The following is a 57,671-nucleotide window of genomic DNA, read 5'->3' as shown; positions in this document are numbered from 1 at the left end:
CCGGGGCCGCCGGGCGCAAGCCGCGCTGGTCGAGTTGGTCGGCCACCGCCTGGCGGATGCGCTGTTCGGTGAGGTCGCTCTTGATCCGTGGATCATCGGGGCGGTACTGCAACGCTGGGTCTTTCCAGGCCCAACTGCGGTAGGCGGCAAAGTCGCGACTGGCGTCAAAATCGTGGTTGACCTGGCTGGTCTGGCATCCGCCCAAAAGCACGGCAAAAGCGAGCAAAGCGATACGACGCAACATGGTAGTTCTCCAAAGGGCAAACCGAACCTGAGATGAGAATAGCTGTTAACTCGGAGGATACGCCGTCATGGCCTTCTGCACAGCCTGGCGCAACGCATCGCCGCGTTCACTCAGGCTGCCCTGGCTGCCCGTTTCGGCGCTGGCGCTCCATACCGGCTGGCCCGTGCGGGCGTCGAACAGGTTGACGCGCACCACCACCACTTGCACTTCATAGGTGCGCACGATCGGCACCGAGTTGTACATGCCATAGCCGTTGCCATAGCGGTTGTAGCCACCGTAGCCGTAGCCATAATCGTCCTGCACCTGGCGCAGGCGTTTTTCCAGATGCACATCGGCGCTGACCAGCAAGTCCGGCGCGCGCTGGTCATGTACCGGGCGCAGGCCGCGCTGGTCGAGGGCGCCGCTGACGGCTTCGGCGATCTGTGCAGGATCTGCCCAGGCCGAGCCCGCCGGCAATTGGCCGTTGCGCCAGGCCCAGTTGCGATAGGCGCCGTAGTCACGCACCGGCGCCGGGTAGGCGCTGGCATCAAAGGTGTTGGCCGCCTGGGCAGGCGCCGGTGGCATGGGCTTGGAGGCCGCGACATACGGATTGTTGCTGGAGCAGGCACCCAGCCCCAGGCACAGCAGGATCAATGCACAGCGCTTCATTTCGATCTCCGCAGACTGGGCCGCTTAAACCGGACGGCAGATCCAGTGCAAATAACGCCCAAGTCCGGCAAAGCTTGGGTGACGACGGTGAGCGAGCTCCATCTCCAACAAGTCCTGCAAGTCGGCGCGGGCCTGGAACTCCACCGGCATATAGTCGTGGAAGACCCGCACCCCGCTCTGGCTTTCGACCTGCCACAGGCCTTCAAGTTGCGCCGCCAGTTCACGCGGGTCCAGGGGCTGTTGCGGGGTCAGGCTCTGTTTTTCGCCAGCCATGTCATTTTTGCGCATCTTGCGAAAGTGCCCCTTGAGCAAGTTGCGGTAAATCAGCGCATCACGGTTATAGAAGGCCAGGGACAACCAGCCGCCCGGCGCCGTCAACTGGTGCAGCACCGGCAGGATCCCATGGGGTTCGGCCAGCCATTCCAGCACGGCGTGGCACAGCACCAGGTCGTAGGGCTCGGTCAGTTGACCCAGCAGGTCCTGCCACGGCGCCTGGATGAACGTTGCGCTCTGCCCCGCCTCGGCGAACCGCTGGCGGGCACCTTCGAGCATCGGTTCGGCAGGCTCGGCCAAGGTCACCTGATGCCCGCGTTCGGCCAGCCACAACGACATATGGCCCAGGCCTGCGCCGATATCCAGCACGCGCAGAGGCCGGTCCGGCAGGGCCTCGGCCAAGTCGGCCTGCAACACCGCCAGGCGAATCGCACCCTTGGCACCGCCGTAGATCTTCTCGGCAAAGCGCGTGGCCAACTGGTCGAAATGGCGATCACTCATGGGTAAACCGCCGTTCGTTGTCGGCCAGCTTGGCGCTGACCACCTGGTTCATGTCCAGGCCCAGTTCGCCGCACAACAGCAGCAGATAGAGCACGATGTCCCCCACTTCCTGCCCGGCGTGGGCAAGTTTGTCGGCGGGCAACTGGCGGGACTGGTCTTCGCTCAGCCACTGGAAGATTTCCACCAGCTCGGCCATCTCGACGCTGGCGGCCATGGCCAGGTTTTTCGGGCTGTGGAATTGTTTCCAGTCGTTGTTATCGCGGATGCGATGCATGCGTTCGGTAAGGTGTTCGAGATTCATGGGGCGCTCCTGAAGGGGTATAGCTTCGGGCTCAAAGGCGGGGATGGCAAATAAATTTGCGGCGCTTGTCAGGGCGCTATCGCAGGCAAGCCCGCTCCCATATTTGGCGGTGTTTACAAATCAACATGGGGGAGCTGGCTTGCCTGCGATGGCGACCTAATCCACCACGCTGAACTCAACCCTGGCCGTCTGCCCCGCCTCATCGAGCACACTCAGTTGATAGCGCCCCAACTGCTCCAGGCTGGCATTGATACTGTCCTGACTGGCGCTGTCCCCCAGCGGTGCACCATTGAGGAACCACCAGCGCCGCCCACTGCCGCCCAACGCCGATAGCTTCAAGCGCAACTGCTGCTGGCTACCCGCCGGTAACCGCAACTGGTCCCCCTCACGTACACCCACCACCGACAACGGCGACGCCGCCGCCAGGGCCGGGGGCGGGCAATCCGGGTCTGGCGCGGGAATGCGCGCGTCACGCCGCTCGATCCGCGGCAACCATGGCTCCAGCGGGGCGGGCCACAGGGCTATGTCCCGCGAGACCGCGCCCGGGCAACTGGCCGCAACGCGCAGGCCCTTGGCATTGACCCACACGGTCTCCATCAAGCCGACACCCAAAGGTTGGTCCAGGGCCTGCAAGGTCGGCGGCGTGGTGTTGTCCAGCGTCCAGGCAAACCGCTGGCGCCGGCAATTGGGATCGCTGCGGCTCATGGGCTGGCCCAGGGGCCAACAGATCGCCGCCACGCCGACATTCATCGGCACCGCCTTAACGGGCGCAGTAATGCCGCGCTGGCTGTCGCGGTTGGTCAACACATCGTGCACTTGCAGCATCAACGGCGCCGCCGAGGCCAGGCCGAACTGGCCGGGCACCGGGGTGCCGTCCGGGCGGCCGATCCACACACCAATCAAGTAGCGCGGCCCGACGCCAATGGCCCAGGCATCGCGAAAACCGTAGCTGGTGCCGGTCTTCCAGGCCAACACCGGGCGCTGTACCAACTCGGCCCGGGGATCACGGTCCGGCCGCGCCTGGCCACTGAGGATGCGCCGCACGATCCACGCCGCACCCGGCGACAACAACGGGCGCTCCTTGAGCACATCATCAGGCTGCAAACGGATGGCCGCGCTCTTGCCGTCGCGGGCCAACGCGCTGTAGCCGCCGACCAGGTCCTCCAGGCGGCTGCCGGCGCCGCCCAGGATCAATGCCAGGTTCGGCTCGGCCAGCGCCGGCAGCGCCAGGGGCATGCCGCCGATGCGCATTTCGCCGGCAAAGCGCTTGGGCCCATAGGCTTCCAATAGTTGCACCGCCGGCAGGTTCAGCGAACTGGACAGCGCCGTGCTGGCCGGTACCGCGCCGGTAAAGCCCATGGAGAAGTTGCCCGGCCGGTAGTCACCGTAGCGCCGTGGCACATCCTGCAACAGCGATTCGGAGTGAATCAGCCCCGCGTCCAAAGCCATGCCATACAGGAAGGGCTTGAGGGTCGAGCCCGGCGAGCGCAGGGCGCTGATCATATCCACATGGCCAAAACGCCGCGCATCGTTGATATCCACCGAGCCCAGGTAGGCGCGCACCGCCATGCTTTCTTCTTCGACCACCAGGATCGCGGCCGAGGTGTGCTCCGGCAGCCGCGCGCGCCAACCCAGCAGCAGGTCTTCGAGACGCCGTTGCAGGGTCGCGTCGAGAGTGGTGCGAATCAGCGGCGGGCTGTCGGGACGGTTCAAGCGGCGCGCCAGCAGCGGCGCCAGGCTGGGTTCCAGGCGCGGCGCCAGCAACAGGGGTTCTTCCAGGGCCTCGTCGACCGCAGGTTGCGGCCATACCTGAAACTCGGCCAGGCGCCGCAGCACTTTGTCCCGGGCCTCCTGGGCGCGCTGCGGGTGGCGGTCCGGGCGCAGACGGCTCGGTGCCTGGGGCAAAACCGCAAGCAGCGCCGCTTCAGCGTGGGTCAGCTGTTGCGGCGACTTGCCCAGATACGCCCAACTGGCTGCCGCCACGCCCTGCAAGGTGCCGCCAAATGGCGCGCGATTGAGGTACAGGTTGAGGATCTGGTCCTTGGACAGATGCCACTCCAACTGCGCCGTACGCCACAGCTGGCGCAACTTGCCCGGCAGGGTGCGCGAATGGGGATCAAGCAGGCGCGCCACCTGCATCGACAAGGTGCTGCCGCCAGATACCACCCGTGCACCGCTGAGGTTCTGCCAGGTCGCCCGCACCAGGGCCAGCGGGTTGACGCCGGGGTGCTGGTAGAACCAACGGTCTTCGTAGGTCAGCAGCGCATCGAGGTAATACGGCGAGACCTCATCGGTGGCCACCGGGTAACGCCACACGCCGTTGGCATCGGCAAACCGCCACAAGGGGGTGCCGTCCTCCGCCAGTACCACGCGGGCCAGGTCATCCTTGGGCAGCGGCAGGGGCCAGAGGCGGTCGGCCAGCCACAGCAGGGCTATCACCACCAGCAGGCTACCCAGGGTAGCGCGTGCAACTATTCGCAAATTCAAACGGGCAAACCTCTATGCTTCTAGGGAACTCGCCCAAGGGATTGGCGACCAAAGGCTCAGGTCCGGCAGATACGCCCACCCTTTCATCAGGAAACTCATATGCAGGTAGAAAGCTTTTTCGAATGGCTGGGCCAGGCGCTCGGTTCGGTCATCCGCTTTATCGTCGACGGGCTCAGCGGCTTGTTCGGCGCCCTGACCAATGCCGGTGGCAACTTTATCGATGGCCTGTCGCGCACCCTGGGCATGGACACCTCGATCATCAGCATCATCACCCTGATCATCGGCCTGATGCTGCTGTACTCGGCAGTCCGGGCATTTATGCGGGCCTCGATCATCATGGGGATTATCTGGTTGATGCTGGGGTTGTGGCTGCTCAGTTGGGTTGTGCATTAAATACAGACCCTGTGGGAGCGGGCTTGTGTGGGAGCAGCGGTGCGACTTGCTCGCGATAACGGCGTATCAGCCACCGAATGTATGGGCTGAAAGATCGCTATCGCGGGCAAGCCCGCTCCCACATAAAGCTACCGCCAGTTCCTATAGGGGTTGGGCTTAACGGCCCTTGATCACCATATCGGCCGGGGTTTCCCCCACTGCCTGCCAGTTCGGCCGGTACATCGACTCCACTTGCGGCGGCGGTACGCGATAAGTCCCAGGCGTGACCGCACGGGCCAGGTACAGCAGGTGCGTGGTGCCATAGCCGTCCAGGTTCAGCGCGGCCACGTAGCGATCATCGCGATATTCCTGATGCTTGATCGACGCATTCTGCATCGACTCGCGCCATTCCTTGACCTGGCTGCTGGCGTTTTCCAGGCTGGCGGCGCTTTGCCCCAGGTTCTGGTTCTCCAGCTCCAGGCCAGCCGGCAACAGGTCAACCACCAGTGCATCCGGCACCCGCTGTTTGTTGGCGCTGACCGCAATGTGCACCAACACCAGGTCGCCGCTGCGCAGGTTTTGCAGGTTCAGCGGCTGGCCATTCATCCCCAGGTACTCGCGGCGAATACTCAGGTTTTCGCCACCCGCTGCCGGCGCGTGCTGTGGATAACCGGAGATGCTCAGTTGCTGGTAAATCGGCTCGCTGCCCGGGTTGTGCAGGGTCAGTGGTGAGGCCAGCAACGGCCCTTCCAGCTTCAGGCCGGACTGGCTGTTGTTCAGCTCGCGGGTTTCGCCGCCGCTGCTCAACTGCGCCGTCCAGTTGGTTTCCGGCTTGCCCAGCAAGCCACGCCCGGCCAGGAACAGCGAGTTGCGCTCCTGGGTCGACAGCCACGGGCTGGCCGCCATCTGGTCCGACAGCTCGAACAGGCGCTCTTCACGCTTGCCCTTGGCCAGGTCGTTTTCTTCCAGCAGGGCCAGGATCATCGCCTGATCACGCAGCGGGCTGCCGTAGTCGGCCAGCCATTCATTGGCTTTGCGCTTGACCGCCAAACCGGCCAGCAAGGCCTGGTCGGCACGCGGTTGGTCACCCATCTTCTGCAGGGCAATCGCCAACTGCACCAAAGGCAGGCCGGAGCGAGCATCGCTGCGACGTTCGAACAAGCTGCGCAATGCCCCCAGCGGCGCCTGCTGACTACGCGCCAGCACCAGCCCGGCATAGGCTTGTACGGCAAAACGCGTGTGGTCGGCGTTGTCGCTGTAGTCGACTTCAATCAGATTGCGTTCCTGCACATAGCGCAGCAGGCGTTCGCTGGCCTTTTTCAGCGCCTCGGGCGGTACGGCAAAACCCTGGTCGCGGGCGCGCAGCAGGAAGTCGGTGACGTACGCCGTCAGCCAGTATTCTTCCTCGCCATCGGCGCCCCACAAACCAAAGCTGCCGTTGTAGCGCTGCATGCCCAGCAGGCGCTCTATGCCCAGTTCGATCTTGCGCTTGCGCTCGGCATCCGGCTCGCCGGTCAACCCCAGGCGCGTCAGCACGGCGGCATCGGCATACAACGACGGGTACAGGCCGCTGGCGGTTTGCTCCAGGCAACCATACGGGTAGGCCTTGAGCGCACGAATCTGCTCGCCCAGGTTCAACGGCGGGCGGCTCGACAGGCTCAACAGCGCCTCACGCCCGGCCGGCTCAAACAGGGCCAGTTCGCTGTCCGGCAGGCTCCAGGCGTCGTCCTTGAGCACCGCGCGGTATTGCTTGAGCAGCGCCGGATAAGCCGGGCGCACACCCAATGTCCATTCGCGGGTAAACGCCGGCAGGTTCTCGCCCGGCAGGTCCAGGCCATTGACCGTGACCTTGATCTTGCCCTGGCCAAAACCGCCCAGCGCGCGCACCGGAATCTGCAAGGTGGTGCGCTGGCCCTGGGTCAGTTGCACGCTTTGCGATGGTTCGCCCAGCAGGGTCAGTTGCCCTTCGGCGGTCAGTTGCACATCGAGCTTCTGTGCCTTGCCCGACAGGTTGGACAGGTCCAGCGCCAGGCGCGTCTGGTCGCCGCCCGCGAGGAAGCGCGGGGCCGACAGCTCGGCAATCAACGGCGCGGCAATGACGGTCTTGGCTTCGGCCATGCCGTAGCGGTCATCGCTCCAGGCCTGAGCCATCAGGCGCAGCTCGCCGTTGAAGTCGGGGATATTGACGCTGACTTCGCCCTCGCCTTTCTCGTTCAAGGTCACCGGCGCGCTTTGCAGGGCGACGATGGTGACGCTGGTGTCCGGGCGCTTGCCGCCCTTGGCCAGCGCCGCGTCACCGCCAAAGGCCAGGCTGGCCAGGCGGCCCTGGCCGGCTTCGATCAACTGCCCATAGATATCGAACTGGTCCACGCCATACGCCTTGCGGCCGAACAGGCTGGAGTACGGATCCGGGGTCGGGTATTCGGTGATATTGAGGATGCCCACGTCCACCGCCGCCACCAGCACATGCACCTGTTTCGGCACGCTGCCATCGGCATTTTTTGCCGCGACCTTGACCGTCAGTGGCTGTTTGGGGCGCATTTTTTCCGGTGCGGTCAGGGTCAAGCCCAGTTTGCGCTGGGTACGGTCCAACGGCAGGTGCAGCAAGCCCACGGCGCGTTTAGGGGTGATGTTGGCCTTGCGCTCGCCGGGACGGATCACCAGCGCACTCACATACAAATCATGGCGCGACCATTTCGGGTCGAGCTTCACCGCAAAGCTCTTGCCTTCGGCCGGCACCTCGATTTCCTGCCACCACAACGGGCCTTCGCTGGACTCCACCAACAGGTAGCCCTTGCCGGCTGCCGGCGGGGTGACGGTGACGTTGGCCGTATCGCCATCGCCATCGCCATACGCCGGTTTGTCCAGCGCCAGCTTGACCTGGTCCGGGCGCACGGCGCCGCCTTCGGTGTTGTCCTGGGCCTGGTAGCCGGCCCAGAAACGCTTGCTGCTGATCAGCCCGGTCTGCGGGTCCTCGACCTCGACGCGGTACGGGCCCCACTCCACCTGGAAGCTGACCTTGGCGGTATCGCCGGCCTTGATGTTGACGGTCTGCTCATCGAGGTTGAGGAATTTCTCGTTGTAGTGATAGCTCCAGCCGTCGTTGTCCGAGTAGTTCCAGTAGTAGTCGCGGCGCTCGCGGATCAGGCGGACCTTGAGGTTGTCGACGGCAAGTTTCTGGCCGTCCTGGTTGGCCAGCAGCACTTCGAATTCCGCCGGGCCATCGCCATCGGTTTCCTTGCCATCGAACAAGCCGCGCAGGCCCGGCAATTGCTCGGCCGGCCATACCGGCTGCACCAGGCGCCGGGTGATCGGGCGCCCGCCCGATTCTTGCAGGCTGGCCTGCACGATCAGTTGCAGCGGCGACTTGGCCCCGCTCCATTTGCTTTCCAGGGTCAGTTTTTCCTGGCCCTGGGCGTCGAGCACGCTTTCGTCCAGTTCAAAATCCTGGCTCAGCTCTTCTTCCGTTACCGAGCCAAACTCGTAGCCCGGCAGGGCTTTGACCGCCTCGCGCAGCGGGCGCACATACACTTGCCCGCTCAGGCGATTGCCCGCCGCCGGGGCGCCGTAGAGGTAGCGGCCATTGACCTGGATAACGGCGTTGTCCGCCGGGCTCAACGGCGTGTCGCTGCCCTTGAGTTCCAGGGCCAGGCGCTCGGGCAGGAAGTCCTCGACGAGGAATTCATACAGCTGCGGCTTGCCGTCACCCAGGTCGAACACCAGTTGCCAGCGCCCGGTCGGCGCTTCGCCGGCCAACTGCAACTGGTATTGATAGAGGCCAGAGGCATCGGCGTCCCATACGAATTTGCGGCTGACCTGTTCATCCGGGCGGCGCACTTCGACACTCACGGGCTGCGGCTTGACGGCATTGCCGTCCTTGTCGCGCAGCAGGGCGTTGAGCAGCACGGTTTCGCCAGGGCGGTACAGGTCGCGCGGGCCGAACACGAAGAATTGCAGCGGGTGCGCAGGCTGGCCGCCGATATCGAACTCGGCCAGGTCCAGCGCCGCGCTGTCGAGGCGCAACAGGCTGGTTTGCTCGCCCTGTTTGGCCAGCAATACCTGGGCCTTTTTCGGCAGCGGCAGTTCGGCGTGGCCGCCCTTCTCGGTCTTGCCCTGGCCCAGCACGCGGCCTTCGGCATCGAGGATTTCCAGCTCGACACCGTCCAGCGCCTTGCCGCCTTCCAGCGCCTGGGTAAACACATCCAGGCGGTTGGCGTAACGGTGCACCGACAGGCCGATATCACTGAGGGTGAACAGCGTGGCCGGCTGCGAATAGTTGTAGGTGCCCGAAGCGCGCATCACCGCCAGGTACACGCCCGGCTGTTGCAGTTGCTTGAGGCCGGCGATGGGCAGCAGCAGGGTTTCGCGGGTGTTGCGCGCAGGATTGAGGTCGAAGCGGCCGCCGTACACCAAGTCGGCCATGGGCAGCAGTTCGCGCGATTCATAGCTTTGCAGGCTGGTATTGCGACCCCACTGGGCGAGAAACGCCGGCAGCGATTCGGGCTTGATACGGAAGAATTCGACGTCGATCTTGTCGACATTCAGCGCGATCACAGGCAAACCTTCGGCCAGGCGGGTGGGCAACAGGGTGCCACGGCTGGCGAAGCCGACGGTGGCTTGCAGGTCGCGGGTTTCCAGGCGGCTGACGTACTCGGCGGCGAGCTTGGCGTCATTGACCCCGCGCAGGCCGGCGTCCACGGTCAGCACCAACTTGCGCTGGGGCTCCAGGTGGCGCAAGCGCAGTTCCATCAGGTTGTCGGAAAGCTCCCAGGCACCGTCGACCTTGCCGGATTTGCTGTCCACCAGGTGCAGCTTGTCGGCGAACTTCTGGTCCGGGTCCAGCGGGATCGAAAAACTCACCGACAAGGTGCTGGCGCCATCCAGTTGCACCTCAGAAACGTCCACCACGCTTAACTCTCGGCCGGCATAACGCTGCTTGAGCGTCGCCACATCCACCGCGGCCTTGGCTGGGGCCGTCACCGCTGGCGCAGAGGCCGCGGGGGCTGCGGGTTTGTCGGAAGAATCGCAGGCGCTCAGCAGGGCCAGCGCACAGGCCAGGAACAATCCTTTGTTAAGCATGGGGCACTCGTTGTCGGGGTGTCTGAGGGGTGAACTATATATCAGTGCCAGTGAAGCGGTTGTGGCAGTGATCACATTGACCGACGGAGGGCGGTTTGGTTCTGCGTGCAGGCCAAGTCAGGCCAAACCCTACCGCTAAAGTGCTCCAGCACCCGCTATTTGCGGGTGGCGGGTCCGAACCTCCCGCAGAAACTCACCCGCGCTGGCCTTGAGCCAATCAATCAACCGGGCGATGTCCGGCTCGGACTGTCGACCATTGCGGCAAATAATGTAATACGCCGCCGGCGACATCATCACGGGGCTGTTCAAGGCAACCAACACCCCCTCTTCCAATTGGTCGTATACCAACGCCGTCCGGCCCAGAGCGATCCCACCCCCCTTGACCGCAAGGCTTATAGCCAGGCTCGAATCCGGAAACCGAGGCCCAGGGTGATACGGGGGCGCCGCCGCCCCCTGGAACGCAAACCAACTCTCCCACCCCGGACAGATCTGATCATCCGCCCGGTGAATCAATGGGTACCGGGCGATATCCGTCGGCGCAATATCGCCATGCTCGCGATAAAACGCCGGCGAGCATACGGGAAACACCGCATCGCGCATCAGCAACTCGACATGATGCTCCGGATAGTCCCCGCCCCCTATGACTACCGCGACATCAAATTGATGAGCCCCCAGGCTGGCAGGGTTCATATCTGCGCTGCTCAGCACCACGTCAAGATTGAACGAGGCGTCAGTATGCGAGCCATGCATTCTGGGAATCAGCCAGGTCGAACAGAGCGAAGAGGTGCACAAGAGGTACAACGGCTGGGCTGTGCGCGGATTAAGAGCCTGCAACGCCGCCTCCAGCCCTTTGAAAAACCCATCAGTGACCGGCAACAAGGCCTGCCCTGCCGACGTCAGCTTGACGCCGCGCGAGTGCCGCTCAAACAACTGCACGCCCCACCACGCTTCCAGGCCTGCAACTTGATGGCTGATGGCACTGGCGGTGAGGTTAAGCTCAGACGCCGCACGCGCGAAACTGCCCGTTTGCGCGGCGCTGACAAAAGCCTGAAGCATCGGGGTGGGTGGAGGGCGCTGAGCCATCAGGTGCTCACTTTGATCAGGATGATCCCGCAAACAATGACGAACGCCGAAAGCATCCGTCGCCAGCCGAACCGTTCATGGAAGAACAGCGCGGCAATAATGGCGCCGATAATAACACTGGTTTCCCGCAGCGCTGAGACCTTGGCCACCGCATCCAGCGACAGCGCGAACAACACCAGGCCGTAGGATGCCAGGTAAAAAATACCCCCCAAGGCCCCCACTCGCCAATGACTGCCAATGGCCTGGACAAGTGCCGCACGCTCCTTGAAAAACGCCAGCAGCGGGATAGGAATGCTCTGGAACACCGTCAGGTAAATAATGTATTGCAGCACCGTTTCACTGGCTCTCACGCCCTTGGCGTCCACCACTGTGTAGGACGCAATAAACACTCCAGCGCCCACCGCCATCAGGATCGGCTTGAGCATGTGCGCGGTCATCCTGCGTACAAATGTCAGGCTGATGATCCCCAGGCAAATCAACAACACCCCGGCCATCGCATGGAACGACAGTTGCTCATGCAGCAGAAAGTAGGAAAACAACGCCACCAGCACCGGCGGCACACCGCGCATCACCGGGTAAACCTGGCCGAAGTCGCCCGTCTCATAGGCCTTGATCAGAAACAGGCGATAGACCGTATTCAATATCACCGAAAGCAGTACATAACCCCAGACTTGCAGGCTTGGCACATTGACCAGCGGCAGCGCCGCCAGGCAGGTCAGCAATGCTGTGCCATCGACCAGGGCCAGGGTCATGAAACGGCTGCTGCCGGCCCGGACAACAGCGTTCCAGGTGGCGTGCATGAAGGCGGAGATCAGGACCAGGGTGATCGCGATATCGGAGTTATCCATGGGGTTTTGGCTGTTCAGAGGAGAAGGCGGGTATTTAACTCAGCCTCGCGTGCCGGCCGGAAGCGAAAGCTCATCAGCACAGCCATGACCCTTCATCATGCCGACATCGCCACCACAAACACTGAAGACCTCCTGTGAAAGCTGGCTTGTGGGGTCGCCGGGCTGGCATTTGGTCACGGTTTGTAAAGGGCCAGCAAGGCGTATCGCTTTAAATTGCAGGACGTTTCCTAGACAATCCTTGGCGCCTTGTGCCTGTTGGAATCGGTGACTAGTCTGCGGTCCGTCACTGCTTATCAGTGATCGGGTTTAGTCGCCCGGATCCTATATGGCGCATGGTCTCATGAAGCTTCATGGTGGCTGTGCGTAGGGCACCTTCGGGTGCGCCGGTTTGCCATATGGCCGGTCGACTAACCTGCGTACAGCCGCCACCCTTCGTTTAGTCGCGACGGATGTCAGCTCCAAACCATATGGAGTTACACCATACATAAGATTGTCCCCGACCCACCCTGCGACCTGCTCAACGACCGCGCCGCCTTCAGTCGCGCCCTCAGCCACTACCTACCGACCCAGGGCTTCCACTCCATCAGTGAAGAACTGAGTTTCGAAGACTCCCTGCTCTACACCGCCAGCCTGCTGAACAGCGCCTCGGCCACCGCGCTCGACTGTGGTGAACACTTGCCCGGCGCCGAACGGGCCAAGGTGCTCGCGGTGTGGCATTTGCTGGAGATCGCCAAGACCACGGTCGACCGCTCCATCGAGTGCCTGCATCCCCCGGCATAAACACGATCAAAAAGGTGGGAGCGGGCTTGCTCGCGAATGCGGTGGGTCAGTCAATAGAGATGCCAACTGACCCACCGCATTCGCGAGCAAGCCCGCTCCCACATTTGGATCTGCACCGCTGTTGAGGGCCAGTTACAATGCCGCTCCCCCAAGGAGCCCCCATGCCCACCTTACTCACCGACTGGCGCCACCGCCCCACTCACCGCCGTGTCTGGGCCCTGGCCGCGCCGATGATTCTGTCGAATATTTCGGTACCGTTGGTGGCGCTGGTGGACAGCATGGTCATCGGCCACCTGCCCCACGCCCATCAACTGGGTGCCGTGGCCGTTGGGGCCAGCCTGTATACCTTCCTGGCCTGGGCCATGGGTTTTCTGCGCATGGGCACCACCGGGTTTGCCGCCCAGGCCGCCGGGCGCAATGATGGCGCGGCGCTGCGGCAAATCCTGCTGCAAGGTTTGCTGCTGGCGCTGGGGTTGGCGATGGTGCTGGGCACGGTGGGCATTCCCCTCAGCCACCTGGCACTGGAGTGGATGCAGCCCTCGGCCGAGTTGAATCAACTGACCCGCGAATTCTTCCACACCCGCCTGTTCGGCCTCCCTGCCGCCCTGGCTACCTACGCCCTGGTGGGTTGGTTCCTGGGCACGCAGAACGCCCGGGCCCCGCTGGCGATTCTGTTGACCACTAACCTTGTGAATATCGCCCTGAACCTGTGGTTCGTTTTAGGCCTGGACTGGGGCGTGGTCGGCTCGGCGCGGGCCTCGGTGATTGCCGAATGGACCGGCGCCCTGCTCGGCCTGGCCCTCACGCAAAAAGCCCTGCGCGCCTACCCCGGGCACATCGCCTGGGCGGCGCTCAAGGTCTGGCAAAGCTGGCGCGCGCTGCTGGCGGTCAACCGCGACATCTTTATCCGCAGCCTGGCGCTGCAATCGGTGTTTTTCATGATCACGGTGCAAGGCGCCCGGCTGGGCGACGCCACCGTCGCGGCCAATGCCCTGCTGCTCAACGGGCTGTTGCTGACCGCCCATGCCCTGGACGGTCTGGCCCACGCGGTGGAAGCGTTGTGCGGCCACGCCATCGGCGCCCATGACCGCCAGGCCCTGCGCCGCTCGCTGGTCGTTGCCTGCGGCTGGTCACTGATCGCCAGCCTCGGGTTTGTGCTGTTGTTTACCTTCGCCGGCCACTTGTTTATCGCCATGCAGACCGATATCCCCAGCGTGCGCGAAACCGCCGATATCTACCTGCCGTACCTTGCGGTACTGCCGTTGATTGCGGTGTGGAGTTATCTGTTGGACGGTTTGTTTATCGGCGCGACCCGCGCGCGGGAGATGCGCAATGGCATGCTGCTGACGGTGCTGATTATGCTGCCGCTTGCCTGGGCGTTGCAGGGGCTGGGTAACCACGGGCTGTGGATAACGTTCCTGCTGTTTATGGCAGTGCGCAGTTTGACGTTGTGGGCGATTGCCTGGCACCTGAACAAGCAGGATCGCTGGCTGAACGACACAGAACATTGACGCTTCGCAGCCGCAGGACCTGTTAGTTATCACAGGTGACAGACCTTCCAGCCGGGAGTTAAATCGATTTTCAACGCCCTAGGGAGATAGCACATGAAAATCAGAGAACCGCGGTTTATCGTCGCCCTGCTGCTCGTCGGTGCCATACAAACTACCTACGCGGATACAAACTCGCCACTTGAGCAGCCGCTGCCTGATGGACAGGTGGCCATTCCAGCGGCACAGGCGCCGGCTCTCCCACCCGCCGTCCCGCCCTTGCAAACCGTAGAGGTCAGGAACAACAGTAACGTCAGTGTTTTTGTGGTGCAAAAGGGGCTGAAAGAAGCCCTGCCGTCCAAAAGCACTCTCGAACGAGACATAAACCAATACCCGCTGACCATCACGCCTGTCGAGGGTGCTGAAAAACTACAGTTTGTGACGCTGACCGGGAAAACCGGCCCGTGCAAACAGCAGTTTTGCCTGATCGTTCAGTAGGCAAAAAAGGGCCGCAGCATCAGCTACACGCTGCGGTATCAGGACGATTGCCTGGCGGCTGAATCGGCAGGAGCTGTGGCTGGGCGCACACTAATGTGGGAGCGGGCTTGCCCGCGATGACGGCAGATCAGTCAGCACCTGTATTGACTGATCTACTGCTTTCGCGAGCAAGCCCGCTCCCACAGTTTGGCGCTGTGCCTGCCGGTCTTAGGAAGACAGGTAGGACGAACGGGTCAGGCCCAGGCGTAGCGCATCCAGGAACTGGGTGCGTTCTGCCGCCGTGATCTTCGCGCTGGCGCACTTGTCACGGTAGTGGGTCATCAACTCCTCCGGCGACAGGTGCACGTAGCGCAGCATGTCTTCGATGGTGTCGTGGGTCTCGATCCCGGCGCTGTACACCGAGCCGTCCTCGCGCTGGTAGATGTTCACCGAATCGGTGTCACCGAACAGGTTGTGCATGTCCCCGAGGATTTCCTGGTAGGCGCCCACCAGGAAGATCCCCAGCAGGTAGTCCTCGCCTTCGTTCAAACCGTGCACCGGCAGGCTGGTCTCGATGCTTTGCTCGTCGACGTATTGCTTGATCTTGCCGTCGGAGTCACAGGTCAGGTCCTGCAGTACCGCGCGGCGCAGCGGCTCTTCGTCGAGGCGGTGCAGCGGCAGGATCGGCAAGACCTGGCCGATGGCCCAGGTGTCCGGCAGGCTCTGGAATACCGAGAAGTTGCAGATGTACTTGTCGGCCAGCTTGTCGTTGAGTTCGTCCAACACCTGGCGGTGCGAGCGCTGGCGGGCCTTGAGCGAGTTGTGCAGGCGGCGGCACACGGCGAAGTAGCACTGTTCGGCCAGGGCTTTTTCCGCGAGGGTCAGCTTGCCGTCGGCGTACTGGGCGGCCACGTCACTCATGTAGTGGGTGGCGCGCCAGTAGGTTTCGGTGACCATTTCAATGTCGGTCGGGCCCAGCAGGTCAACCAGCCATTGCACGGTTTCCGGCAGGCTCTCCTTGTTCTCGATCACCGGTACGTCGTCGTTGTGTTTCTCGACGTCGGTCACCTGCACCACCAGCATGGCGTGGTGGGCGGTCAGGGAGCGGCCGCTCTCGGAGAAGATGTTGGGGTGCGGCAGGTTCTGCGCGTCGCAGAATTCCTTGAGCATGCCCACCACCACGCCGGCGTAGTCGTCCATGTCGTAGTTGATCGAGCTGGCGTTGCGCGAGTGGGTACCGTCGTAGTCCACGCCCAGGCCGCCGCCGACGTCGATGTGGTCCACCGGCAGGCCGAGGTTGCGCAGTTCGCCGTAGTAGCGGATGGCTTCCTTGAACCCGTGCTGGTAGTCCGCTAGGTTGGCGATCTGCGAGCCCATGTGAAAGTGCAGCAGGCGGATGCCCTGGTCCAGGCCCGCGGCGCGGAAGCGCTCGACCACCGACAGCAACTGCGCCGCCGACAGGCCGAACTTGGACTTCTCGCCACCGGTGTCGGCCCACTTGCTCGACGCCAGGGACGACAGGCGCACCCGCAGGCCGACCTGTGGCTTGACCTTGAGGTTGGCGGCTTCTTCGATCACCAGGCCTACTTCGGACTCTTTCTCGATCACGATAAACACGTTGTGGCCCAGCTTCTGGCCCATCAGCGCGAGGCGGATGAACTCACGGTCCTTGTAACCGTTGCAGACGATGGTGCCGCCTTTCGGTGCCAAGGCCAGTACGGCCAAGAGTTCAGGCTTGGAGCCGGCTTCCAGGCCGATGGACACGTCCTGGGTGGCGATGATGTTCTCGATCACCGCTTCCTGCTGGTTGACCTTGATCGGGTAGAGCGCGGTGTATTTGCTCTGGTATTCCAGGCGCTCGATGTTCGCGTCGAAGGCGCCGGTCAGTTGGCGCACGCGGTCTTGCAGGATATCCGGGAAGCGCACCAGCAAAGGCAGGGACAAGCCGCTTTTGCGCAGCTCATCCACTTGCTCGTACAAATCGATGGGCGAGCTGTTCGGGCCGTTCGGACGGACTTCAACGCGACCGGCATCATTGATCGCGAAATACCCGGCCCCCCAATGGCGAATCCCGTAAACACTGCGGCTGTCCGCAACTGTCCATTGGCTGCCATCGTCTTTGCGTGTGCGTCGTACGGACATCGAAGTCCCCTATATAAAGTCGAAGAGCGCCACCCAAGTCAGAGGCTGGCGCAGTCTAAAGAGTGAAAATGACGATTTGCCTGTGAGAGGGGTAGACCCCACTTGCAGGACAGAGTTTAGACACCGGTCAGGAACAGGCTCTGTGAAACCATGGAGACGACGAGCGCGCTCGTCGGTGCGGGTTTCACAGAGGCTGCTAGCCGCCGGATTTCTTCGCCTTGTAGCCGAGCTTGATCAACTCGGCCAACAGCAACTCGACGTGATCGCCCTGGATTTCGATGATCCCGTCTTTCAGGGCGCCACCGGTGCCACAGCGCTTTTTCAGCAGCGTGGCCAACTCCTTGAGTGGCTCGGCTGCCAGGGGCACGCCGGTGATGGTGGTCACCGTCTTGCCGCCACGGCCCTTGCTCTCGCGGCGTACGCGGGCAATTCCGTCACCTTCGGGAATCAGGGTCTGTTTACAGGTACAGGCGTCCACGGGCTGGCGACAGTCCGGGCAATGCCGACCTGCGTCGGTGGAAAACACCAGGCCACCAAGGGCGGCGAAGGATGCGGCTTTTTTGGCCACCGGCAATCCTCTTGGGAGGATGAAGACTGATCAGTGCCCGTCAACCGGCCACCAACCGCGAAGCCCCACTCAGGCAGGGGCAGCGCTACCGAACCGCTCAGGCCTACCCGCCCCTGTAGGAGCGAGCTTGCTCGCGAAAATCGTCAACGATAACGCGGGCATCCAGACAGCACGCGGTGACATTGGGTTTTTCGCGAGCAAGCTCGCTCCTACAGGGACCGGGGAAACGTTGGAGCGGTTCGGCTTGAAAAGTCGCGCAGTGTAACGGCAAAAAGCCTACTTGCTAAGAGCCAAATGGCGCCAATTTATGCAACTTTAGCGACGCGCAGCCAGATAGCGTTTTAAGGCGGCCAACGAGTCGGGGCAATAGGACTTTTGCTCGATATCGGCCAGCACCGCCTCGATGCTCATAAAGCGCGCTTCCAGCACCTCTTCGGGCTGCAATTGCAGCGGCCCGTCCCAGACCGCCGAGAACGCCGAGCACCAGAGCCGGTTGCCCGTGTCCTCGAAAAAGAAGTGGTCGTGGGCCGTCAGCTTTACACCGCTGACGCCCAACTCTTCCTCCAGCTCGCGGGCGGCCGACTGCTCATAGGTCTCGCCCGCCGCAACCATGCCCCCCGCCGCCACGTCCCAGTAACCGGGATAGATGGCTTTGCTCAGGGTGCGCCGATGCACACACAGCTCACCCTTTGAGTTGAACAGCATGATGTAGGTGCCGCGCCCGATCAGCCCGCGCTCGCGCAGGTCGGCCCGCACCAGGGCGCCGAGCAGGTTGTCCTGCTCGTCGACCCAGGCGATGTGTTCGGCATCCGAGGCCGCGCGGTGCGCGACCTCCTTGGCGCTATCGACCATGACTCAACCCTGGTTCAGCAGTTGACGCAGGTCGATCACTGCCGCATTGGCGCGGGAGATGTAGTTGGCCATCACCAGCGAGTGGTTGGCCAATACGCCGTAGCCGCTGCCATTGAGGATCATCGGGCTCCACAGGGTTTCCTGGGAGGCTTCCAGCTCACGAATGATCTGGCGCACGCTGACGGTGGCGTTTTTCTTGGCCAGGACGTCGGCAAAGTCGACTTCGATGGCACGCAACAGGTGGGACAGGGCCCACGCCTGGCCACGGGCTTCGTAGAACACGTTGTCGATTTGCATCCATGGGGTTTCCACCACTTCTTCATCGACCTGCGGCACTTCGCCCGGCGCCAGCGCTTCGGTTTTCAGCGCGGTGTTGAGCTTGACCCGGCCGACACTGGCCGACAGGCGCTGCGACAACGAGCCCAAGCGGGTGGCGACATCGCCCAGCCAGTTGTTCAGGTTGTCGGCGCGCGCATAAAACAGGGCGCCTTTTTGATTGGGGTCGGACAGGCGTGCCTGGTAGCGGCTCAGGGAGTTGATGCCATCCTGGTATTCCGATTCGCTGGAAGGCAGCACCCAGCTTTTATTGTCGAAGTTGAAACGCGGCTCGGCCTTGGCCAGGTCGGCGTCTTCGGCCGATTGCGATTGCGAGCGGGCGAAGTCCTTGCGCAGGGCACGGGTCAGGTCACGCACCTGCACCAGCACGCCATATTCCCAGCTGGGCATGTTGTCCATCCACAACCCAGGCGGGAAGCGGTCGTTGGAAATGTAGCCGCCAGGCTTGTTGAGCAGGGTGCCCACTACGGTCTTGACGGTTTCGACGGTGGTAAAGCCGATGACCATTTGCTTGCCGTCTTTTTCGGCGGCAATTTGCGCGTTTTGCTGGACCGGGAACAAGGCCGGCTCCTGGCTCCAATACCAACCCAGGCCACCGGTGACCAACAGGTAAATCACCACCAGGGTCAGCAGTGCCCGGCTCATCAACAGGTTACGAAAATAGCTGCGGGAGGCCGACTTGGGCGCAGGGCTTGGGCCTGGGGCGCTGCCTGCACGGTTTTTCCAGTCCAGCATGGCGGATATCCTTTCAGTCACTTGAGTTCAATAGCTACGACCACAACCCTACCCCATCGTGCCCGTCTGTGCGGGGCTTTTAATCAAGGTGGCGCAAAGCTGGCACTCAACTATAAAGGAAGGGCGCTGATGCGCCTACGCGACCCAGCAGTCAGTAAATGAATCCCCGGGACCTTGCAGTTAATTGACGTATGACACTCGTGCGATTGAAAAGAGGTGCTAGCATAGAGCCACCAGTCGACCTCAGCATGCACCCTTACCTAGTAGTCAGGATATGACCGAGCCAGAAGACCCAAGCCGTGAGCGTCTCAAGCACCACTTTGCCCAGCGGGTAATTCATCAGGCGCGTCAAATTCTTGAGATCTGGCAGCGTTTGCAGCGCAGCGAATGGTCGAACGCCGAATTGAACGAACTCAGCGAGGCCAATCTGCGCCTGCTGCGTTTTGCCGAGCGCTTTGAACAACCCGAGCATGGCCAACTGGCCCGGCACATCATCGAGTCTCTCAAAGCGGTGGATGAAAACCGCGGCCGCCTGAGCAGCCACCTGATCACCGACCTCAACCGCTTGATGCAGCGCCTGTCACGAACCGGCCTGCGCCAGGGCGACCAGTTGGACCAGACCTTCCTGCCGCCGATGCGCAAGCCGATCTACGTGATGCTGGCCGATCACGACCGTGCCGAGCGCCTGGCCAAGCAGCTGGAATTCTTTGGCTTGAGCGCGCAGTCCCTGGACAGCGTGGCCGCGTTCCGCTCGTCCATGGCCGAACGCCTGCCGGCGGCGATTGTGATGGACGTGGACTTCTGCGGCACCGGCCTGGGCCTGAAACTGGCCGCCGAAGCCCAGGAAGGCCTGGAGCAGAAACTGCCGCTGTTGTTCTTCAGCCTGCACGAAACCGACACCCCCACCCGCCTGGCGGCGGTGCGCGCCGGTGGCCAGGAGTTCCTCACCGGGACCCTGGAAGCCTCGAGCCTGCTGGAAAAAATCGAGGTACTGACCTGCGTCGCCCAGTACGAACCTTATAAAGTGCTGATCATCGACGACTCCCGCGCCCAGGCGATGCACACCGAGCGCCTGCTCAACAGCGCCGGGATCGTCACCCGGACCCTGATCGAGCCGATCCAGGCCATGGCCGAGCTGGCAGACTTCCAGCCCGACCTGATCATCCTCGACATGTACATGCCGGCCTGCACCGGTACGGAACTGGCCAAGGTGATTCGCCACAATGACCGTTATGTCAGCGTGCCGATCATCTACCTGTCGGCCGAAGACGACCTGGATAAACAGCTGGATGCCATGAGCGAAGGCGGCGACGACTTCCTCACCAAGCCAATCAAGCCGCGCCACCTGATCACCACCGTGCGCAACCGCGCCGCCCGCGCCCGCCATCTCAAGGCGCGGATGGTGCGCGACAGCCTGACCGGCCTGTACAACCACACCCATATCCTGCAACTGCTGGAAGACTGCAGCTTCCGCTCGCGCCGCGAGAACAAGCCGCTGAGCTTTGCCATGCTCGACATTGACCACTTCAAGCGGGTCAACGACAGCCACGGCCACCCCATGGGCGACCGCGTGATCAAGAGCCTGGCGCTGTTTCTCAAGCAACGCTTGCGCAAGACCGACTACATCGGCCGTTACGGCGGCGAAGAGTTCGCCATTGTGATGCCCGACACCGACCTGGACGCGGCCTGCAAAGTGCTCGACGAAATCCGTGGGCGCTTTGCCGAAATCCACTACCCGGCCCAGCCCCAGGATTTGTGGTGCACCTTCAGCGCCGGCGTGGTCGAGCTGTGCGATGGCTCCGACAGCCTGATGATGGCCGCCCAGGCCGACGAGGCGCTGTACCGCGCCAAGGATGCCGGGCGTAACCGGGTGCACGCCGCAGGCACATCAAGGCAAAGTGCCACCTTTTCATCGGATTCCACTCAGTCCGTCATAACCCTGTAACGAAAACGCAATAACTTCAGGCACTTATCTTTCCGCCGTTGGTTGAAACCACGCATGCGCCTGAAGCTGCTGACGAATCTGAACACCCTTCTGCTGGTCGCCGTTTGCCTGGCCCTGGGCGCTACGCTCTGGTGGTCGCAGCGGGCCCTTGAGCGCCCGTACCTGTTGATGGAGCGCTACCTGGGCCTGTCCCAGGCCTTCCAGAACCAGACTGCGCGCAATATCGACGATTATCTTTCCAGCGGCGACGCCTTGCGCCTGAGCGCTGCCGGCCAGAGCCTGGAAAACCTGCTGCTGCACCTGGACGAGCTGCCGCCTGAGCTGACGCAAAAACTGCGGCCCGGCCTGCTCGACCTCGATGGCTTCAGCAAGACAGACCTACTGGCCGCCGGCAAACTGGCCGGTGACCCACAAGCCCTGCTGCTGCAAGCCGAGCGGGAGTTGGGGGCCAACCTGGAGCAATTGAGCCAGTACGCCATCGGCGTCAGCTCAGTAGACGCGCCCCGTTATCTGCCGCCGTTGCTCGCCGCCTCCCAGCATCTGGGCCGACTGTCCCTGGCACGGGACAAACTGGTGAGCAGCGGGCGCAGCGAACTGGCCGACGATGTAGAGCGCGAACTGGCCAACATCCGCAGCCAGGCTGATCTGCTTGGGCAACTGCCGCTGCTGGGCGTGACCGCCAGCAGTGCCTCCAACAGCGATGATTTTTCGGCGCTGATGGGCCTGGAAAGCAGCGAAACCACAGCCGCCGAAGACACCGGCGTGGGCCTCAAGCGCGAGCTCAACAGCCTGCTCACGCGCTACCCGGCCGAACTGGCGCGCACCCGCGAGCAAATCCACAAACGCACTGAGCTGGCCGCCGCCACCCATCTGAAAATCGACACCGTGCAGCAAGCCATTGCCGCACTGGAGCCCGAAGTGCGCGCCCAGCACGCCAGAATCCAGGGCGAAGTGCGGGTGATCCAAGGCGTGATGATTGGCCTGATCCTGCTGATCGCCCTGCTCATCGACACCCTACAACGACGCCTGGCGCGGGTGCTGACCAGCCTGGCACCGGCCCTGTCGACCTGGGCCGAGGGTGACTTCAGCCAAGAGATAGCCCTGGGTGCGACCAACCGCGAACTGCATGATATTGAAGCCTCGCTCAATCGCCTGCGGGCTTACCTGGTGAACCTGGTGGGCACTATTCGCACGAATGCCGAGCAAGTGGCCGGCAGCAGCCGCGCCCTGGCCGAACTGAGCGGCGGCCTGCATGACGGGGCCGAACGCCAGGCCGGGGACACTGCGCAAATCCGTGATTCATTGGGCGAGTTGGAGGCCACTATCCAGCAGGTTGCCGGTGACGCCAGCCAGGCCGCCGGGGCCAGCCGCAGTGCCGGCGAGGCCGTGGAACATGGCCAACGGGTGATCGGCTTGAGCCTCACCGGCCTGCACGCGCTGGTGGGCGAAGTGCAAGACAATGCGCAGATGATCGAAAAACTCGCCGAAGAGTCCGCGACCATTGGCAGCGTGCTCACGGTGATCCGCTCGATTGCCGACCAGACCAACCTGCTGGCGCTCAACGCCGCCATCGAAGCGGCCCGCGCCGGTGAGGCCGGGCGCGGGTTTGCGGTGGTTGCCGACGAAGTACGCTCCCTGGCCCAGCGCACGGCAGGCGCCACCGCCGAGATCCAGACCCTGATTGCCGGCCTGCAGACCGCAGCCCGGCAATCGGTGGAAGGCATGCGCGCCCAGGTCGAACACGCCGAAGCCACCGCCCAGCAGGCCCAGGCGGCCGACGGCGCGCTGGATGAAATCGTCGGCGCGATCCAGACCATTTCCGACACCGCCACCCGGATTGCCGAGGTGACGGCCCAGCAGAGCGGCGCGGTCAGTGAAATCCGCGATAACAGCGAGCGCATCCACCAGTTGGGCGAGGACAACCTGCTGCGGATCGGCCAGGGCCGCCGCCAGGGCGAGCATCTGTTGGTGCTCGGCGGGCAGCTTAATACGGCGGTGCAGGCATTTCGCGTCTGACGCCATCTCCCGCCCCATGAAGATCAAATGTAGGAGCTGGCTTGCCTGCGATAGCGGTGGATCAGTAGCCGATTAGCCGCCTGGCACACCGCTATCGCAGGCAAGCCAGCTCCTACAGTCGATCTTCATTGCTTTCCAGACCGTATTACCAATGACCGGATCGTGCGCCCCAGTCACATACTTTGCGCAATCCTCGCTAATCGTGCTGGCTATTGCAGAGAACTGGACAGTCACAAAGGCTTTGCGGCATAGTCGCCGGGTTCTGACGTACCTACCTCCAATAACAAGGAACAGCCGATGGCGACCTTACTGGTTCTGCACGGACCCAACCTGAACCTGCTCGGCACCCGCGAACCGGGTGTGTACGGTGCAGTGACCCTCGAACAGATCAACCTCGATCTGGAACGACGGGCCCGTGAAGCCGGCCACCATCTGCTCTACCTGCAAAGCAATGCCGAGTATGAATTGATTGATCGCATTCACGCCGCGCGCAGCGAAGGCGTGGACTTTATCCTGATCAATCCCGCCGCTTTTACGCACACAAGCGTTGCATTACGTGACGCGCTGCTGGCGGTGAGCATCCCATTCATCGAAGTGCATTTATCGAACGTGCATAAACGCGAAGCTTTCCGCCATCACTCTTACTTCTCCGACGTAGCGGTAGGAGTGATCTGCGGCCTTGGCGCCAGCGGTTACCGACTGGCCCTGGAGGCCGCCCTGGAACACATTGAAGAACAGGCTATACGCCCCTGACCGACCCTTGGGAGTTGATGATTCATGGATATCCGTAAAGTTAAGAAACTGATCGAACTGCTGGAAGAATCCGGTATCGACGAGCTGGAAATCAAGGAAGGCGAAGAGTCCGTACGGATCAGCCGTCACAGCAAGACCCCGGCCCAACAGTTCTACGCGCCACAGATGCAAGCGCCAGCGCCAGCCGCTGCTACTCCAGCCGCCGCGCCTGCTGCTGCCGCTGCACCTGCCGCACCAGCAGCGCCTGTGCTGAACGGTTTCGTGGTCAAGTCGCCAATGGTCGGTACTTTCTACCGCACCCCGGCACCGACCTCGCCAGCCTTCGTTGAAGTGGGCAAGACCGTGAAAGTGGGCGACACCATCTGCATCGTGGAAGCGATGAAGATGATGAACCACATCACGGCAGAAAAAGCCGGCGTCATCGAATCCATCCTGGTAGAAAACGGTCAGCCGGTTGAGTACGACCAGCCGCTGTTCACCATCGTTTGAACCGCGGAGCGCCTTCGATGTTGAAACCTGCGAAGAAACTGCAAAAAGTCCTGATCGCCAACCGCGGCGAGATCGCGCTGCGGATCCTGCGCGCCTGTAAGGAAGAGGGCATCAAGACCGTCGCTGTTTACTCGACGGCCGATACCGAATTGATGCACGTGAAACTGGCGGACGAAAGCATCTGCATCGGCCCGCCACTGGCCACGAACTCGTACCTGAAGGTCTCGAACATCATCGCTGCGGCGGAAGTGACCGGCGCTGATGGCATCCACCCTGGCTACGGCTTCCTCGCGGAAAACGCCGATTTCGCCGAACAGGTGGAAAAATCCGGCTTCGCCTTCATCGGCCCGAAAGCCGAGACCATTCGCCTGATGGGCGACAAGGTGTCGGCCAAGGACGCCATGATCGCAGCCGGCGTGCCTACCGTTCCAGGCTCCGACGGCCCACTGCCCGAGGACGAGGAAACCGCCCTGCGCATTGGTCGCGAAGTCGGTTACCCGGTGATCATCAAGGCCGCCGGCGGCGGTGGTGGTCGCGGCATGCGCGTGGTGCACAAGGAAGAAGACCTGATCGAAGCGGCCAAGCAGACTCGCTCCGAGGCGGGCGCCTGGTTCGGCAACCCGATGGTCTACCTGGAAAAATACCTGACCAATCCACGTCACGTGGAAGTCCAGGTACTGTCCGACGGCCAGGGCCACGCCATCCACCTGGGCGACCGCGATTGCTCGCTGCAACGCCGTCACCAGAAGGTCCTGGAAGAAGCTCCGGCACCGGGCCTGGATGAAAAAGCACGCCAGGAAGTCCTGGCACGCTGCGTCAAGGCTTGCATCGATATCAACTACCGTGGCGCCGGGACTTTCGAGTTCCTCTACGAGAACGGCCGCTTCTACTTCATCGAGATGAACACTCGTGTGCAGGTAGAGCACCCGGTTTCGGAGATGGTCACCGGTATCGACATCGTCAAGGAGATGCTGAGCATCGCCGCTGGCAACGTGCTGTCCTTCACCCAGGACGACGTGAAGATGCACGGTCACTCCCTGGAGTGCCGGATCAACGCCGAAGACCCGAAAACCTTTATCCCGAGTCCAGGCCTGGTCAAGCATTTCCACGCACCCGGCGGCAACGGCGTTCGCGTCGATTCGCACCTGTACAGCGGCTACAAGGTTCCGTCCAACTACGACTCGTTGATCGGCAAGCTGATCACCTGGGGCGCCACTCGCGACGAGGCCATGGCCCGTATGCGCAATGCCCTGGACGAAATCGTGGTCGACGGCATCAAGACCAACATCCCCCTGCATCGGGATCTGGTTCGTGATGAAGGCTTCTGCGAAGGTGGTGTGAACATTCACTACCTGGAACACAAGCTGGCCAACCAGTAAGTTTGTGCTCCACCCACAAAACCGCCTTCGGGCGGTTTTGTCGTTTATGCGCACACAAGAACACCACAAAACCCTGTAGGAGCTGGCTTGCCTGCGATAGCGGTAGGCCTGGCACTGATGAGCAAGCTGACACCCCGCCATCGCAGGCAAGCCAGCTCCCACATTTGGCTCCCGTGCTGTCAGTGGTGTCGTCTTCTGGCCTGCTCTCGCGTAAACTTGCGCCCTTTCGCAGCCCCACCCCGCTGCACACTCATTTTTTCAAAGGTGCCCGCCATGCCTTGGCTGCAAGTCCGTCTCGCCATCAGCCCAGAACAAGCCGAAACCTATGAAGACGCGTTCCTCGAAGTGGGCGCCGTGTCGGTGACCTTCATGGACGCCGAAGACCAGCCGATTTTCGAGCCTGAGCTGAACACCACCCCGCTGTGGTCCCACACCCACTTGCTGGCGCTGTTCGAAGACGGCACCGACGCCAGCAGCGTGTTTGCCCACATGGAACTGCTCACCGGCGGCCCGCTGCCCGAGCACCATAGCGAAGTGATCGAAGACCAGGACTGGGAACGCAGTTGGATGGACAACTTCCAGCCTATGCGTTTCGGCCAGCGCCTGTGGATCGTGCCAAGCTGGCATGCGGCCCCGGAGCCTGAGGCAGTCAACCTGCTGCTGGACCCGGGCCTGGCGTTCGGCACCGGCACCCACCCCACCACCGCCCTGTGCCTGGAATGGCTCGATGGCCAGGACTTGCAAGGCTGCAATGTGTTGGACTTCGGCTGCGGCTCGGGGATCCTGGCCATCGCCGCGCTGCTACTGGGCGCCAACGAAGCCGTCGGCACCGACATCGACGTGCAGGCCCTGGAAGCCTCCCGCGATAACGCCGGGCGCAACAACATCCCTGAAGGCAAATTCCCACTGTACCTGCCGGAGCAATTGCCCCAGGTGCAGGCCGACGTACTGGTCGCCAATATCCTCGCCGGGCCGCTGGTCTCACTGGCCCCGCAACTGTCGAGCCTGGTCAAGCCGGGCGGGCGCCTGGCGCTGTCGGGGATCCTCGCCGAGCAGGGCGAAGAAGTCGCCGCCGCCTATGCCCAGGACTTCGACCTGGACCCCATCGCCAACCGCGATGGCTGGGTACGCATCAGCGGTCGTCGGCGCTAGAATGAGCGCCTGCATGAATCGGATGGCCGCATGACCGAAAGTTTTGTCACCCAGTGCCCGCATTGCCAAACCCGTTTCCGCGTCAGCCATGCCCAGTTGAGCGTGGCCCGCGGCGTGGTTCGCTGCGGCTCTTGCCTGCAAGTGTTCAATGCCGCCCGGCAACTGCTGGAGCAGCGCGCCCACGCGCCTGAAACGCCGGCCGCCGAAGCCCCGCCGCGCGCCATCAGCCAGAAGCAATGGACCGCCGAGGAGCTGGACCTGGACCACCTGGACCTCGACGAAGAACTGGCCAAGCTCGAACGCCGGGAAATCCAGCACACCCAGCCCCAGGGCAGCGAACGACGCCAGGCAGGTGCGGACCGCCCGCAAAAAGACGAGTCGATGAGCGCCAGCCGCGACACCGCCAAGGCTGAAGAAGAACAATGGGCCGCCAGCCTGTTCAGCGACCCACCGGACGAACGGGCTGCGACAATCGCCCACGCCGAGCAAGCCGCCGAACCGGCCCCAGCCCCCACGGGCAAAACCCAGCGTACCGAGCCCTCGATGTCCTTCGACATCCACGAGGTGGACGACGAGCCCGTACTGCATGCTGACGAGCCTCTCGACCCGCCCGAGCCAACGCTCAGCAGCGAGCTGGACGAACCCGAGCCTGAGCCACGCCGCAAGCGCACACGCGCCACGGGCAACGCCCATGACGAGATGCTGCAGGACCTGGAAGACGACCCGCTGCACCTGTACACCGGCAAACGCCCGGCCGGCTGGGGCCGCCGTCTGCTCTGGCTGACCCTGGTGCTGCTGGCCGCCGCCGCCCTCGCTGGCCAGTACATCGCCTATCAGTTCGACGACCTGGCCCGTCAGGACAAGTACCGGCCATGGTTCCAGGAACTGTGCCCGAAACTGGGCTGCACCGTGCCGTCGCGGGTCGATATTGCCCATATCAAGAGCAGCAACCTGGTGGTGCGCAGCCATCCCGAGTTCGCCGGCGCGCTGGTGGTGGATGCGATCATCTACAACCGTGCGACGTTCTCCCAGCCGTTCCCGCTGCTGGAGCTGCGTTTTGCCGACCTCAATGGCCGGATGATCGCCAGCCGGCGCTTCAAGCCCGCCGAGTACCTCAGCGGGGAGCTGGCCGGCCAGACCGAGATGCCGTCCCAGACCCCGATCCATATCGCCTTGGACATTCTCGACCCAGGCAACAAGGCTGTGAACTACAGTCTCAGTTTCCACTCCCCCGAGTGATTCGCAGCGCACGTCAAGGTTCGGACGGCAGGTTATTGACTTGCTCGTCCACGACCAAACCGCTGGCGATAAGAAAATAACTGCTCAGATTTTATCCAATTCAGCCTTTAACCAGTCATCGAGAGCGGGTATCATGCCAACCCTTTTTCGAACTCTAATGATCCGGCCCCACAACAGGGAAGTCCTATGTCGGCGGTACGCATCGGCCCATATACATTGCCAAACGCTTTGATTCTCGCCCCGATGGCGGGTGTCACCGACCAGCCCTTTCGTCAGCTGTGCAAACGTTTGGGCGCGGGCCTTGTAGTTTCGGAAATGGTCACCAGCGACATGAGCTTGTGGAACACCCGCAAATCGCGGATGCGCATGATCCACGAAGGTGATCCCGAGCCGCGCTCGGTACAGATCGCCGGTGGTGATGCGCAGATGCTGGCGGATGCGGCCCGGGCCAACGTGGAGCAGGGTGCACAGATTATTGATATCAACATGGGTTGCCCGGCAAAAAAGGTCTGCAACAAGGCCGCCGGCTCCGCCCTGTTGAAGGATGAGCAGTTGGTGGCCGAGATCCTGCACGCCGTGGTGGGTGCAGTGGATGTGCCGGTCACCCTGAAGATCCGCACCGGCTGGGACCGGGACAACAAGAACGGCCTGACGGTGGCGAAGATCGCCGAACAGGCAGGCATTACAGCGCTGGCGGTGCATGGCCGTACCCGTGCGGACCTTTATACCGGAGAGGCTGAATACGACACCATTGCTGCGATCAAGCAGGCGGTGTCGATTCCGGTCTTTGCCAACGGCGACATCGACTCGGCCGAGAAAGCCCGGCGCGTGCTGCACGCAACCGGTGCCGATGGGCTGTTGATCGGCCGGGCCGCCCAGGGGCGGCCATGGATTTTTCGTGAGATCGAGCACTTCCTGCGTACCGGCGAAATCATGCCGGCACCGGGGCTGATCGAGGTGGAACGTATTCTGCTAGAGCATCTGGCCGCCCTGCACACCTTCTATGGAGACGTGATGGGCGCGCGCATAGCTCGCAAGCATGTGGGTTGGTATCTCGCAACCCTACCCGGCGCCAAAGAGTTTCGCGCCGGGTTCAATCGTTTGGATGAAACGCAAGCACAGGTCACCGCCGTTCGTGAGTTCTTTGCCGAACGAGACAAGAGCCTGAGAGCAGGGGACGCAGAAGGGGTGGCCGCATGACGATGATGACCGAGACTTTAGTGAGTGGAACAACACCCGTGAGCGACAACGTCAATTTGAAACAGCACCTCAACACGCCGAGCGAAGAAGGCCAGACCCTTCGCGGGAGCGTCGAGAAAGCGCTGCACAATTATTTCGCCCACCTTGAGGGCGCGGCCGTCACGGATGTGTACAACCTGGTGCTCTCCGAAGTCGAGGCGCCCTTGCTCGAAAGCGTGATGAACTACGTCAAGGGCAACCAGACCAAAGCCAGTGAGCTGCTGGGCCTGAACCGTGGGACCCTGCGCAAGAAGCTCAAACAGTACGATTTGCTGTAAGCATTCAATCAAACCAGAAAGGCGCCCGCGTAAAACCGGTCGCCTTTTTTGCTGACTCCTTTGCTTTTGATGGAAATTGAGATGACCGACCAGACTACCCGCCTGCCGATCCGCCGTGCCTTGATCAGTGTTTCCGACAAGACCGGGATCCTCGAATTTGCCCGGGAGCTGGAAGCCCTGGGCGTGGAAATCCTCTCCACGGGCGGGACCTTCAAACTGCTGCAGGACAACGGCGTGGCCGCAGTAGAAGTCGCGGACTACACCGGTTTCGCAGAAATGATGGACGGTCGGGTCAAGACCCTGCACCCGAAAATCCACGGCGGCATCCTCGGCCGTCGCGGTATCGACGATGCCATCATGAACGAGCACGGCATCAAGCCGATCGACCTGGTGGCCGTCAACCTCTACCCGTTCGAAGCCACCATCAACAAGCCAGGCTGCGACCTGCCGACCGCGATCGAAAACATCGATATCGGCGGCCCGACCATGGTGCGCTCGGCAGCCAAGAACCACAAAGACGTGGCCATCGTGGTCAACGCCAGCGACTACGCCCAAGTATTGCAAAGCCTGAAAGCCGGCGGCCTGACCTACGCCCAGCGTTTCGACCTGATGCTCAAGGCCTTCGAACACACCGCCGCCTACGACGGCATGATCGCCAACTACATGGGCACCGTGAACCAGGCCGCCGAAACCCTGAGCACGGAAGGCCGCAGCCAGTTCCCGCGCACCTTCAACAGCCAGTTCATCAAGGCCCAGGAAATGCGCTACGGCGAGAACCCGCATCAGAGCGCGGCGTTCTACGTGGAAGCCAAGCCTGCCGAAGTGGGGATCGCCACCGCGACCCAACTGCAGGGCAAGGAGCTGTCCTACAACAACGTGGCCGACACCGACGCCGCGCTGGAATGTGTGAAGAGCTTCGTCAAGCCGGCCTGCGTGATCGTCAAGCACGCCAACCCGTGCGGCGTGGCGGTAAGCCCGGACGCTGAAGGCGGGATCCGCCAGGCCTACGAGCTGGCCTACGCCACCGATACCGAATCGGCATTCGGCGGCATCATCGCCTTCAACCGCGAACTGGATGCCGAGACTGCCAAGGCCATCGTCGAGCGTCAGTTTGTCGAAGTGATCATCGCCCCATCCGTCAGCGAAGAGGCCCGTGCCATTGTTGCCGCCAAGGCCAATGTGCGCCTGCTGGCCTGTGGCGAGTGGTCGGCTGACCGCGCCGCTGCCTGGGACTACAAGCGCGTCAATGGTGGCTTGCTGGTACAGAGCCGCGACATCGGCATGATCGGCAGCCAGGACCTGAAAGTGGTGACCCAGCGCGCACCGACCGAGCAAGAGATCAACGACCTGATCTTCGCCTGGAAAGTGGCCAAGTACGTCAAGTCCAACGCCATCGTCTACGCCAAGAGCCGCCAGACCATCGGTGTCGGCGCCGGCCAGATGAGCCGCGTGAACTCGGCGCGTATCGCGGCGATCAAGGCTGAACATGCCGGTTTGCAAGTCGCGGGTTCGGTGATGGCATCGGATGCGTTCTTCCCCTTCCGTGATGGCCTGGATAACGCTGCAAAAGCAGGTGTTACTGCGGTGATTCAACCGGGTGGCTCGATGCGTGATGCTGAGGTGATTGCCGCGGCTGATGAAGCCGGCATTGCCATGGTCTTCACCGGCATGCGCCACTTCCGCCACTGATCCAAATGTGGGGGGGGGCTTATGTGGGAGCGGGCTTGCTCGCGAATGCGGTGTGTCATTCGACACATTCCTCACAGGCCCACCGCTTTCGCGAGCAAGCCCGCTCCCACATTTTAAAGCGCTCCAGCAGCGCCTACAGAATTTGAGGTTTTTGAAATGAATGTTTTGATCATTGGCAGCGGTGGCCGTGAACACGCCCTGGCTTGGAAAGTCGCCCAGGACCCACGCGTGCAGAAAGTCTTCGTCGCTCCCGGCAACGCCGGTACCGCCATTGAAGCCAAGTGCGAAAACGTCGCCATCGACGTCTTGGCCCTTGAGCAACTGGCTGACTTTGCCGAAAAGAACGTGTCCCTGACCATCGTTGGTCCGGAAGTGCCGCTGGTGGCGGGTGTCGTGGACCTGTTCCGCAGCCGTGGCCTGGACTGCTTCGGTCCGACCGCTGGCGCCGCCCAGTTGGAAGGCTCGAAAGCCTTCACCAAGGACTTTTTGGCGCGCCACAAGATCCCGACAGCCGACTACCAGAACTTCACCGAGATCGAGCCGGCCCTGGCTTATCTGCGCGAGAAAGGCGCCCCCATCGTGATCAAGGCCGATGGCCTGGCCGCCGGTAAAGGCGTGATCGTCGCGATGACCCTGCAAGAAGCCGAAGACGCGGTACGCGACATGCTCGCCGGCAACGCCTTCGGTGACGCCGGTTCGCGGGTGGTGATCGAAGAATTCCTCGACGGTGAAGAAGCCAGCTTTATCGTGATGGTCGACGGCAAGAACGTCTTGCCGATGGCCACCAGCCAGGACCACAAGCGCGTCGGCGACGGCGACACCGGCCCCAACACCGGCGGCATGGGTGCCTACTCCCCTGCCCCAGTGGTCACCGCCGACGTGCACCAGCGCGTCATGGACCTGGTGATCTGGCCGACCGTGCGCGGCATGGCCGATGAAGGCAATGTCTACACCGGCTTCCTGTACGCGGGCTTGATGATCGACAAGGCCGGCAACCCGAAAGTCATCGAGTTCAACTGCCGCTTCGGCGACCCGGAAACCCAGCCGGTGATGCTGCGCCTGCAGTCGAGCCTGGTGCTGTTGGTGGAAGCCGCCCTGGCGCAAGCGCTGGACAAGGTCGAAGCGCAGTGGGACCCACGCCCAAGCGTCGGCATCGTACTGGCCGCCGGTGGCTACCCTGCCGACTACGCCAAGGGCGACCTGATCCAGGGCCTGGACGCAGCGGCTACACTGGAAGGCAAAGTGTTCCACGCGGGTACCGCGCTCAAGGATGGCCAGGTCGTCACCGCAGGTGGCCGTGTACTGTGCGCCACCGCCATGGGCGCCAGTGTCGATGCCGCCCAGCAGCAAGCGTACAAGCTGGCCGCGAAGATCGACTGGCAGGGCTGTTTCTACCGCAAGGACATCGGCTACCGCGCCATTGCCCGTGAGCGGGGCGAAGATCAGTAAGCAGCTGTCCGTTCGGCTAGGCAGGGGCCTTTGGCCCTTGCCGTCCCATTACGGTCCCGCGCATAGTTAACCCCGTGCATCAACCTACGAAGGGATTTCGCCGTGCGCTGGCTCAGGATCGCCATAGTTTTTACAGTCAGCCTGCTGACCCTGCTCTGCCTTTTGCCGGCCCAGGCCGCCGCACAAGGTAGCGGCTGGGCGGTATTGCTTGATGAACAGGCCGACCTGCAACTGAGCGACATTCGCTCGGCACGCTACACCAACCAATTTAGCCCCATCGAACTGGACCGGATCACCGCCGCCGAGCCCAATGGTGCGCTGTGGGTACGTTTCAGGCTGCAGCCCGGCAAGCACGAGCAAGTGCTGCGGGTCTTCGCGCCGGACCTGGCGCACCTCAACCTGTATGTGCTGGACGGCGACACGCTGATCGAGCAAGTGAACACCGGCACCCGCCAACCCCAGGCCGAACGCCCGCTGCCCAGCAGCGACTTCATGCTGCCCTTGCCCCAGAGCCAGAAGCCCCTGGATGTATATGTGCGCCTGGTTTCGGAGCACGAGCTGCGGCCATACCTGACCCTCGAACCCGCCGTGATGGCCGCCGCCAACCAGACCCAGACCCTGGTCTATGGCCTGCTGTTCGGCTGCCTGCTGATGCTGATCCTGCACAACCTCACCCGCTACGCCTACCATCGCTCGCGCAGCAGCCTGTGGCTGGCGGCCTGCGAAGTGCTGCTGTTGCTCAGCCTGTTGCTGCTGCTCAACCTGCTGGGCCCCTGGCTGCCGAACTGGCACGCCATGCAAACCCCGGGGGCCTATATGGCGTTGCTGCTGACCGCACCGTGCGGCCTGATGTTTGCCTACCGTTTCTTCGCGCCACTGGGCCCGCATCCACTGAACAAGCTGCTGATGGCGGACATCCTGCTGATCGTGCTGTGCGGCCTGTTGCTGCTGTTCGTCAACACCCTGCCACTGAACATCATCACCTATGCCTTGGTGGCGCTGGCCGGCCTGAGCATGCTGTTTGTCTCGGCCTACCACTGGCAAAAAGGCTACCGGCCGGCCCGCTTGTTCCTGCTGGCCATGGTGGTGTTCAACACCGGCACGCTGATTATCCTCCCGGCCCTGCTGGGCCTGACCCTGGTGGCCCCGCAAGGCCTGATCATCACCTTGCTGGCGGTGATCTGCGTCAGCGGCCTGCTGATGAGCCAGGCTCTGGGCGAGCGCCAGCGCAGCATCGTCGAGGACCGCTTCAGCCTCAGCCGCGACCTGGCTGCCAGCAACGCCGAAATCGCGGCCAAGGCCGAGTTCCTGGCGAAGATCAGCCACGAAATCCGCACCCCCATGAATGGCGTGCTGGGCATGACCGAGTTGCTGCTGGGCACGCCTTTGTCGGTCAAGCAGCGTGACTACGTGCAGACCATCCACAGCGCCGGTAATGAGTTGCTGACCCTGATCAACGAGATCCTCGACATCTCCAAGCTCGAGTCCGGGCAGATTGAACTGGACGATGTGCAGTTCGACCTCAACGCCCTGATCGAAGACTGCCTGAGTATCTTTCGCGCCAAGGCCGAGCAGCAGAACGTCGAGCTGATCAGCTTTATCCAGCCCCAGGTGCCCCGGGTCATCAGCGGCGACCCGACGCGCCTGCGCCAGGCCCTGTTGAGCCTGCTGGAAAATGCCCTGCAAAAGACCGACGAAGGCGAAGTGCTGATCGTCGTCGCCCTGGACGAGCGCAGCAGCAAACCGCGCCTGCGCATTGCCGTGCAAGACAGCGGCCTGCCGATGGAAGCTGCCGAGCGCGACGCCCTGCTGCACAGCGAACTGCACAGCAAGAATTTCCTCTCGGCCACCCGCCTCAGTGGCCACCTTGGCCTGGTGATCGCCCGCCAACTGATCCTGTTGATGAATGGCGAGTTCGGCATCAAGGCTGGCAGCCAGCAAGGCAGCACGCTATGGCTGACCTTGCCGCTGGACCCGGAGCGCCTGGAACACCCGACCTCCGACCTCGACGGCCCGCTGCAAGGCGCACGGGTGCTGGTGGTGGACGACAACGACACCTGCCGCAAGGTGCTGGTGCAGCAATGTACCGCCTGGGGCCTGAACGTCAGCGCCGTGCCCTCGGGCAAGGAAGCCCTGGCCCTGCTGCGCACCAAGGCGCACCTGCGCGATTATTTCGATGTGGTGCTGCTGGACCAGAACATGCCTGGCATGACCGGCATGCAACTGGCGGCGAAGATCAAGGAAGACCCGAGCCTGAACCACGACATCCTGCTGATCATGCTCACCGGTATCAGCAACGCGCCAAGCAAGATCATCGCGCGCAATTGCGGGATCAAGCGCATCCTCGCCAAACCGGTCGCGGGCTACACCCTCAAGACCACCCTGGCCGACGAGTTGACCCAGCGCAGCAAAGGCGTGGTGCAACCCCGCCACCCCGCGCCGAGCGCCCCGGTGGCCGTCACGGTGCCCAGCGATTTCCGCATCCTGGTGGCCGAAGACAACAGCATCTCCACCAAAGTGATTCGCGGCATGCTCGGCAAGCTCAACCTGCAACCCGACACCGCCAGCAACGGCGAGGAAGCCTTGCAGGCGATGAAGGCCCAGCGCTACGACCTGGTGTTGATGGATTGCGAAATGCCGATCCTCGATGGTTTCTCCGCGACCCAGCAATTGCGGGTCTGGGAAGTCAGCAACCAGCGCACCCGCACGCCGGTGGTGGCGCTGACCGCGCACATCCTCTCGGAACACAAGGAGCGCGCACGCCAGGCCGGGATGGATGGGCACATGGCCAAGCCGGTGGAGCTGTCGCAACTGCGCGAACTGGTAGAGTTCTGGGTGACGCAGCGTGAGCAGCCGGCAGAGCAGGCGCATACGTCCTGAATCACCACATCCCTGCGGGTACCGGAGCTGGTTTGTGTAGGAGCTGGCTTGCCTGCGATAGCATCACCTGGATATACCTGATGTACCGAGGCGATGCTATCGCAGGCAAGCCCGCTCCTACACAACCCCACTCCCACATTGGTTCGCAGTCGCGCCTTCCGGCCTGCAAGCCTGATAAACTCTCCCTCGCCCTTCCTTCGCTGTGAGCTCCCACCATGCTCCACGTGTTGTTCAGCGTTTATTTGAAGATGCTGGTGCTGTATAGCCCCTTCTTCGTCCTGTCCTGCTTTATCAGCCTGACCCGTGGCTATTCCAGCAAGGAACGGCGGCGCCTGGCCTGGAAGGTCGCCTTGGCGACGCTGGTGTCGAGCGTGTTGCTCTACCTGTTTGGCCGGGTGATTTTCAGTGTGTTTGGCATCACCGTGGATGCCTTCCGCATCGGCGCCGGGAGTGTGTTGTTTATCTCCGCCCTGGGCATGGCCCAGGGCAAGTCGGCAGTGCAGACCGACAACGTGCAGCAGGACGTGACCATCGTCCCCCTGACCATCCCCTTGACGGTCGGCCCCGGCACCATCGGTGCGCTGCTGGTGATGGGCGTCAGCCAGCCCCATTGGGATGACAAGCTCACCGCGATCCTGAGCATTGCCCTGGCCAGCCTGACGGTGGGCGTGGTGCTGTACTTGTCCAACCGCATCGAACGCATCCTCGGCGACCAAGGGCTGCAGATTGTCAGCCGCCTGATGGGCTTGTTCGTGTGCGCACTGGCAGCGCAGATCATCTTTACCGGAGTGCGCGGTTACCTGGTGCCCTGAGGCAACGGTCAGATCCGGTATTGGGCAATCGCCAGCAAGACCTTGTCGCCTGCACTCTCGCGCAACTGCTTGAGGGTTGCGTCGTTGACCACGGCGGGATTGAGCATCAGGCAGGTCTGGCCACTGTAGGCTTCGACCGTGGAACTGTCCCATTCAAAAAACGGCACCCCCACTTTCTTGCTCACGCCATGGGCGCTGTAGGTCACCAGCACCATCAACACCTCTCCGTCGACCTCAGAACAGGACGCCAGGCCAAAGTCGCCGCCCTCATGGTTGACGATATTGCGCTTGAACAGATCAAACGGTGCCGACAGCTGCTTCAACGCCTCGAAGGCATCCGCCGCCAACTTGGGCAGCGCCATGGCCAGGGAGCCCGACAGGAACGTCGAGGCCACCGTGGACGTGATGATGTTCAGCGCCGCCATCTGCACGCTCAGCCCCTTCACCGAAGTGGTGACCCGTTCGAAACTGCTGCGTATCGGCAACCACCCAAGGTTGCCCATGACCTTGATGAACTCGTCGTACCAGGCCTGCGTACCACGCCCCACTTTCAGCACATCACTCACGTAGCTACTGGCCAACAGGTAACTCTTGCGGGTGTATTCCTTGTTGAGGTGGCTCATGCCCGCCACAAACGAAAACACACTGTTGTTGATCACCGCGCCATTCAAGTCACCATCGGCCTGGGCGGGCCCTGGCGACCCCGACGGCTGACTGGTCAGTGGCAGCCGGTATGCCGCAATCAGCTTGTTCTTTTTCGCCACATCGATTCGTTTATGTTTGCGCTCCATAACTGTTTCTCCACAAAAACCCACACGGGCTTACAAGAAACACTAGTCGTGTGATTGAACTTTTTTCAGGGAGTACAAATAGGGTTATTTGGCCGTAGGAAAAACCTGCGCCCCTTGGCCCCCTCGCAAACACGGGGGATGGGGTGAAGCCTGATAACAGCAGGCTTACTTTCTGCAACTAAAAGGGAGGAACCGTTGATGGCATTGCGAAACGGCGGGGGTGAATGCAGAAATCTCTGTCATCGATGATTGGCGTTTTCTGACAGATCAGCGGCCCCATCGCGGGGCCGCTATCGTTTCAGGAGGCCGGCTTCTCGCCATACCAGCGTGGCGTGTACACCCACTCGCCACCGCCCACCCGAGGGAACGCGCAGGTGGTGGATGAACCGACCAGCACCATGGTGCGCATATCCACCTGGTCCGGGGTCAACTGGCCCAGGGTGGTGGTGCGCAGCGTCTGCCCGGGGCGACCGATATCGCGTCCCAGCACTACCGGCGTGCTGGCAACGCGGTGCCGGGCGACGATTTCCAGGGCGCGCCCCAGTTGCCAGGGGCGCGAACGCGAGATCGGGTTGTAGAACGCCAGGGCCAGGTCGGCCTCGCATGCCAGGTCCAGGCGCTTCTCGATGATCGACCAGGGCTTGAGGTTGTCCGACAGCGACATCACGCAGAAGTCGTGCCCCAGTGGCGCACCCGCCTGGGCCGCCGTGGCCAGGGACGCCGAGACCCCCGGCAGGATCTCCAGCTCGACCCGCTGCCAGGCCGGGTCGCTGGATTCGTGCAACGCCTCCAGCACCGCCGCAGCCATGGCGAACACCCCAGGGTCGCCGGAAGACACCACCACCACCGAACGCCCCTCGGCCGCCAGCGCGAAGGCATGCCGCGCCCGCTGCATCTCTTCGCGGTTGTCGGTGCAGTGCTGCACCTGGTCGGCCCGAAACGGCCCGGCCATGCGCACATAGGTTTCGTAGCCCAGCACGTCGGTACAACGCGCCAGCTCAGCCTTGACCGCCGGCACCATCAGTTCGGCAGCGCCGGGGCCCAGGCCGATCACCGCAAGGCGGCCACGGGGGTGGCCCAGTTGCGCCAGGTCCACCGGCGCAGCGCTCGAATGGATGACCAGCTCCGGTCCAGCGGCCAGCGCCGTAAAGCGCAGCGGTACGCCCAGCTCCAGCGCGGCTTCATGCAATTGGCCACTGGCCATATCGGCGTTATCGGCCAGCAGGCACGCCAGGGACTGCACGGCGATGCCATCCTGCTGCAACGCCTGGCGCACCTGCGCGGCCAAACCGGCGCCCGGGCGGCAGGTGATCCAAGTGTTTTTCGGATAGATCAGCAGCTCATTGGCCGCTGGCACCCGCTCGGCATTGCCGACATGAATGCTCAGGCGCGCCTGCTGGTCCTGCGCCAGGTTGGCCTGCTCCAGCCATGGCGCGGCGCCTTCGATACGCACGTGCTCGCCGGCCAGCAGGTCCGAGACAAAGCGCTTGCCCAGTTCAAGGTCCGCCAGTTGATAACCCTGGGGCGGGTTGAGCAGGCAGGTGCCAAAACGCAGCTCACCACTGGTGGTAATCGCGGCAGCCACACCCAGGGCCGCCGCGATTTCCCGCGCCATGATATTCACCCCGCCCAGGCCACCGAGCAACGGCACCACCGCGCTACCGTCTTCAGCAACAGCCAGCACCGCCGGCTCCTCGCCTTTTTCCAGCAACAGCGCCGCCAACGTGCGGATCACAATCCCGGCCGCGCACAAGGCAATGATCGGCGTGCCCTGCTGATACAACTGACGCAGGGTCACGCCAAATTCGCTATAGGCCTGGTCGGCCCCCTCAACCCGGCCGGCCAGGCCGTGGATCAAGGCGCCGGGGTAGACCTGCTGGATGCTGCGCGCGGTGGCCAGGCTGCCCTGGCCGAGGACTACGATCGCCGGCGTCATCACCCTTGCCACCTTTCGCCCGGCACGATGATCAGCGAGAAATACGGCGAAGACATGGGCTCGACCTGATCCAGCGCGACGATTTTCTGGTTGGCCATGGTGGCGCGCTCCACATACAGCGCGCGCCCGGCCAGCCCCAGCTCTTCAAGCACCTGGCGCACCTTGGTGAAGTTGCGCCCCAGCTTCATGATCACCGCCGCATCGGCATCGGCCAGGCGGCGCTTGAGTTCGTCGTGGGGCAGCACGCCGGACAATACCGACAAGCTCTGGTTGCGATACACCAATGGCGCGCCCAGCACCGAGGCGCCACCGAGCATCGAGCACACCCCGGGAATGACCTGGGCGTCGTAGCGCTCGGCGAGGCGGTCATGCAGGTACATGTAGGAGCCGTAGAAGAACGGGTCGCCTTCGCAGATCACCGCCACATCGCGCCCGGCATCCAGGTGCGCGGCCACCTCGACACTGGCAGCGTCGTAGAAATCGCTGATCACCTGTTCATAGGACAACGGCGCCGGCAAGGCTTCGGTGGTCACCGGGTACACCAGCGGCATCAGCGTCTGCTGGGGCACCAGATGCTCTTCGATAATGCCAAACGCATTGCCCTTCTTGCCCTTGGCGACGAAGTACGCCACCACCGGCGATTCGCGCAGCAGGCGCAGGGCCTTGAGGGTAATCAGTTCCGGGTCGCCAGGGCCGACGCCCAGGCCGATCAAACGTCCACGCGCCTGCATCATTCGACCTCCGTGGCCAGGGCGTTGACCGCTGCGGCGGCCATCGCACTGCCGCCCAGGCGGCCCTGCATGATCACAAACGGCACGCCACGGCTGTCTGCGGCGAGCATCGCCTTGGACTCGGCGGCGCCGACAAAGCCCACCGGGAAACCGAGGATCAGCGCCGGCTTGGGGGCGCCGGCGTCGAGCATTTCCAGCAGGTAGAACAAGGCAGTCGGCGCGTTGCCGATCACCACCACGCTGCCAGCCAGGTGCGGGCGCCACAGTTCCAGGGCGGCGGCTGACCGGGTGTTGCCCAGCTCCCGTGCCAGCTGCGGCACGCTATCGTCGCGCAAGGTGCAGATCACCTCGTTGTTGGCCGGCAGGCGCGCACGGGTCACGCCTTCGGAGACCATCCGCGCATCGCACAGGATCGGCGCACCGGCGGCCAGGGCCTCACGGCCGGCCTTGCCTGCGCCTTCAGAGAACTGCAAACCGTCGATAGCCTCGACCATGCCGCAGGCATGAATCACCCGCACGGCGAGTTTTTCCAGGTCGGCCGGGATGCGATCCAGCTTGGCCTCTGCGCGAATGATCGCAAAGGAGTTGCGATAGATCTCCTGACCGTCGCGGATGTAATCAATCATCGGTGCTGCTCCGTGGACGGGCACGCAACACGGCGCCCGCCGCTTCAATAGAAAGGTTGTGCGCGTGCAGGCGGCCGAAACCCGGCTGGCCTGCATCGCGAAAATAGAGGTCGTAGTGCCCGGTGCCCACCGCCAGCAAGGTGACCGGGGCAATGTGCGCCGCAGCGCAGGTGCGCGGGCAGCCGGACAAGTGCACGTCGAGGCCCTGGCCGTGGTCCTGTAGCAACGTGGCCAGGTGCAGGGCGTCGGCCTTGGTATCGGCCTGGGCCTTGGCGCAGCCGCTGGACCCGGTGCAGGCAATCATCCGCGCCAGGGCCTGGTCGGCCGAACAGAGGAAGCCCAACTGCGCCAGGCCTTCGGTAACGCCCACGGCAACGTCCGGCGCCAGGTTGGGCAGCAGCAAGCCTTGCCATGGGGTGAAGCGCAATGTGCCGTCGCCATGCTCCAGGGCCAGTTGCGCAGCGCCTCGCAGCATGGCCGAGTCCAGGCGCCCCAATGGCGTGACGGCGGCCACGTAGACCCGCTGCGGTTGGCGCTGTGGATAAGTGCCCAGGCGCAAGCTGCTCGGGCTGGCGCGGCGGCGATAGCCATCGGCGCGGAGCAACGGCAGGTGCAAACGCCCGACGAAGTTATCCACAGACGTTTGCGCCAGCACCTCGCGCATGCGGTTCTGCTCCGGGCGCGCCAGGTCGAGGAACAGCTCCAGCACGGCGACGACCAGCCCATGGCCTTGCTCCACGGGGACAGCGGCCAGCGGTTGATCTTGCGCGGGGCAACCGGCCAGGCCGAACGCCAGCCAGGTCTGGCCCTGCGCGGCATAGGCTGATAACCACAGGTCGTGATGATGTTCAAGCATCGCCAGGGCTTCGCCGCCATCCAGTTGCACGGCGAACTTGGCCGACAACTCATGGAACCTTGGATGGGTTTGCAAGGTGGCGAGGATCTGGTCCGCCAGGGGCCGGGTGTCCAGCAGCATGTCGCGGTCGATGCCTGCGCCGGGGCTGAGCATCACATTGCGCACGTCATCACCACCGGCGGTGGTCGGGCCCAGGCCTGCGGCCAGCAGATGCGCGATCAAGCCGTCATGCTCCGGGCCAATACCGCGAATCTGCAGGTTGGCGCGGTTGGTCGCCTCGATCACCCCACCGGCGTAAACCTGCGCGGCGTGCGCCACGGCCAATGCCTGCGCGGCGGTGATGGCCCCACCGGCCAATTTGATCCGGCAAATCCCGCCATCCAACGCCTGGACAATACGCAGCAACCCCGGGCAACCCGAGGGGCGTTTGCTGGTGGACAGAGGAAGTGGCTTCACGGGGGGCTACCGGTTCACGGGTAAAGGCGCGGTATTATGCCTGCTTTGTCCGGCGGCATGAAAAGCCTGCCCGTCGGATGTCGTTCAAGGAATCAATATGTCGCCCTGGCTGACGGTAGTAGGCATCGGTGAAGACGGCTTCAAGGGCCTGGGCAGGAATGCCCGGCATGCTCTGTTGCGCGCCTCTCGTATCATTGGCGGCCAGCGCCAGCTGAATTTGCTGCCGGTGTGCATCCGTGGCGCACGCGAGTTGTGGCCCAGCCCGTTTTCCCTGGAGCCGCTCTTGGCACGGCGCTTTGAGCCGGTCTGCGTGCTGGCCAGCGGCGACCCGATGTTCTACGGCGTCGGCGCCAGCCTGGCACGGCAGGTGGCGGCGGATGAGCTGTTGATCCTGCCAGCGCCCTCGTCCGTATCGCTGGCGGCGGCGCGCCTGGGCTGGCCGTTGCAGGACGTGGTGACGCTATCGGTGGTCGCCCGCCCGGTGGCCGCGCTCAATGCCCATCTGGCCAGTGGCGTGCGCTTGCTGGTATTGAGCAACGACGGCCAGAGCCCGACCGCCATCGCCGCGTTGCTGCGCGCCAGCGGGTTTGGCCCGAGCCGCCTGAGTGTGTTTGAACACCTCGGGGGCACCGCCGAGCGGCGCATCGATGGCCACGCCGAAGGCTGGCAAGACCCACCGATTGCCGCGCTGAACCTGATCGCCATCGACTGCCACTCCGACGCCAATACCCCACGCCTGTCACGCCTGGCCGGCCTGCCGGATGCGGCGTTCAAGCATGACGGCCAACTGACCAAGCGCGATGTGCGGGCCATGACCTTAGCGCGCCTCGCCCCGACTCCCGGCGAATTGCTGTGGGATGTGGGCGCCGGCAGCGGCTCCATCGGCATCGAATGGATGCGCGCCCACCCCAGCTGCCGCGCCCTGGCAATTGAAGCCGACGCCGGCCGCCAACAGTTGATCGAACACAACCGCGAGGCCCTTGGCGTGCCTGGCCTGCAATTGATTCGCGGCAGCGCGCCTCAGGCCCTGGCAGAGTTGGAGGCGCCCGATGCAATCTTCATCGGCGGCGGCGTAACCCGCGACGGCGTGCTCGATACCTGCTGGCAACACCTGCGTCCCGGCGGGCGGCTGGTGGCCAATGCCGTGACCCTGCAAAGCGAGATGACCCTGATGAACTGGCGCGCACAACACGGCGGCGAACTGACTCGCATCCATGTGGCCCAGGCCCAGCCCCTGGGCGAATTCGACACCTGGCGCCAGGCGCTGCCCATCACCTTGCTGGAAGTGATCAAGCCGCTATGAAGCGCATCCTGCTGCTGGGCGGCGTGACTGAAGCCCTGGCCATCGCCCGCACCCTGGGGCCCCAGCATATCTACAGCCTGGCCGGGATTGGCCGGGTGCCCACTGACCTGAGGTGCCAGGTGCGCGTCGGTGGTTACGGCGGTGCCGAGGGGTTGGCGCAGTTTGTTCGCGCCCAGAACATCAGCCTGATACTCGACGCCACCCACCCCTACGCCGCACAAATCAGCACCAACGCGGCCCAGGCCGCGCGCTTGTGCACTGTCCCCTGCTGGGCCCTGCGCCGTCCCGCCTGGCAGCCACAACCGGGTGATGACTGGCGTGAAGTCAGTGACTGGAGCGAACTGATCGAGGCCTTGAAACCCTTCCACCGCCCACTGTTCACCCTCGGTCGCGAACCGCTGCAACACCTCGACGAAATCCCCGCCGGGCAGTTCTGGACCTTGCGTGCGCTGGACGCCTACCCCGGCAACGAACGCTGCGAAGTGATCGGCGCCCGTGGGCCGTTTTTGATCGAGGACGAACGGGCGTTGTTCGAACGGCGGCGCATCGATGTATTGATCAGCAAAAACAGCGGCAGCAGCGCCACCGAACCCAAGCTGCAAGTGGCCCGCGAGCGCGGCATACCGGTGGTGGTTTTGCAGCGGCCGGTGTTGGCGGGGGTGGATCGGGAGTTTTTGACGGTCGATTCGATATTGCAGGCCTTATAGAACAACACTGCTCAAATGTGGGAGCGGGCTTGCCCGCGATAGCGGTGTATCAGTCAACATATTTGATCCTGACATACCGCAATCGCGGGCAAGCCCGCTCCCACATTTAGGACTGCGGCGTTTTCACGATTGGTATTCCTGCGTTCGCGTCTATCATGATAAGCACAGCGCCTGACATCACTGCGACACCAAACCACACCAGCAACTTTTACTTATGCCCCCCGATCAGGCTAAATACCCACTTGATCGCTTAACCCTACGGATTGTCCGCCATGGCCCGTCAACGCTTTGCATTTGCCTGGATCGCCTGCCTTGCAGTGCTGTTCAATGCGTTTGCCATGCCGATGGCTGGGGCGATGCAGCAGGGCAAAAGCCCTACCGAGCAATTGTTGTGGGGCAGTTTCTGTTCGTCCAACGCCAGCAAGCTGGTGGCGATGTCCCTGGGCACGCTGGATATACCGGCGCCGCAGCAGGACGAGCATTCCAGCATGCAGCATTGCTGGTGCTGTTCGGGCTCGGCGCCATTGGTGGCGCTGCCGGGGCATGTGCCGCAGTTGTATCTCACCCGCTTCGACCCGGCGCCTGGCCTGCCATCACCTGCCCTGCAAGCCCCGACCCCTCGCCAGCAATGGCCGAGCCTCAACCCCCGCGCCTCTCCAACCGTTTGATCACTTCGCAATTGAACTGCGTTTGAATCGTTCTGGAGAACTGCCATGCTCAAATCTTCCCTGCTTCTGGCGGCCTTGCTGCTGCCTGTGTTCAGTGCTGCCAATGCCGATGACTACAAGGCCGGCGACCTGCTGGTAAGCGATCCCTGGTCCCAGGAATTGCCGCCCAATGCACCCACGGTTGCCGCCTACTTTGTGATCCATAACCAGGGCGAAGCCCCGGACCGCCTGCTCAGTGTCGATACGCCGGTGGCGGCCAAGGCCGAGCTGCATGAGCATGTGATGCAGGGCGACCTGATGAAGATGCAACAGGTGCCCAGCGTGGCCGTGCCGTCCAAGGGCGAGCTGACCTTTGCACCGATGGCCTATCACGTGATGCTCCTGGATCTTAAAGATCGCAGCCAGTTGCGCGACGGCCAGCACTTCCCCCTGACCTTGAACTTCGAAAAGGCCGGGCCGGTAAAAGTGCAAGTCTGGGTACAAAAAGTGCCGCCGATGGCCAACCACGAACACCAGCACGCCCAGTAACCACCCCAGGCCGCTCCCCATGGGTGCTCCCGCTAACAGCTCGACCCTGCGCCGCCGCCAGCCCTTGAGGCTGGCCCGCGGCAGTTGGATCAGCCTGTTCGCCATGCTGATGATCTTTATCGGACCGCTGATTTCCCAAGCGATGCCGATGGACCATCACGCCGGCATGTCCATGCAGATGTCCATGGACGACATCTGCCATGCCGCCCCGCAGCACCCGGCCGGGCATGCCAAGGCCCCCGCCGCCGACCACGTGATGTGGGAGAAATGCGGCTATTGCAGCCTGTTGTTCAGTTGCCCGGCCCTGCCTGGCAGCGTGTCGTTCGTGGCCCTCGGCAGCCCGCCGCCGGCCACCGGCCTGATCCCCGCACCGCGCCTGGGCCATGCCCGGCAGAGCATCTTCCCCGGCGCCCGCAGCCGCGCACCGCCCAGCCAGTCGTAGACCGCCAATAACACACAACTTCGCACGGCCGCCTTCACACAGACAGCCGCAGGCTGCTGGCCGTGTTGTTTACGACTGATTGATGGAATTTTTCATGTCCAGGTTTCCTGCTGACACCCGTATGGGATGTACCCCTGTGCTCGCCGTTTTGTGCGGCGCACTCTTGGCGCCACAGGCGTATGCCGACGACCACGCCGAGCACCGCAACGAGCTGAGTCCGACGGTGATTACTGGCGTCGCTCCCAGCTCCCCGCTGACTATCGTCACCAACCCCAAGGACCCGCGCCAGCCGGTGCCGGCCAGTGACGGCGGCGACTACCTCAAGACCATCCCAGGCTTTGCCCTGGTGCGCAACGGCGGCACCAATGGCGACCCGGTACTGCGCGGCATGTTCGGCTCGCGCCTGAACATCCTCACCAACGGCAGCATGATGCTCGGTGCCTGCCCTGGCCGCATGGACGCGCCCACCTCCTATATCTCCCCGGAAACCTACGACAAGCTGACCGTGATCAAAGGCCCGCAAACCGTACTCTGGGGCCCCGGCGCCTCGGCCGGCACGGTGCTGTTCGACCGTGAGCCGGAGCAGTTCGGCGAACTGGGTACCCGGGTCAACGCCAGCATCCTCGCCGGCTCCAACGGGCGCTTCGACAAAGTAGTGGATGCCGCTGCGGGCGGCTCGCTCGGCTATATCCGCGTGATCGGCAACCAGGCCCACGCCGATGACTATAAGGACGGCAACAACGACACCGTCGCCTCGCGCTACGACAAATGGAACGGCGACGTCGCCCTCGGCTGGACCCCGGACGCCGACACCCTGCTGGAGCTCACCGCCGGCCGTGGCGATGGCGAAGCGCGCTACGCCGGGCGTGGCATGGACGGCTCGCAGTTCCTGCGCGAAAGCCTCGGCCTGCGGTTCGAGAAGTCCAACATCGGCGAGGTGCTGGACAAGGTCGAAGCCCAGGTCTACTACAACTACGCCGACCATGTGATGGACAACTACAGCCTGCGCACGCCATCGGGCACCGGGATGATGGCCGGGCCCATGGCGTCCAACGTCGACCGCCGCACCCTCGGCGCGCGGATCAAAGCCACCTGGCGCTGGGCCGATGTGCAACTGATCAGCGGCATCGACGCGCAGACCAACGAACACCGCCAGCGCAGCAGCGCCGGTGTCGACACCTACAAGAACCTGCCGCGCACCAAGGACGCCGACTTCCATAACTACGGGGTGTTTGGCGAACTGACCTGGTACGCCGCCGACAATGACCGGTTGATCACGGGTGCCCGCCTGGATCGCGCCTCGGCCAAGGATTACCGCCAGCGCACCGGCAGCGGCATGATGAGCCGCGCCAACCCGACCGCCGGCGATACCCGCGCCGACACCCTGCCATCGGGTTTCGTGCGTTATGAACATGACTTGGCCGACAGCCCGACCACGCTCTACGCCGGCCTCGGCCACGCCGAACGCTTCCCGGACTACTGGGAACTGTTCTCCCCCGGCAAAGGCCCGGCGGGTTCGCTCAATGCCTTTGATGCAGTCAAGCCGGAGAAAACCACCCAGCTGGACTTCGGCCTGCAATACAAGACCGCTGAGCTTGAAGCCTGGGCCTCCGGGTATGTTGGCCAGGTGCGCGACTACATCCTGTTCAACTACACCCCCGGGATGATGGGCATGACTTCCCAGGCGCAGAACATCGACGCGCGGATCATGGGCGGTGAGTTGGGCGCCGCCTACAAGCTGACCTCCAATTGGAAAGCCGATGCCACCCTGGCGTATGCCTGGGGCAAAAACAGCAGCGACGGCAAGGCCCTGCCGCAAATGCCGCCGCTGGACGCGCGCTTCGGCCTGACCTACAGCGAAGACGACTGGAGCGCCGGCGCCTTGTGGCGCGTGGTGGCGGCGCAAAACCGCATCGACCAGAACAAAGGCAACGTGGTCGGCAAGGACTTCGCCAAGAGCGGTGGCTTTGGCGTGTTCTCCCTCAACGCGGCGTACCGCATCAACAAGAACTTCAAGGTCAGCACCGGCGTCGACAACCTGTTCGGCAAGGCCTACGCCGAACACTTGAACCTGGCCGGCAACGCCGGGTTCGGCTACCCGGCCAACGACCCGCAAGCTATCAAGGAGCCAGGGCGCACGCTCTGGACCAAGGTGGATATGAGCTTCTAACCACATCGCGGGCAATCCCCCCTGTGGGAGCCGGCTTGCCGGTGATGGCGTCCTCAAGGGCCTCATCGCCGGCAAGCCGGCTCCTACAGGGTGATTGCCCGCAATAGCGTCATCAATACCCATAACATTAGAGTCCTTGCGGAGCGCCCTGATGAACCCTCCAAAGATTTCCTTCTACAACCTGGCCTGGCGCTGGCATTTCTACGCCGGGCTGTTTGTCGCGCCCTTCATGGTGTTGCTGGCAGTGACGGGCATCATCTACCTGTTCAAACCCCAGCTTGACCCGCTGATGTATGCCGACCTGCTCAAAGTCGAGCCCGCCGCGCACGTCCTCAGCGCCGACGAGCAATTGCAGCGCGCCAAGGCCGCCTACCCACAAGCCACCCTCAGCAAATACCTGCCGCCTGTGGACGCCAGCAGCAGCGCGCAGTTTGTCCTGCACAACGCCGGCCACGAACTGACCGTGTTCGTCGACCCCTATCGCGGCAACGTGCTCGGCGAGCAGGACACGACCTACAACCTGCAAGCCATCGTCCGTGCGCTGCACGGTGAGTTGATGATCGGCACCACCGGCGACCGCCTGATCGAGCTGGCCGCGGGCTGGGGGGTGATGCTGGTGGTGTCCGGCCTGTACCTGTGGTGGCCGCGCGGCAGATCCGCCGCTGGGATCCTGTGGCCGCGCCTGGGCAGTCGCGGGCGCCTGTTCTGGCGCGACCTGCATGGGGTCACCGGGTTCTGGGGCGCCGCATTCCTGCTGCTGATGATCCTCAGCGGCCTGACCTGGACCGGCTTCTGGGGCAAGCAATACGCCGATCTGTGGAACCACTTCCCAGCGGCAATGTGGAATGACGTGCCGCAGTCCGACCAACAGGCCCGCAGCCTCAACACCGCCACGCAACAGACCGTGCCCTGGGCCCTGGAAAACACCCCCATGCCGATGTCCGGCGAGCATGCCGAACACATGCAGCACGGCGGCATGCACCATGGCCCGGCCGCCCCGGCGATCAGCCTGCAACAGGTGGTGGACCTGGCCACCGCACGCCAGGTCGAGCCGGGCTACAGCGTCACCTTCCCCACCACGGCCACGGGCGTGTTCACCATCGCCGTGTTCGCCAACGACCCGCGCAATGACGCAACCCTGCATGTCGACCAATACACCGGCAAGGTCCTGGCCGATGTGCGCTGGGAACACTACAACACGGTGGCGCAGGTCACCGAGTCCGGGGTGATGCTGCACGAGGGCAAGATGTTCGGGGTGATCAACCAGATCATCGTGCTGCTGGTGTGCCTGATGATTCTGCTGAGTTCGGTCAGTGGCCTGGTGATCTGGTGGAAGCGCCGGCCACAGGGCGGCCTAGGGGTGCCGCCGTTGCGCCACGACCTGCCGAAATGGAAAACCGCGATGCTGATCATGCTGGCCCTGGCGATCATTTTCCCGCTGGTCGGCGCCTCGCTGATCGTGGTGTGGGTGTTGGATCGGCTGGTACTGGCGCGTTTTTTCAAGCAACGTGAATCGGCCTCATCTTCTGCATGAGGTAGGCGAGATGCCCTACATAGAGGCGTTATGTAGTCTTACGCGGGCTTTCATCCCTAACGTAAGAAGTGTTAACTTATAACACTTACTGCACCGTCCCCACTCGCCGCGCTCAGCGGCGAGTACCGTCTCGAAGAAGCGATCTGTCGTCCGATGAACAAGTACCTTGCCAGCGGCCTGTGCCTGCTTGCCTTGCAAAACAGTGCCCAGGCCCTGACCCTGCCCGTCAGCCCCGTGACCGCCCCGGCAGTGGACAGCGCACCTGTCGACCTCGACACCCCGACCACCGCCGGCTCGCGCCTGGGCCTCAGCGCCCGGCAAACCCCCGGCAGTGTCGAAAGCCAGACCGGCGAGCAGATCCGCGAACGCGGCGACGCCAGTGTGCAGGACGCCATCTCCCGCGCCACCGGCATCAGCCGCACCGGCACCCCGGGCGACGGCGGTACCTCGCTGCAAGCCCGTGGGTTTGCCGGCCAGGGTTCGGTGATGCAGTTGTATGACGGCAACCGCCTGTACAACGGCATGGGCACCTCGACCTTCCCGGTCGACACCTGGGCCGTCGAACGCGTGGACGTGCTGCGCGGCCCGGCATCGGTGCTGTATGGCGAAGGCGCCACCGGCGCGGTGGTCAATACCGTCGCGAAAAAGCCCTTTGAGGGCGAGATCGAAAACCACATCCGCCTGGGCTACGGCTCCTATGATCGCCAGCAACAGGCCCTGGACAGCGGCGGCTCGCTGACCGATACCTTGAGCTATCGCCTGAACCTCAACCGCCTGCGCAGCCATGGCTTTATCGACCGTGGCGACTCGGCCAGCGATTTTGCCAGCGGCGCCCTGCGCTGGCAGGCCGCCGACAACCTGAGCTTCACCCTGGCCCACGACTACGGCGACCAACGCCCGCAGAACTATTTCGGCACGCCGCTGCTCAACGGCCACCTGCACAAGGGCCTGCGCGACAAGAACTACAACGTCAGCAACGACACCCAGCATTACAACGACCAGTGGACCCGCCTGAGCAGCGAGTGGCAGATCAACGACAGCCTGAGTGCGCACAACGAGCTGTACTACCTCAAGGCCCAGCGCCGCTGGCAGAACGCCGAGAACTACAACTTCAGCGCCGGGCAACTGACCCGCAGCGGTTTTTTTGGCATCAAGCACAACCAGGAACAGGTCGGCGACCGCCAGACCTTTACCTTCAAACACACCCTGTTTGGCCTCGACAGCCAGACCGTGACCGGCGTGGAATACAACCGCATCCGCTTTCGCCTGGCCAGCAACTCACCGTTTAACGACGTCGTGGACGGTGGCCAGCCCATCGATGTGAAACACCCGGCCCAGGCTCCGTTTGAAAGCGCCGATCCGTTCCTGCCAGTGTTCGCCACCACCACCAAGCAGTTCGCAGGTTTTGCCGAAAACCGCCTGCAACTGAGCGAGCGCCTGTCCCTGGTCACCGGCATTCGTCGCGACTACGTGCACCTGGACCGCGATGAACTGCGCAGCGCCGAGCGCAGCGACAAGACCCTGACCGGCAACAACTGGAAGGCCGGCCTGGTGTTTGCCCTCACCCCGGACACCTCGGTCTACGGCCAGTACGCCACCAGCACCGATGGCGTCGGCGGGCTGATCTCTCTGAGTTCAAGCCAACAGGCGTTCGACCTGTCCACCGCCAAGCAGACCGAAATCGGTATCAAGCAAGCTTTCTGGGACCAGCGCGGCGAGTGGACCCTGGCGGCCTACCATATCGTCAAAAAGAAACTGCTGACCGATGTGCCGGGCAACCCGCAGTTCAAACAGCAAGTGGGCCAGCAATCCTCCGACGGCCTGGAGGCCAGCCTCGACCTGCAACTGCCCCATGCCTGGCAACTGCAGGCCAACGCGGCCATCGTGCGGGCGCAATATGACGACTTCCAGCAGAACGTCGGCGGCGTGCAGGTCTCGCGCGACGGCAATCGCCCGGTGGACGTGCCGCGCCGTACGGCCAACCTGTGGGTCAGCAAGGCGGTGAGCGACGACATCCGCGCCGGTGCCGGCGTGCGGTATGTGGATGCGCGCTACGCCGACATGGCCAACCGCAATGAGCTGCCCAGCTACACCGTGGTCGATGCCACTGTTTCGTGGAAAGCCCTGCGCAACACGACATTGGGCCTGCAATTGAATAACCTGTTCGACCGCACCTATGCCGTGAGCCAATACAATGACGGCCAGCAATGGATACTGGGTGAGCCGCGCTCGTTCTTTGTGACCGCGGACTACACCTTCTAACCACCACTGGATCGCTGTTTGACTTGAGATTTTTGATGCCCACACTCAACCTCCACCACCTCGCCTGGTCCCCCCTGGGCCATGGCCACTGTCATCACCAGTTCCACCTGCGTGATGCCAGCCTGCAGGTGGGTGCCGGGGAGTTTGTCGGGTTGATCGGGCCCAATGGCAGCGGCAAGACCAGCCTGTTGCGCTGCGCCTATCGCTTCAGCAAGCCCGAGCAGGGTGAAGTGCATCTGGATCACCAGAACGTCTGGAAGCAATCCTCGCGCTGGTGCGCCCAGCGCATCGCCGTAGTGCTGCAGGAGTTCCCCGACGCCTTCGGCCTGCGGGTCGATGAAGTGGTCGCCATGGGCCGCACCCCGCACAAAGGGCTGTTCGACAGCGATACCCTGCACGACCGCCAACTGATTCAGCACGCCCTCGAATCCGTCGGCCTGCTGGGTTTTGAGGACCATGCCTTCGCCACCCTGTCCGGCGGTGAAAAGCAGCGCGTGATCCTCGCCCGCGCCCTGGCCCAGCAGCCGCAACTGCTGATCCTCGACGAGCCGACCAACCACCTCGACCCACGCTACCAACTGGAGCTGCTGGGGCTGGTCAAGCGCCTGCAGATTGGCACCCTGGCCAGCATCCATGACCTGAACCTGGCCGCCGCCTTCTGTGATCGCCTGTACGTGATCAACCATGGCCGCATCGTCGCCAGCGGCACGCCCCACCAAGTGCTGACCGCCGAGCTGCTGCGCGAGGTGTTCGGTGTCGAGGCACTGATCGATACCCATCCACTTTCCGGCTACCCGCGAATCACCTGGATAACCCAACCATGATCCTGCGTTCCCTGCTGTGCCTTACCCTGCTGTGCGGTGCGACCCAGGCCTTTGCCGAGGCCACCCGCTACCCGTTGAAGATCCAGAGCTGCAACCGCGAGGTGATCTTCAACCAGGCCCCTGAACACGCGGTCAGCCACGACATCAACATGACCCAGATGATGCTCGCCCTGGGCCTCAAGTCGCGCATGGTCGGCTACAGCGGCGTGACCGGCTGGAAGGCGGTGACCCCGCAAATGGCCACGCTGCTCGACGGCCTGCCGGAGCTGGCGGCCAAGTACCCGTCGGTGGAAACCCTGCTCAACGCCAATGTGGATTTCTTCTTCGCCGGCTGGGACTACGGCATGCGCGTGGGGGGCGATCTCACCCCGCAGACCCTGCAACCGTTGGGCATCAACGTGCTGGAGCTGACCGAATCCTGCGCGTTCGTGATGAAGCGCCCGGCAGCAACCCTGGACGACACCTATAACGACCTGCGCAACCTGGGCCGGATCTTCGACGTGCAGGACCGCGCCGACGCCCTGATCGCCCGGATGCAGGCCCAGGTCGCCGCTGTGCAGAAAACCCTGCCCGCCACACAGCCACGGGTGTTCCTCTATGACAGCGGCGAAGACCGCGCCATGACCTCCGGCCGCCTGGGCATGCCCCAGGCGCTGATCGCTGCCGCTGGCGGGCGCAATATCCTCGACGATGTGGACGCCAGCTGGACCCGGGTCAACTGGGAGACCGTGGTGGAGCGCAACCCCCAGGTGATCGTGATCGTCGACTACAGCGAAATCACCGCCGAGCAGAAAATCCAGTTCCTGCTGGATAACCCGGCCCTGCAATCGGTGGACGCGATCAAGCAGCGGCGTTTTATCGTGATCCCCTACGTGCAGGCCACACCTGGGATCGACAATGTGCTGGCGGTGGAAACCCTGGCCAAGGGGTTCCACGGCCAATGATCGAGCGCCGCTATGCCCTGCTGCTCGCCGCCCTTGGCGCGGTGCTGCTGGTGTCCTGTGTGGTCTCGCTGGGCTTCGGTTCGGCACGGGTGCCGGTGGACGTGGTGTGGCGGATCCTGCTGCACAAGGCCCTGGGTATCGGGGCGGTGGACTGGTCGGTGGGCCAGGAACATATCGTCTGGCTGATCCGCGTACCGCGCATGTTGCTCGGGGCGCTGGTGGGTGCCGGGCTGGCGTTGATTGGCGCAGTCTTGCAGGCGGTCACGCGCAACCCACTGGCCGATCCGCACCTGTTGGGGGTGACCTCGGGCGCTACCCTGGGCGCGGTAATCGTAGTGCTGCATGTGGGCGAAATCATCGGCCTGCTGACCCTGCCCATCGCCGCCTTCATCGGCGCGCTACTGAGCATGCTGGTGGTGCTGGCGGTGGCCAGCCGCAATGGCCGGCTGGAGAGTGATCGCCTGTTGCTGTGCGGGGTGGCGGTGTCATTCGTGATGATGGCGGCGGCCAATCTGCTGCTGTTCATGGGCGACCATCGCGCGGCGTCGGCGGTGATGTTCTGGATGCTCGGCGGCCTGGGCCTGGCGCGCTGGGAGCTGCTGGCGATCCCCAGCGCCACGGTGCTGCTGGGCCTGCTGTTGCTGCTGGGCATGGCCCGCCCGCTCAACGCGCTGATGGCTGGCGAGCAGACCGCCGTGACCCTGGGCCTGAACGCGCGCAATGTGCGCCTCAAGGTGTTCTTGATTGCCTCGCTGATGACCGGCGTGCTGGTGTCGATCAGCGGCTCCATCGGGTTTGTCGGGCTGATGGTGCCGCATATCGCCCGGCGCCTGGTGGGCGCCGAGCACCGGCGCCTGTTGCCCGTGTGCGTGCTGGTGGGCAGCCTGTTCCTGGTGTGGGTCGATGTCGCCGCCCGCACCCTGATCGCCCCCGAGGACCTGCCGATTGGCGTGGCCACGGCGGCGATTGGCGGCCTGTTTTTTATTGGCCTGATGCGCAGGCGCTAAGCTCAGGCGCCGGCTTACAGCTCATCCCGGTCGCGGATGCTCAATGCTTCATCGATCTGGGTTTCTTCGGTTTGGTTGCGCGGGTCGACCTGAGCTTCCACCGTGCGCCCCTCGTTGCGCCAGAGCGCATCCCGATCCAGTACAAAAAGCTGGCCATAGCCGGTCACGCGCTTGAGGAACTCACTGGGCTGGAGCCTCACACCCAGCTGCTGGGTTTGGTCTTCCATCTGCGAAAAGCTCGGAATGTATTTGAGTAGCGCCCCCTCGCGAACCGACAGGTAAAGGCTTGCCGGGCGCTCTGCATGCGCACGCAACACCCGCTGGAACAAGCTCAAGAGTGCCGGGCCGACAAAGTTGTTGAGCAGCCGCTGCTCCTGGGGATCGTTGCTTTGCGAGGGCGGCATGGCGCCGTAGATCAGTTGTGCGGCGACCACTTGGTACTGCGTCGGGAACACCGGCTCAGGCACCGGGTGCTCAGTCGGTTGCACCAGCGGCTGTACCGGCCCATCTGGCCCGGTGTAGAACAGCGCCAGCTGCTGCGCCGTGTCGAGCCCGGCCACTCGCGGCAACGTGGCGACAAACGAGGTGCGCGCACGATTGCCCAATATCGCGGCAAGGTACTCCTGGCCACGATAGGGCGCGAGCCTGCGCTGTACATCGCGGGCAGCATCGTCGGCATGGGAAAAGAGCGGGCCACAGGCCCGCCAGGTTTCCTCGAAACCTGGCCCCGTACCCGGTTGCCAATCGGAGGAAACCCGTGTCGTGCCAGCCCACACCCGGCCCTCGATCAACACATCCAGATTGCCCCGGGCAACCAGGCTGCGCACGTGGTCAAGCATGCGGGCATTACCCAGCAGCAACTGTTCGCGCAATACCTGCAACGAGCCGAGCGTGTCCAGTTGCTCATCGCTACTGAGGTACTGATACCTGAGCAGCGCGCCGTCCGGGCACGACAGGTAGAGGCGCAGTTTCTTGTCCTTGACAGCGTGCTGGGAGAAACGCAGGCCCGTATCAAAATCCGTGGGCAGGAAGAACGCCTGGTGCAACGGATCCTCCGCCGGCGTCAACAGCTCATTGGTGGCGCAGAGGTAGAGACCTTCCAGGGCATACCCCTGGGGAAGCAGGCCTTGGGGGAATACCTGGCTATAGTCGCGATAGCTCGCACGCACCAGTGGCATGCTGACCATGTAAAGCCCCAGCTTGGGCGACTTGAAAACGTAGCCGAACTGCAAGCTCTCACCGGGCCTGCACTGCTCATGGGCATAGCGCACCGCATCCTGCTCCTGGGTGAAGAGCGGGCTGAACGGCGGGTCGGCCACGGCGTTGCGGATCAACAACGGCTCGGGCCAGATGACGTTGGCAACGAAGGGTGCTGTGACCGTGCGCGGCATGCCCCACACCACGCTACCGTCCACCACGCGCAATGTACCGGCCTGGGCCAGCCGGGTGACGAACTCGATCGGGGTCAGCGTGCCGTCGCGCATCTGCCGCTCGACAAGGTTATCCAACAGCTCGGCACGTTGCGGCTGCAATGGCTGCAGGGCTGTTTTCAACTGATCCTCAAGGGCTGTGCGGCTACGGGTGTAACTGAGCACGCAGCCGTCGGTGCCTAACAGGTACTCGCGGGTCAGATGCACGTCCCGCGACTGCAGCGATGCGCCAATCACCCGGGTGGAAAGCATATTGCGGTAGACGCTCTTTTGCGTGGCCTCCAGGGCAAACGGCAACTCCCGCGCAGCACTGGTGCGGTAACGCGCAACAATTGTATGGCCCGCCGGAAAACCTCCCACCGAGACCACCTCATCGGGGAAAATCCACTTGGGATCGAAATCTTCGCGAGGCACTTTCAAAGGTTCTGTGGTCACGAACAGGCCGTCAGGGCGCTTGAGCACCAAGCCTCCCAGCAAGCCGTTATCGTGATCACCCAGCCGTGAGCGGGCATGGCGCACTGCGTCATCCTGTTCCTGGAAAGCCGGGCCCAGGCGACGGCGGGTGAAACGCCCATAGGGACGCCATAACGTGGCGTTTTCGATGACCAGCCCCCGTCGATCCCAGCACTGGCTGCTATATAACACCCGCAGGTCACCGGCCTTGGCGATCAGCGTGACAAACCGGCGGATATCCAGGGAGCCGTCATGCAGGCTCATGCCCTGGATCGTCACACCGGCGCCATCAATGCCCTGCTTGAGCATTGACGAAGCCTGGGGTTGATACCGCAACAAGGCGCCGTCCAGTGTTGACACATACACAGGCAATACGGCGGGCCCCGCAGAAGATCGCGGCAAATGCCGGGCATCTTCTTCGGCACGCAACAGCAACTCGGGGGTGACAAAGAACTGGGTCAACCAGGCCTCGGAAGTGTTCAGCCCCACAGGCAGCCATTGCTGTGAATACAGCAGGCCCTTGAGCACAAAGCCCTTGGCGAAGTCGCCACCGGTCAGATACCCAAAGCCCCTGGAGGAGTCGCTCAACCAACGCCCGGGCGGCTTGATCGGCAACAGCTCGCTGACCACATATTCTTCGTGTTGCGGGTGCTTGAGAATGTAGGCCGTCGCCGCCTGTGCATCCAGGTTCCTGCCGTACCAGCGAATGTGCGCATTGAGCGCCGCCGCGTCCTGGCTGTTGAAGATTGCACCAAACGCCGGGGTTTGCAGATCGATCTGGGCATACTCGAAGTTGGGCGTCCAGTCGTCGTAGACCGTGCCACGCGGCCCCCATAACTGGCTACCGACAAGCACTTGCAGATTGCCCGCATCCGCCAGGCGGGTAACGATGTCCACCGGCTTGAGCTTGCCGGTTTCCAGGCGTTCGAAGTAACCATGCTGGCCGGGCTCGCGGGTGGTGTTGCTCAGCACCAGCAACTCATTGGCCGAGCCGCTGGGGGTGTAGCCGATCAGGTTGTTCGGCGAACCGCTCAGGTAGGCCGGCAGGCGGGATTCAATCACCGCCCGGATCTCCACATCCGAGAACATCGTGGCATTGACCTCAAGGTCCGAAAGGGTCCAGTCAAGGCGCCGCTGGCGGGCCAGGTCATTGAAGGACACCGCCCCATGGGAGGCGTAGCGCCCATGAATCTCATGGCCCACCGGAGGCACCAGCAAACCACCGCCCGGTCTCGGCAGCAGCAGGTCGGAGGAAAAACCGTCGCCATGAATGGTCACAGGTTCGGTGAATAAAAATCGCCCGTCTGGCCTTTTGAGAATGTACCCACCAAAGGCCGTCCCTCGGCGAAAGCCGATCTTCTCATGGGCATGGCGCGCGGCATCATCGGCCGTCAGGAATGCCGCACTCAGCAGCGTGGTCCCCGAACCCAGCGGCAGACGCTCGCCGTCATGCATCGGCCCCAGTACGTT

General features: G+C 63.3%; 46 protein-coding genes (2 of these 46 cut by a window edge). 28 read left to right on the top strand and 18 right to left on the bottom strand.

Going from position 1 to position 57,671, the window contains the following annotated elements:
- The 5 genes from HBO12_RS14885 to pbpC all read right to left on the bottom strand — a co-directional run.
- Positions 1–244: the beginning of a DUF4136 domain-containing protein gene (locus tag HBO12_RS14885; RefSeq protein ID WP_170042537.1), read on the bottom strand. The gene continues 314 nt to the left of window position 1, outside the view; the window shows 244 of its 558 coding nt (coding positions 1–244); it begins with the start codon at positions 242–244; its stop codon lies off the left edge, out of view.
- Between the two features lie 45 nt (positions 245–289).
- Entirely contained in the window at positions 290–892 is a 603-nt protein-coding gene (locus HBO12_RS14880) for a DUF4136 domain-containing protein (protein ID WP_029297619.1), read from the bottom strand.
- Positions 893–916: 24 nt separating this feature from the next.
- Positions 917–1,666 carry a methyltransferase gene (locus HBO12_RS14875; RefSeq protein ID WP_170042536.1) on the bottom strand — a complete coding sequence of 250 codons (750 nt, stop codon included), beginning with the start codon at positions 1,664–1,666 and terminating at the stop codon, positions 917–919.
- Positions 1,659–1,967, bottom strand: coding sequence for a MazG-like family protein (locus tag HBO12_RS14870; protein WP_133713881.1), 309 nt, complete (start codon positions 1,965–1,967; stop codon positions 1,659–1,661). The genes HBO12_RS14875 and HBO12_RS14870 overlap by 8 nt, the downstream gene beginning before the upstream one ends.
- 156 nt (positions 1,968–2,123) lie before the next feature.
- Positions 2,124–4,454, bottom strand: coding sequence for a peptidoglycan glycosyltransferase PbpC (pbpC, locus tag HBO12_RS14865; protein ID WP_170042535.1), 2,331 nt, complete (start codon positions 4,452–4,454; stop codon positions 2,124–2,126).
- Between the two features lie 99 nt (positions 4,455–4,553).
- On the opposite strand from pbpC, the gene HBO12_RS14860 reads away from it, so the two are divergent.
- The gene (locus HBO12_RS14860) at positions 4,554–4,847 is read left to right on the top strand and encodes a hypothetical protein (RefSeq protein WP_057437585.1); all 294 of its coding nucleotides are present in this window, start codon (positions 4,554–4,556) and stop codon (positions 4,845–4,847) included.
- A 156-nt stretch (positions 4,848–5,003) separates the two neighbouring features.
- On the opposite strand, the gene HBO12_RS14855 is transcribed toward HBO12_RS14860, so the two are convergent.
- The 3 genes from HBO12_RS14855 to HBO12_RS14845 form a co-directional block, all read right to left on the bottom strand.
- Positions 5,004–9,905 carry an alpha-2-macroglobulin family protein gene (locus tag HBO12_RS14855; RefSeq protein WP_170042534.1) on the bottom strand — a complete coding sequence of 1,634 codons (4,902 nt, stop codon included), beginning with the start codon at positions 9,903–9,905 and terminating at the stop codon, positions 5,004–5,006.
- Positions 9,906–10,040: 135 nt separating this feature from the next.
- Positions 10,041–10,988: a LysR substrate-binding domain-containing protein gene (locus HBO12_RS14850; protein ID WP_170042533.1), complete on the bottom strand. Its 948-nt coding sequence runs from the start codon at positions 10,986–10,988 to the stop codon at positions 10,041–10,043.
- Positions 10,988–11,836 (bottom strand): EamA family transporter, encoded by an 849-nt coding sequence (locus HBO12_RS14845; RefSeq protein ID WP_170042532.1) that lies wholly within the window; start codon positions 11,834–11,836, stop codon positions 10,988–10,990. The genes HBO12_RS14850 and HBO12_RS14845 overlap by 1 nt, the downstream gene beginning before the upstream one ends.
- Before the next feature lie 480 nt (positions 11,837–12,316).
- Between HBO12_RS14845 and HBO12_RS28415 the strand changes: the two genes are divergently transcribed.
- From HBO12_RS28415 to HBO12_RS14830, 3 genes are all read left to right on the top strand, one after another.
- The gene (locus HBO12_RS28415; RefSeq protein WP_170042570.1) at positions 12,317–12,616 is read left to right on the top strand and encodes a DUF6124 family protein; all 300 of its coding nucleotides are present in this window, start codon (positions 12,317–12,319) and stop codon (positions 12,614–12,616) included.
- 161 nt (positions 12,617–12,777) lie between these two features.
- Positions 12,778–14,127: an MATE family efflux transporter gene (locus HBO12_RS14835; protein WP_170042531.1), complete on the top strand. Its 1,350-nt coding sequence runs from the start codon at positions 12,778–12,780 to the stop codon at positions 14,125–14,127.
- A gap of 93 nt (positions 14,128–14,220) precedes the next feature.
- Complete coding sequence (locus HBO12_RS14830) at positions 14,221–14,601, top strand: hypothetical protein (RefSeq protein ID WP_170042530.1); 381 nt, start codon at positions 14,221–14,223, stop codon at positions 14,599–14,601.
- Between the two features lie 207 nt (positions 14,602–14,808).
- On the opposite strand, the gene speA is transcribed toward HBO12_RS14830, so the two are convergent.
- The 4 genes from speA to HBO12_RS14810 form a co-directional block, all read right to left on the bottom strand.
- Positions 14,809–16,722 (bottom strand): arginine decarboxylase, encoded by a 1,914-nt coding sequence (gene speA / locus HBO12_RS14825; protein ID WP_169952043.1) that lies wholly within the window; start codon positions 16,720–16,722, stop codon positions 14,809–14,811.
- A gap of 196 nt (positions 16,723–16,918) precedes the next feature.
- The gene (locus HBO12_RS14820) at positions 16,919–17,290 is read right to left on the bottom strand and encodes a translation initiation factor Sui1 (RefSeq protein ID WP_169897394.1); all 372 of its coding nucleotides are present in this window, start codon (positions 17,288–17,290) and stop codon (positions 16,919–16,921) included.
- Positions 17,291–17,605: 315 nt separating this feature from the next.
- Positions 17,606–18,142, bottom strand: a complete 537-nt coding sequence (locus tag HBO12_RS14815; RefSeq protein WP_170042529.1) for an NUDIX hydrolase — start codon at positions 18,140–18,142, stop codon at positions 17,606–17,608.
- Between the two features lie 3 nt (positions 18,143–18,145).
- Entirely contained in the window at positions 18,146–19,213 is a 1,068-nt protein-coding gene (locus HBO12_RS14810; protein WP_170042528.1) for a DUF2333 family protein, read from the bottom strand.
- 274 nt (positions 19,214–19,487) lie between these two features.
- Here HBO12_RS14810 and HBO12_RS14805 point away from each other — a divergent pair, with 274 nt between their 5' ends.
- The 13 genes from HBO12_RS14805 (at position 19,488) to HBO12_RS14745 (ending at position 36,533) form a co-directional block, all read left to right on the top strand.
- A complete protein-coding gene (locus HBO12_RS14805; protein WP_170042527.1) occupies positions 19,488–21,158 on the top strand; it encodes a response regulator in 1,671 nt (556 codons plus the stop codon).
- Between the two features lie 1,467 nt (positions 21,159–22,625).
- Positions 22,626–23,174 carry a methyl-accepting chemotaxis protein gene (locus HBO12_RS28770; RefSeq protein ID WP_407073410.1) on the top strand — a complete coding sequence of 183 codons (549 nt, stop codon included), beginning with the start codon at positions 22,626–22,628 and terminating at the stop codon, positions 23,172–23,174.
- A gap of 297 nt (positions 23,175–23,471) precedes the next feature.
- The gene (aroQ, locus tag HBO12_RS14795; RefSeq protein WP_170042526.1) at positions 23,472–23,927 is read left to right on the top strand and encodes a type II 3-dehydroquinate dehydratase; all 456 of its coding nucleotides are present in this window, start codon (positions 23,472–23,474) and stop codon (positions 23,925–23,927) included.
- 24 nt (positions 23,928–23,951) lie between these two features.
- Positions 23,952–24,416, top strand: a complete 465-nt coding sequence (gene accB, locus HBO12_RS14790; RefSeq protein WP_170042525.1) for an acetyl-CoA carboxylase biotin carboxyl carrier protein — start codon at positions 23,952–23,954, stop codon at positions 24,414–24,416.
- Positions 24,417–24,433: 17 nt separating this feature from the next.
- Positions 24,434–25,795: an acetyl-CoA carboxylase biotin carboxylase subunit gene (gene accC / locus HBO12_RS14785; protein WP_003188188.1), complete on the top strand. Its 1,362-nt coding sequence runs from the start codon at positions 24,434–24,436 to the stop codon at positions 25,793–25,795.
- Between the two features lie 273 nt (positions 25,796–26,068).
- A complete protein-coding gene (prmA, locus tag HBO12_RS14780; protein ID WP_170042524.1) occupies positions 26,069–26,947 on the top strand; it encodes a 50S ribosomal protein L11 methyltransferase in 879 nt (292 codons plus the stop codon).
- Between the two features lie 30 nt (positions 26,948–26,977).
- Positions 26,978–28,186: a DUF3426 domain-containing protein gene (locus HBO12_RS14775; protein ID WP_170042523.1), complete on the top strand. Its 1,209-nt coding sequence runs from the start codon at positions 26,978–26,980 to the stop codon at positions 28,184–28,186.
- 186 nt (positions 28,187–28,372) lie between these two features.
- Positions 28,373–29,386: a tRNA dihydrouridine synthase DusB gene (gene dusB / locus HBO12_RS14770; protein WP_170042522.1), complete on the top strand. Its 1,014-nt coding sequence runs from the start codon at positions 28,373–28,375 to the stop codon at positions 29,384–29,386.
- Positions 29,383–29,703 (top strand): DNA-binding transcriptional regulator Fis, encoded by a 321-nt coding sequence (gene fis / locus HBO12_RS14765; protein ID WP_003186237.1) that lies wholly within the window; start codon positions 29,383–29,385, stop codon positions 29,701–29,703. The genes dusB and fis overlap by 4 nt, the downstream gene beginning before the upstream one ends.
- Positions 29,704–29,784: 81 nt before the next feature.
- Positions 29,785–31,392 (top strand): bifunctional phosphoribosylaminoimidazolecarboxamide formyltransferase/IMP cyclohydrolase, encoded by a 1,608-nt coding sequence (gene purH / locus HBO12_RS14760; RefSeq protein WP_170042521.1) that lies wholly within the window; start codon positions 29,785–29,787, stop codon positions 31,390–31,392.
- A gap of 156 nt (positions 31,393–31,548) precedes the next feature.
- Positions 31,549–32,841 (top strand): phosphoribosylamine--glycine ligase, encoded by a 1,293-nt coding sequence (gene purD / locus HBO12_RS14755; protein WP_170042520.1) that lies wholly within the window; start codon positions 31,549–31,551, stop codon positions 32,839–32,841.
- A gap of 102 nt (positions 32,842–32,943) precedes the next feature.
- Positions 32,944–35,721 (top strand): response regulator, encoded by a 2,778-nt coding sequence (locus HBO12_RS14750; RefSeq protein ID WP_169952063.1) that lies wholly within the window; start codon positions 32,944–32,946, stop codon positions 35,719–35,721.
- 215 nt (positions 35,722–35,936) lie between these two features.
- Positions 35,937–36,533 carry a MarC family protein gene (locus HBO12_RS14745; protein WP_003171467.1) on the top strand — a complete coding sequence of 199 codons (597 nt, stop codon included), beginning with the start codon at positions 35,937–35,939 and terminating at the stop codon, positions 36,531–36,533.
- Between the two features lie 8 nt (positions 36,534–36,541).
- Here the strand turns inward: HBO12_RS14745 and HBO12_RS14740 are convergent, their stop codons facing one another.
- From HBO12_RS14740 to cobG, 5 genes are all read right to left on the bottom strand, one after another.
- On the bottom strand, positions 36,542–37,324 hold the full coding sequence (locus HBO12_RS14740) for a hypothetical protein (RefSeq protein ID WP_170042519.1): 783 nt from the start codon (positions 37,322–37,324) through the stop codon (positions 36,542–36,544).
- 298 nt (positions 37,325–37,622) lie between these two features.
- Positions 37,623–39,260: a precorrin-3B C(17)-methyltransferase gene (gene cobJ, locus HBO12_RS14735; RefSeq protein ID WP_170042518.1), complete on the bottom strand. Its 1,638-nt coding sequence runs from the start codon at positions 39,258–39,260 to the stop codon at positions 37,623–37,625.
- The gene (locus HBO12_RS14730; RefSeq protein ID WP_407073407.1) at positions 39,260–39,994 is read right to left on the bottom strand and encodes a precorrin-2 C(20)-methyltransferase; all 735 of its coding nucleotides are present in this window, start codon (positions 39,992–39,994) and stop codon (positions 39,260–39,262) included. The genes cobJ and HBO12_RS14730 overlap by 1 nt, the downstream gene beginning before the upstream one ends.
- A complete protein-coding gene (locus HBO12_RS14725; RefSeq protein WP_169952069.1) occupies positions 39,991–40,617 on the bottom strand; it encodes a precorrin-8X methylmutase in 627 nt (208 codons plus the stop codon). Before HBO12_RS14725 ends, HBO12_RS14730 begins: the two co-directional genes overlap by 4 nt.
- Positions 40,610–41,914, bottom strand: a complete 1,305-nt coding sequence (gene cobG, locus HBO12_RS14720) for a precorrin-3B synthase (protein WP_170042569.1) — start codon at positions 41,912–41,914, stop codon at positions 40,610–40,612. Before cobG ends, HBO12_RS14725 begins: the two co-directional genes overlap by 8 nt.
- A 112-nt stretch (positions 41,915–42,026) precedes the next feature.
- On the opposite strand from cobG, the gene cbiE reads away from it, so the two are divergent.
- The 11 genes from cbiE to HBO12_RS14665 all read left to right on the top strand — a co-directional run bounded on the left by cbiE (position 42,027) and on the right by HBO12_RS14665 (position 54,318).
- Positions 42,027–43,232 (top strand): precorrin-6y C5,15-methyltransferase (decarboxylating) subunit CbiE, encoded by a 1,206-nt coding sequence (gene cbiE, locus HBO12_RS14715; RefSeq protein ID WP_170042517.1) that lies wholly within the window; start codon positions 42,027–42,029, stop codon positions 43,230–43,232.
- Positions 43,229–43,939 (top strand): cobalt-precorrin-6A reductase, encoded by a 711-nt coding sequence (locus HBO12_RS14710; RefSeq protein WP_170042516.1) that lies wholly within the window; start codon positions 43,229–43,231, stop codon positions 43,937–43,939. Before cbiE ends, HBO12_RS14710 begins: the two co-directional genes overlap by 4 nt.
- A 272-nt stretch (positions 43,940–44,211) precedes the next feature.
- Positions 44,212–44,607, top strand: a complete 396-nt coding sequence (locus HBO12_RS14705) for a DUF2946 domain-containing protein (protein ID WP_170042515.1) — start codon at positions 44,212–44,214, stop codon at positions 44,605–44,607.
- A gap of 45 nt (positions 44,608–44,652) precedes the next feature.
- Positions 44,653–45,135, top strand: a complete 483-nt coding sequence (locus tag HBO12_RS14700; RefSeq protein ID WP_169952081.1) for a copper chaperone PCu(A)C — start codon at positions 44,653–44,655, stop codon at positions 45,133–45,135.
- Positions 45,136–45,154: 19 nt separating this feature from the next.
- Entirely contained in the window at positions 45,155–45,577 is a 423-nt protein-coding gene (locus HBO12_RS14695) for a DUF2946 domain-containing protein (RefSeq protein WP_169952083.1), read from the top strand.
- Between the two features lie 94 nt (positions 45,578–45,671).
- Entirely contained in the window at positions 45,672–47,747 is a 2,076-nt protein-coding gene (locus tag HBO12_RS14690) for a TonB-dependent copper receptor (RefSeq protein WP_169952084.1), read from the top strand.
- Between the two features lie 151 nt (positions 47,748–47,898).
- Positions 47,899–49,281 carry a PepSY-associated TM helix domain-containing protein gene (locus HBO12_RS14685; protein WP_170042514.1) on the top strand — a complete coding sequence of 461 codons (1,383 nt, stop codon included), beginning with the start codon at positions 47,899–47,901 and terminating at the stop codon, positions 49,279–49,281.
- A 153-nt stretch (positions 49,282–49,434) separates the two neighbouring features.
- The gene (locus HBO12_RS14680; RefSeq protein WP_170042512.1) at positions 49,435–51,543 is read left to right on the top strand and encodes a TonB-dependent receptor; all 2,109 of its coding nucleotides are present in this window, start codon (positions 49,435–49,437) and stop codon (positions 51,541–51,543) included.
- Between the two features lie 35 nt (positions 51,544–51,578).
- Entirely contained in the window at positions 51,579–52,367 is a 789-nt protein-coding gene (locus HBO12_RS14675; RefSeq protein WP_170042510.1) for an ABC transporter ATP-binding protein, read from the top strand.
- Positions 52,364–53,311: an ABC transporter substrate-binding protein gene (locus HBO12_RS14670; protein WP_169952092.1), complete on the top strand. Its 948-nt coding sequence runs from the start codon at positions 52,364–52,366 to the stop codon at positions 53,309–53,311. Before HBO12_RS14675 ends, HBO12_RS14670 begins: the two co-directional genes overlap by 4 nt.
- The gene (locus HBO12_RS14665; protein WP_169952094.1) at positions 53,308–54,318 is read left to right on the top strand and encodes a FecCD family ABC transporter permease; all 1,011 of its coding nucleotides are present in this window, start codon (positions 53,308–53,310) and stop codon (positions 54,316–54,318) included. The genes HBO12_RS14670 and HBO12_RS14665 overlap by 4 nt, the downstream gene beginning before the upstream one ends.
- Before the next feature lie 14 nt (positions 54,319–54,332).
- Here the strand turns inward: HBO12_RS14665 and HBO12_RS14660 are convergent, their stop codons facing one another.
- A protein-coding gene (locus HBO12_RS14660; protein ID WP_170042508.1) for a DUF4329 domain-containing protein crosses the window boundary here: on the bottom strand, positions 54,333–57,671 show its 3' portion. The gene runs 2,577 nt beyond the window's last position; the window shows 3,339 of its 5,916 coding nt (coding positions 2,578–5,916); the start codon falls outside the window, past its right edge — the gene reads right to left on this strand; the stop codon is at positions 54,333–54,335.

The sequence above is a fragment of the Pseudomonas sp. WS 5059 genome, assembly GCF_012985525.1.
Lineage (GTDB): Bacteria > Pseudomonadota > Gammaproteobacteria > Pseudomonadales > Pseudomonadaceae > Aquipseudomonas.
The sequence above is the reverse complement of the archived record's forward strand: the minus strand, read 5'-3'. Positions and strand labels throughout refer to the sequence as shown.

What these genes read in the sequence shown, in the direction of transcription:
- HBO12_RS14880 (WP_029297619.1), bottom strand. Translation starts at nt 892, where the DNA reads ATGAAGCGCTGTGCATTGATCCTGCTGTGCCTGGGGCTGGGTGCCTGC.
- HBO12_RS14875 (WP_170042536.1), bottom strand. Translation starts at nt 1,666, where the DNA reads ATGAGTGATCGCCATTTCGACCAGTTGGCCACGCGCTTTGCCGAGAAG.
- HBO12_RS14870 (WP_133713881.1), bottom strand. Translation starts at nt 1,967, where the DNA reads ATGAATCTCGAACACCTTACCGAACGCATGCATCGCATCCGCGATAAC.
- HBO12_RS14860 (WP_057437585.1), top strand. Translation starts at nt 4,554, where the DNA reads ATGCAGGTAGAAAGCTTTTTCGAATGGCTGGGCCAGGCGCTCGGTTCG.
- HBO12_RS14855 (WP_170042534.1), bottom strand. Translation starts at nt 9,905, where the DNA reads ATGCTTAACAAAGGATTGTTCCTGGCCTGTGCGCTGGCCCTGCTGAGC.
- HBO12_RS14850 (WP_170042533.1), bottom strand. Translation starts at nt 10,988, where the DNA reads ATGGCTCAGCGCCCTCCACCCACCCCGATGCTTCAGGCTTTTGTCAGC.
- HBO12_RS14845 (WP_170042532.1), bottom strand. Translation starts at nt 11,836, where the DNA reads ATGGATAACTCCGATATCGCGATCACCCTGGTCCTGATCTCCGCCTTC.
- HBO12_RS14835 (WP_170042531.1), top strand. Translation starts at nt 12,778, where the DNA reads ATGCCCACCTTACTCACCGACTGGCGCCACCGCCCCACTCACCGCCGT.
- HBO12_RS14830 (WP_170042530.1), top strand. Translation starts at nt 14,221, where the DNA reads ATGAAAATCAGAGAACCGCGGTTTATCGTCGCCCTGCTGCTCGTCGGT.
- speA (WP_169952043.1), bottom strand. Translation starts at nt 16,722, where the DNA reads ATGTCCGTACGACGCACACGCAAAGACGATGGCAGCCAATGGACAGTT.
- HBO12_RS14815 (WP_170042529.1), bottom strand. Translation starts at nt 18,142, where the DNA reads ATGGTCGATAGCGCCAAGGAGGTCGCGCACCGCGCGGCCTCGGATGCC.
- HBO12_RS14810 (WP_170042528.1), bottom strand. Translation starts at nt 19,213, where the DNA reads ATGCTGGACTGGAAAAACCGTGCAGGCAGCGCCCCAGGCCCAAGCCCT.
- HBO12_RS14805 (WP_170042527.1), top strand. Translation starts at nt 19,488, where the DNA reads ATGACCGAGCCAGAAGACCCAAGCCGTGAGCGTCTCAAGCACCACTTT.
- HBO12_RS28770 (WP_407073410.1), top strand. Translation starts at nt 22,626, where the DNA reads ATGATCGAAAAACTCGCCGAAGAGTCCGCGACCATTGGCAGCGTGCTC.
- aroQ (WP_170042526.1), top strand. Translation starts at nt 23,472, where the DNA reads ATGGCGACCTTACTGGTTCTGCACGGACCCAACCTGAACCTGCTCGGC.
- accB (WP_170042525.1), top strand. Translation starts at nt 23,952, where the DNA reads ATGGATATCCGTAAAGTTAAGAAACTGATCGAACTGCTGGAAGAATCC.
- accC (WP_003188188.1), top strand. Translation starts at nt 24,434, where the DNA reads ATGTTGAAACCTGCGAAGAAACTGCAAAAAGTCCTGATCGCCAACCGC.
- prmA (WP_170042524.1), top strand. Translation starts at nt 26,069, where the DNA reads ATGCCTTGGCTGCAAGTCCGTCTCGCCATCAGCCCAGAACAAGCCGAA.
- HBO12_RS14775 (WP_170042523.1), top strand. Translation starts at nt 26,978, where the DNA reads ATGACCGAAAGTTTTGTCACCCAGTGCCCGCATTGCCAAACCCGTTTC.
- dusB (WP_170042522.1), top strand. Translation starts at nt 28,373, where the DNA reads ATGTCGGCGGTACGCATCGGCCCATATACATTGCCAAACGCTTTGATT.
- fis (WP_003186237.1), top strand. Translation starts at nt 29,383, where the DNA reads ATGACGATGATGACCGAGACTTTAGTGAGTGGAACAACACCCGTGAGC.
- purH (WP_170042521.1), top strand. Translation starts at nt 29,785, where the DNA reads ATGACCGACCAGACTACCCGCCTGCCGATCCGCCGTGCCTTGATCAGT.
- purD (WP_170042520.1), top strand. Translation starts at nt 31,549, where the DNA reads ATGAATGTTTTGATCATTGGCAGCGGTGGCCGTGAACACGCCCTGGCT.
- HBO12_RS14745 (WP_003171467.1), top strand. Translation starts at nt 35,937, where the DNA reads ATGCTCCACGTGTTGTTCAGCGTTTATTTGAAGATGCTGGTGCTGTAT.
- HBO12_RS14740 (WP_170042519.1), bottom strand. Translation starts at nt 37,324, where the DNA reads ATGGAGCGCAAACATAAACGAATCGATGTGGCGAAAAAGAACAAGCTG.
- cobJ (WP_170042518.1), bottom strand. Translation starts at nt 39,260, where the DNA reads ATGACGCCGGCGATCGTAGTCCTCGGCCAGGGCAGCCTGGCCACCGCG.
- HBO12_RS14730 (WP_407073407.1), bottom strand. Translation starts at nt 39,994, where the DNA reads ATGATGCAGGCGCGTGGACGTTTGATCGGCCTGGGCGTCGGCCCTGGC.
- HBO12_RS14725 (WP_169952069.1), bottom strand. Translation starts at nt 40,617, where the DNA reads ATGATTGATTACATCCGCGACGGTCAGGAGATCTATCGCAACTCCTTT.
- cbiE (WP_170042517.1), top strand. Translation starts at nt 42,027, where the DNA reads ATGTCGCCCTGGCTGACGGTAGTAGGCATCGGTGAAGACGGCTTCAAG.
- HBO12_RS14710 (WP_170042516.1), top strand. Translation starts at nt 43,229, where the DNA reads ATGAAGCGCATCCTGCTGCTGGGCGGCGTGACTGAAGCCCTGGCCATC.
- HBO12_RS14705 (WP_170042515.1), top strand. Translation starts at nt 44,212, where the DNA reads ATGGCCCGTCAACGCTTTGCATTTGCCTGGATCGCCTGCCTTGCAGTG.
- HBO12_RS14700 (WP_169952081.1), top strand. Translation starts at nt 44,653, where the DNA reads ATGCTCAAATCTTCCCTGCTTCTGGCGGCCTTGCTGCTGCCTGTGTTC.
- HBO12_RS14695 (WP_169952083.1), top strand. Translation starts at nt 45,155, where the DNA reads ATGGGTGCTCCCGCTAACAGCTCGACCCTGCGCCGCCGCCAGCCCTTG.
- HBO12_RS14690 (WP_169952084.1), top strand. Translation starts at nt 45,672, where the DNA reads ATGTCCAGGTTTCCTGCTGACACCCGTATGGGATGTACCCCTGTGCTC.
- HBO12_RS14685 (WP_170042514.1), top strand. Translation starts at nt 47,899, where the DNA reads ATGAACCCTCCAAAGATTTCCTTCTACAACCTGGCCTGGCGCTGGCAT.
- HBO12_RS14680 (WP_170042512.1), top strand. Translation starts at nt 49,435, where the DNA reads ATGAACAAGTACCTTGCCAGCGGCCTGTGCCTGCTTGCCTTGCAAAAC.
- HBO12_RS14675 (WP_170042510.1), top strand. Translation starts at nt 51,579, where the DNA reads ATGCCCACACTCAACCTCCACCACCTCGCCTGGTCCCCCCTGGGCCAT.
- HBO12_RS14670 (WP_169952092.1), top strand. Translation starts at nt 52,364, where the DNA reads ATGATCCTGCGTTCCCTGCTGTGCCTTACCCTGCTGTGCGGTGCGACC.
- HBO12_RS14665 (WP_169952094.1), top strand. Translation starts at nt 53,308, where the DNA reads ATGATCGAGCGCCGCTATGCCCTGCTGCTCGCCGCCCTTGGCGCGGTG.